Origin of the sequence: Actinomadura hibisca NBRC 15177 (assembly GCF_001552635.1) — a bacterium.
GTDB classification, from domain to species: domain Bacteria; phylum Actinomycetota; class Actinomycetes; order Streptosporangiales; family Streptosporangiaceae; genus Spirillospora; species Spirillospora hibisca.
The window spans coordinates 1-42,998 of the sequence record NZ_BCRO01000104.1; the positions used below are offsets into that span (position 1 = coordinate 1).

Below are 42,998 nucleotides of genomic sequence, written 5' to 3' on the forward strand. Positions count from 1 at the left end.
CCCAAAGAAACACAGCACTCAGGATGGACGGTTGTGGTCCGCGTCGGTGTCCATCCGCTCCCACGCCGCGTCCCACATCGCGTCGCGCCGCCGGTCGCAGCGGTGGCGCAGCAGCAGGTAGGCCAGCAGCAGCGGGAGGCCCGCCGCCACGGCCGCCGCGCCGCCCGCGTACGCCGCGTCGGTGACGGTCCGGCTGTGCGGGCGCGGGCGCACCGACAGGCGGCCGTCGCGGTCCGCCCAGATCCGCGTCTTCGCGCCGACCTTGGCGTCCTTCCAGGCGGGCAGCGAGCCGGAGCGCGGTTTGCCGTCGGGGCCGGGCCAGGCGACCTGCACGGTCTCGTGCACGTACCGGTCGCCCGCCGAGCCGAACCCGTCGGCGGCGGTGACGGTCGCGGTGACCTGGTGCCGGGTGATGCGCTCGATCCGCTCGGCGCGCGTGCCTGAGTCGTACGCGACGTGCCACGTCCACAGGCCCACGGGCGGCGCGGACAGGAGGAAGAGCAGCAGCAGGCCGAGCGCGACCAGGCGCTGCGCGCGGTCGATCCGGCGGCGCAGCACGCTGCGCTCCAGGCCGAGGCGGCGGCGCAACGTCCGCCGTCGCAGGCGTCCGCGCCGTCCGGTGCCCGATCCGTGGTGCATCGCCGTCACCTCCCCGGGAGAGGGCCACCGGTAAGAGGCTTTTTTGCCATCTTTGTCCAGAATATTCCCGAGATCGGTGGCCTGCCAGTGCTGGAAGCCGGTTGATGGACGTCAGGCGCGGCGCCCGATCGGTGCCGCGCCCGACGTCCCTGCTCAGTCCCCGGCCGCCGCCAGCAGCTCGCCGAACCCCGCCTGGATGCCCTTGCCGAGCACGTCCAGGTCGGGCATCCCGTCGAAGTCGCCGGTGAGGCCGAAGTACAACGTCCCGCAGTACGACACGATCGCCGTCGCCACCCGGATGCCGCCGGTCAGCGGCACGTACGGGTGCAGCTCCAGCACCCGGCGGCCCATCACGTACAGCGGGAAGTCCGGGCCCGGCACGTTGGTGGTGACCGTCTGCACCAGGTCCTGGCGCAGCCGCACCGGGATGCGCGCGCCCAGCGACAGCAGCGCGGGCGCGACGGCGGTATCGGTCAGCCGGGTCAGCGTCTTGGTCCCGGCCGCCTGGTTGCTGCGCTTGACGTCGTCGGTCTGCTCGCGGACGCGGCGCAACCGTTCCAGCGGGTCGGCCACGCCGACCGGCAGGTTCACGAACACCGCCGCGACCCGGTTGTCGAGCGCGCCGCGCTGGTCGGTGGCGCGCACCGACACCGGCACCGCCGACCGCACCACCGTGTCGGGGGTCAGGCCGCCGCGCGCGTTGAGCAGGTCCCGGTACCCGGCGGTGACGGCGGTGAGGACGACGTCGTTGACGGTGCCGCCGAGCGCCTTGCGGACGCGCTTGGCCTCCTCCAGCGGCACGTTCTGCCAGCACCAGCGGCGGTGCGGGCCGATCGGGCCGTTCAACGACCCGGCCGAGCGGCTGGTGAACCGCGCGGTGGTGCGCGACAGGCCGAGCGCGAAGTCGCGCAGCTGCCGCGCCTCGCGCACCGTGCCGAGGCCGCGCACGACGTCCCCGGCCTGCCGCACCGGCTGCGTCACGGTGCGCTGCGCGGTGTCGCGCAGCAGGTCGAAGGTGGACGGCTCGGGTTCGGGCGTCCACTCCGGGAGCGCGCCGGGGGCGCGCGAGGGCGGCTCGTAGTCGGGGGTCAGGTCGAACATGATGGTGGCCAGGTCCATGCCCGCGACGCCGTCCACCATGCAGTGGTGCACCTTGGCGATCATCGCCCAGCGGTCCTCGGCCAGGCCCTCCACCAGCCAGATCTCCCACAGCGGCTTGCCGGGGTCCAGCCGCTGGGCGAGCACGCGGCCGGCGAGGTTGCGCAGCTGCTCGTCGGTGCCCGGCGTCGGCAGCGCGGTGTGCCGGACGTGGTAGAGGATGTTGAAGTGCGGGTCGTCGGCCCAGACCGGGCGGCTCAGGTGCAGCGGCACCGTGCGGACCCGCTGCCGGTAGCGGGGCACCCGGGGCAGTTTGGCGATCACCTGCCGGACGAGGTCGCCGTAGGAGGGGGCGGGCCCCTCGAACACGACCACCGACGCCACGTGCAGGGGGGTGTTCTCGTCCTCCAGGAGGTAGAAGCTGGCGTCCAGTCCGCTCATCCGATGCACGGCCTCACCGTCTTTCTGGTCTTGTCACGGGGGGAGTAGGGGTCGCTCGGAATTCCCGCGGGGGGCGACCGATATAAGCCAACATCACGGGAAGGTCTCTGACAAACGTCCTGACTCGGTGTGGCCATATGTCAGGCGACCACAACCGGTCACGGGCCGGTCGGCGCTCGGTGATCAGTGCTGGGCGGCCAGCTCCACCAGGTCGTCGAAGCCGGTCCGGATGCCCGCGGCCAGCGTCTCCAGGTCGGGCATGCCGTCGAAGTCGCCGGTCAGCCCGAAGGTGAGCCGGCCCCGGTAGGAGAAGATCGCGACGCCGACCTGCATGCCCAGCGCCAGCGGCACGTAGGGGTAGAGGCCGACCAGCTCGCGGCCGAGCACGTACAGCGGGAAGTCGGGGCCCGGCACGTTGGTGACCACGGTCTGCACCAGCGGCTGGCTGGCGCTCAGCGCGTACCGGGAGCCGAGGGCCATCAGCGTCGGCGCGAACCCGGCGAGCTTGGTCAGGGCCTCGCCGCCCGCCGCCTCCTTGGTGCGCTTGACGTCGTCCATCTGCGCGCGGACCTCGAACAGGCGGCGGCGCGGGTCCGGCTCCCCGGCGGGCAGGTTCACCAGCACGCCCGACACCTTGTTGGCCACCTCGCCGCGCTCGGTCTCGGCGCGCACCGACACCGGGACGAGCGCGCGGACGACGGTGGTCTCGTCCAGCTCGCCGCGCCCGTCCAGCACCTCGCGGAAGCCGTTGGACACGGCGGTCAGGATCACGTCGTTGACGGTGCCGCCGAACGCCTTGCGCACGCTCCGGATCTCGTCCAGGTCGGCGTGCGTCCACATCCAGCGGCGGTGCGGGCCGGTCGGGCCGTTCAGCGACCCGGCCGACGGGCGCGCGAGCCGCCCGACCGTGCGCGGCACGTCCACGCCGATCCGCCGCAGGGTGCCGGTGCTGAGCAGGCCGCGGGCGAGGTCGCGGGCGGTGCCGGGGGCCCCGGCCGCGCCGCGCAGCGGCCCGGTGACGCGCTCGCGCACCGACCCGGCCAGCAGCGACACCCCGGACGGCTGGCGCGCGGGCCGGGGCAGCTCGCCCGGGTCGGGCCGCGTCTCGTCGGGGGACAGGTCGAACAGCGAGGTCAGCAGGTCCACGCCGCCGACGCCGTCCACCACGGCGTGGTGCACCTTGGTGATGGCCGCCCACCGGCCGTCGGCCAGGCCCTCCACCAGCCAGATCTCCCACAGCGGCTTGGCGGTGTCCAGGCGCTGCGAGAGCACCCGTCCGGCGAGGTTGCGCAGCTCGTCGGGGCCGCCGGGCTTGGGGACGGCGGTATGGCGGACGTGGTACAGGATGTTGAAGTGCGGGTCGTCCACCCACACCGGCCGGCCCAGATGCAGCGGGACGGTGCGGACCCGCTGCCGGTAGCGGGGGATGTCCGGCAGCTTGGCCAGCACCGCCCGGACCACCTCGCCGTAGGCCGGCGCGGGGCCCTCGAAGATGGTCACCGAGGCGATGTGCAGTGGGGTGTTCTCGGATTCGGCGAAGAAGAAGCCCGAGTCCAGGGGGCCCATGCGCTCGGCGTGCACGCGCGGAGGACCCGCCAGGGGAGCGGCCTCGGGGCTGGTGGTCGTCGGGGTGGTGTCGGTCTGCGCCATGACGCACCGTCCGTGGGGTAGCCGTCCAGGGATCTGTAAGGGCTTCCCGACATGGCTCCGTCCAATCGGACGAAATGCCAATTAGTGCGACGAATCTCGGCCGCGCCGCTCAGCGCGCAGGTCAGGCGATGATCGCTCGGACGCTGCTCGGCTCGGGCGGCGCCCGGCTCAGGCGGCGATCGACTTGGCGCGGCGGCGCGGGCGGCGGCGCGGGGCCGGGACGGCGCGCTCGACGGTGTGCTCGCGCACGAACGCGCCCACCTCGTGGATGGCGGCCAGCCCCTCGGGCACCAGGTCGGCGAAGACCTGGAACACGTGCACCTGCCCCTCCCAGACCTGGAGGCGGCACGGCACCCCGGCGGCGGCGAGGCGCTCGGCCATCAGCTCGGCGTCGGGCAGCAACATCTCGGTCGAGCCCACCTGGATCAGCACCGGCGGCAGCGCCGACAACTCGCCGTTGACCGGCGACACGGTCGGGTCCAGCGGCACGCTGCCCTCGGTGAGCAGGTGCGCGAGCCGCTCCACCCGGCGGGCGGGCAGGTAGGCGTCCAGCTTGGCGTTGGCGTGCGCGATCTTGGCGGTGTGGTCCAGGTCGGTCAGCGGGGCCAGCGCCACCAGCGCGGCGGGGGAGGGCAGTCCCTCGGCCATGGCCTGGAGGGTGGCGGCGAACGCCAGGAACCCGCCGGCCGAGTCGCCCGCGACCACGATGCGCTCGGGCGCGTACCCCTGGTCCAGGAGCCACCGGTAGGCGTGCGCGCAGTCGGCGACCGACACCGCCAGCGGCGCGGCGGGCAGTTGCCGGTAGGCCACCGACAACACCGGCGCGCCGGACGCCGCCGACAGCCGCGCGAGCATCCGGCGGTGGGTGCGCAGCCCGCACGAGAAGAAGCCGCCGCCGTGGAAGTACAGCACCACGCGGTCCCCGTCCGAGCGGGGCGCGCGCACCCACTCGGCCTGGAAGTCGGCGAACGGCACCCGCTCGGTCCGCGCCCAGCGCGGGGCGGGCAGCGCGACGGGGGCGGCCAGGTCGATCGCCAGCGCCGGGCGCAGGCCGACGGGGCTGAGCGGCCACAACGACAGCAGCGGGCCCACGGTCATCCGCAGTCCGCGCGCGGTCAACCGGGCCCGCACCGTGGTGCCGGGGCGCATCTCGATCAGCGGTTGCATCGGCGGCCTTCCGTCGTGACCGCCTGGTGACCAAGCGGTCAGTTGTCCGACCTGGTCAGCGTGCTGTGACGGTGATCACCGTGTCAAGAGATGGCCGGGTGATGAATGTGACGTTTCCGCATCGTTTCGCCCGCTTGGGGCGGCCAGCGCGAGAAGTGCTCCGACGACGCACAGTCCCGCCGTGATCCAGAAGATTTCCTGGTACTCGGTGCGCAACGCGTCCTGGACGGCCGCCTGGTATCGGGCGAGCTCTTTGGTGAATTCGGCCTTGGACATCATGAAGGGCAGCGGCATCTGGAGGTCGGCCGTCAGGGCGTGGAAGCGGTGGAAGCCCCACCCCGACAGCGCCGCGATGCCGAGCAACATCCCCATCATGCGGGCGACCACCACGGCCGCCGACGCGACGCCGTGCCGGGCGGCCGGGACCAGCCGCAACACCGCCGACGACACCGGCGCGATCACCAGGCCCAGCCCGAACCCGGTGAGCACCAGGTCGGTGTCCAGCCGGGGCAGCGGCCCGTAGGAGGCGCCGGCGAGGTCGGCGGGCCACGCGGCGATCAGCAGGTACCCGACCGCCGAGAGCGCCATCCCGGCGACCATGGGCCACCGCTCGCCGACCCGGCGCGCCACCAGGCCGCCGGCCAGGGCCGCGACCGGCAGCGCGACGAGGAAGCGCGTCAGCAGCAGCGCGCCGTCGACGGTGTCCTTCTTCAGCAGCGTCTGGGCGACCAGGACGACGTCCACGAGCGTGACCATCAGCGCCGCGCCCGACAGCAGGCTGACGCCCAGCGTCGCGAGCAGCGGCCCGCGCCGCACCCCGGCCAGGTCGAACAGCCGGGTCCGGGCCTTGATCTCCCAGAGCACGAAGGCCGCCAGCGCCACGAGCCCGGCGGCCACGACGGGCAGCCCCCACGACGGCAGCGCCGACTTCTCCGGATCGGGGTTGTAGAGGCCGCCGACGAGCAGGCCGAGCCCCAGCGCGAGCAGCAACCCGCCCAGCCAGTCCACGCCCTGCTTCTCCAGGCCTGCGGGCCGCCCGCCGGGGACGGTGAGGTGCACCGCGACCATTGCCAGCAACGCGACCGGCACGTTGATCCAGAAGATCCACCGCCAGTCGCCCGCGATCTCCAGCACCGCGACCCCGTACAGCGGCCCGAGCACGCTGCCGAGCTCCTGGGCCGCGCCGACCGCGCCCAGCACCACCGGGCGGCGGTGCGCGTCCCAGAGGTCCCCGGCCAGCGCCATGGTGACCGGCAGCAGCGCGCCGCCCGCCAGGCCCTGCACGACGCGCCCGGCCGTCAGCCACGCCACCGCGTGCTCCTGGTGCTCCAGGGCGGTGAGGACCGACCCGGCCGCGAAGACCAGCAGGCACGCCTGGAGCAGGGGCCGCCGCCCGAACCGGTCCGACAGCTGGCCGAGCAGCGGCATCGCCGCGACGTAGCCGAGCAGGAACCCGGTGAGCACCGGGGTGAGCCGCTCCAGCCGGTTGACCGGGATGCCGAGGTCCTTCACCACCGTGACGACGATCGTGGTGATCACATAGGCGTCTAGGGCGGCCAGCAGCACCACGCCGCCGCCGACCCCGATGGCGACCCGGCGGCGCGCCCCGGCCGCGCTCACGCCGGCGCGCTGATCTTGTAGGGGGCGTCGAACTCGGTGAAGTTGATGATCACCGAGCCCTTGCCGCCCTCGCCGGGCACGTCGCCCCTGACCTTGAGCAGCCGGTGGTCGGCGGTGCTCACCCAGACCTGCCCGTCCAGGTCGCTGGTGATGCCCGGGACCAGCCCACCGAGGGCCGCCTGCGGCAGCTTGACCGCCACGCGGTAGGCGTCCTTGCCGTTGACCTTCTCGGTGGTCTCGGCCTTGGGCGACTGGACCGAGTTGAGCAGGCGGCTGATGCCCCGGTTGGGGTCGAGCACGGCCGACGGGTCGTACAGCGTGGCCGCGACCATCTTGGAGACCTTGCGCCAGCCGCCGGTCACGCCCTTGATGTAGATGCTGTCGCCCACCGCGACGATGTCCATCTGCACCGTCTGCCCGGACTGCTCCAGCTTGAGCGCGCCCTGCGCGTCCCCGCTCTTGAGCAGCTTCATGTCCCCGCCGGAGACGGGGATGGGCGGCTTGTCCTCGGTCGTCAGCGTGAACGCGATGCTCTTCAGCGCCGCCATGGCCTGCGCGGACTGCTTGAGGGTCTGCGCCGGATCGGGCTGCGGCGGCCCGGCCTTCTCGCCGCCGTCCCCCTGGCAGGCGGTGACGACCACGAGCGCCAGCAGCGCCTGTGCGAGCAGAATGAGACGACCTGGGGCTCTACGCATAGGCGGACCCTACCGACCGGTCACCATGCAAGTGAATCGGTACCGGGTATGACCCGGCCCCCTCCACGGTATGAGGGGGCCGCTTTCCCGGTGGCCGCCCGGCGGACCCCGCCGCTAGGATGGCCCACGGCGCGCCCCGGCGGTGACGGTTCAGGTCACCCGGGCAGCCTGGGGCGGTAGCTCAGTTGGTCAGAGCAGCGGACTCATAATCCGCCAGTCGCGGGTTCGAGTCCCGCCCGCCCTACTCCGCGACGGCCCCGCGCCGCCCTGCGCGCGAGGCCGTGGTCAGGCGGGCCACTCCGGCGGGCGCTTCTCCAGGAACGCGGCCATGCCCTCCCGGGCCTCCGGGGTCTGGCTCGCGGCGGCCATCACCTCGATCGCGTAGGCGTAGGCGTCCGCCTCGGGCCGGTCCAGTTGGCCGTACATCGCCTGCTTGCCGAGGGCCTTGCTGCGCGGACCGCCCCGCGTGGCGCGCTGGAGCAGGTCCAGCACGGCCTTGTCCAGCTCGTCGTCCGGCACCGCGTAGTTGATCAGGCCCCACTCGGCGGCGGTGCGCGCGTCCACCCGGTCGCCGGTCAGGGCCAGCTCCATGGCCCGCTTGCGGCCCACGCTGCGGGAGATCGGCACCATCGGCGTGTGGCAGAACCAGCCGCCCTTGCCGCCCGGGGCCGCGAACGCGGCGCTCTCGGCGGCCACCGCCAGATCGCAGCTCGCCACGAGCTGGCAGCCCGCTGCGGTGGCCAGGGCGTGCACCCGCGCGATCACCACCTGGGGCGCGGACTGGATCGTGCGCATCAGCTCGGTGCACGTCTGGAGCAGCGATCGCACGTCGGCGTGGGAGGCCCCGGCCACGTCGCCGAAGTCGTGCCCGGCGGAGAAGACCGGGCCCTCGGCCGCCAGGACCACCCCGCGCGCGTCGGTCGCGGCGACCTCGGCGAACGCCGCCGTCAGTTCTTCCAGGAACGCCCGCGACAACGAGTTCCGCCGCCGTGGCCGGTTCATGGTGATCGTGGTGAACGGGCCGTCGCGCTCGATCAGGACATCGCTCATGCCGCGACGCTATGCCAGGTCCGGGCCGGACGTCACGGTTCGGCCGTGGCCTGTCGTACCCCCGGCGTACGGTAAGCGCGTTAGGGGAAGGGGTCCGGCCTTGAAGCTGCTCACCGCCACCGATGCCACCCAGGGCTACCGCGACAACGACTTCGACTGGTGCGTGGAAGGAGAGCTGGTGCACATCGGCGTGGTGTGCGCCCGCGACCGCGACGATCCCGACGGCGGCTGCGGCTGCGGCCGGGCGTTCGCGGGCCTGAACTCGCACCGCGCCACCACCACCGCCATGGTGCGGGAGATCGAGGGCTTCACCGAGGCCGACTACGTCGAGGCGATCCGCAGCAGCCTGGAGCAGCAGGGCTACGACGCCTCCTACGCCGAGCACGAGGCGGCCGAGCTGCGCATCCTGGTGCGCGACTGGCCGGTGGGGGCGATCGTGGAGCGGCGGCTGGACGAGATCGTGGTGCGGCAGGTGGTGCAGCCGTAATCAGTGATCAAGGGCGCGGGCCGGTCCGGGCCAGCCCGGGTCCAGCCAGGCGGCGATCTCCTCGTCGGTCGGCGGGATCAGGCACCACAACGCCTCCCGCACGTCGGCGCACAGCGGCACGCTCTCGTGCAGCCGCAGCAGCCGGAACATCCGCACGGTGAACGGCCGCGCCCCCACCAGGGCGAGGCCGCCCGGCCCGGGGACGTTCTCGGCGCAGTGCCGGGCCACCGCCGACAGCGCCCGCATCCCGGCGGCGTCCAGGAACGCCAGCTCGGCCAGGTCCACCACCAGCGGGCCGGGGTGGGCGTCGGCGATCTCCTGTAGGCGCCGCCGGACCGGCGCGGACGCCATGCGGTCCAGGGTGCCGCGCAGCAGCACCAGCGTGTGGTGTTCGCGGGGCAGCACGACGATGTCGGCGTCGATCTCCCCTGGCGTGTCCGCCATGACGTCCCCACTCCTCCGGCCGGTGACTCACCAGCATCGCGCGAGCACGCAGGGTTGCCAAGCCTCGCCGCCCGACATTTCGCGATCCCGGGTCAGCCGAAGCAGGCCCGCACCCCGCCCTGGCCCCCGCGCGCGAAGTTGCGCAGCCGCTCGGCGGCGGAGCCGTGGTCGCCGGGCCGGGTCCACGGCACGCCGTCGCCGATCACCCGGAAGGAGTCCACGATCTCCTGCTCGTCGCCCGCCTCGAACTGGAGCGTCCCGTCGTCGGCCGCGCCGTACAGGACGCCGCCCGCCAGGCAGTCGGCCTGGAGTTCGGCGGCGGGGGAGACCAGCTCGCGGCGCAGCCGGTTCTGGACGGCGTGCCCCCACTCGTGCGCGATCACCAGGTACACCCACGCGTCGCCGCGCGGGTAGCCCGAGCGCATGAGGTGGTCGTCCCAGGCGACGAAGTCCCCGGCGGGGCAGTAGACGGCGTTGTCGCGTTCGAGGGGCTTGCCGCCGCACGCCGGGCTGGTCGCGGGGTCGCCGCCCTCGTACAGCCCCACCACGCGGGGCGGCCGGTACTCGCCGGTGAACAGTTGCGGCCAGTGCTTGGCCCAGTAGCCGTTGACGATGTTCTCGGCGGTCCGCAGGTCCTCCTGGAACTCGGCCTCGTCGAAGGACCCGGCGCGGCCGGTGTCCTGCCGGGTGGCGCACGGGGCCTCCCCGCTGGACGCGGGCGCGGACGCGGGCGGGGGAGCCTCGGCGCCGGAGGTCCCCGTCCCCGCTCCGGCCCCGGTCTCGATCTCGCAGGCGCCGCTGAGGGTGAGCGCGGCGCCGAGGATGAGGGCGGTCAACGACCGCCGCGCGTTGTGCATTGCCGTCTCCGTCATGTCCAGGGGTACGCGGCCGCGCCTGCCCTATGCCCGGTCCGGCGGCGAAGAAGACGGGCGAAATCGTGAGAACGCCGATTCCTGGTGGGAACCTGCGCGGTGACCTAGGATCTCGGGAAAAGTTAACGGCTGGCTTCCCCCCCCCGCCCGGAGGGCCGATGACCGAAGAGACCGCGGTGGCCGGTGTCGACACCACCACGCCGAACGTCGCCCGCATGTACGACTTCTACCTGGGCGGCAAGGACAACTACGCCGCCGACCGCGCCGCCGCCCGGGAAGTGCTGAAGTTCGCGCCGCACATCCCCGCCCTCGCCCGCGCCAACCGCGCGTTCCTGCGGCGCGCGGTGCGGCACCTGTGCGCCGCCGGGGTGGACCAGTTCCTCGACATCGGCGCGGGCCTCCCCACCCACGGCAACGTGCACGAGATCGCCCAGGCGGCCGCGCCCGGCAGCCGCGTCGTGTACGTGGACAACGACCCGACGGTGCTGGTGCACGGCCGGGCGCTGCTGGAGGGCGAGGAGGACGCCAAGGTCGTGCCGGGCGACGTGCGCGACGTGCCGGGCCTGCTGGCAGATCCGACGGTGCGCGGGTTGCTCGACTTGTCGCGCCCGGTCGCGGTGCTGATGGTGGCGCTGCTGCACTGCGTCGCCGACGAGGACGACCCGTGGGCGGCGGTCGCGGAGCTGCGCGACGCGCTGCCGCCGGGCAGCCACCTGGTGTTGTCGCACATCTGCGCCAGCGACCACGTGGACCCGGCGCGCGCCGCCGCCGACGTGTACCAGCGGTCCCGGACGACGATGGTGTTGCGGGAGCGGGCGGCGATCGAGCGGTTCATGGACGGCTTCGAGCTGCTGGACCCCGGCCTGGCCGCGCTCGACGACTGGCGGCCCGACGGCGGCGGGAAGCGCGACGACCTGCCCGCCTGGATCCTGTGCGGCGTCGGGCGCAAGCCGTGACGGAGCACGCGGCGGACGGCGGGGCCGGGCACCCGTGTCCGCCGCCTTCCGGCACCTGACGTTCGGCGCTTACAGGCTGCTCGGCATGGACGCGCTGTCGCTGAGCTGGACGGCGTCGGAGCGCCTGGGCCCGTAGGAGCGCATCGTGACCGGCGCGTTCACGACGTCCTCGACCCGGGTGAACGGCTCGTAGACGGGGCGCGCCGCCAGCAGCCGCCGCGTCAGCGCCGCCTGCCGTTCCAGGTCGCCCGGCGGCCCGGTCGGCAGGCGCTCCACGCACTCGCCGTCGATGTCGTAGGCGCGGCATACCAGCAGGTCGTCGCGCGCCTCGGCGACGTCCAGGTGCGTGACGGACACGGCGTCCACCCCGCCCGTCACTTCCAGCGCGTAGCCGAGCGCCACCGCGTCCAGGTGCCCGACCCGGAAGACGCCCTGCCATCGGCCGGTGCCGTTGTGCGGGTCGGGCAGCTCGGCCGTCAGCACCGGGTCCTCGGTGACGAACGGTCCTGGCCCGTGCCGCGTCGCGTAGGCGCGCAGCACGCCGAGCCGGACGGCGCTCTCGCCCGCTTCGGCCAGCAGCGTTTCGGCGTTGGCGAAGGTGGTCGTTGACCAGGTCGTGTACGGGTGGAAGCCGTGCCACTCGTCCAGCAGCACTCCCTGCGCGCCCTCGAACACCACGTTCCCCGCGCGCAGCAGCCCGTGCAGGTGCTCGCCCGGCACGATCCGCACCCGCTCCGCGAACGCGCTGAACGCGTCGGCGCAGTCGGCCACGCTCGGCACCGGTTCGCCGCCGGGGAACTCGCTGAGATACCAGTCGCGCAACCGTGCCAGCCCTCGCCGCAGCCGGGCGGGCGACAGGCAGTCGCCCGCCCGGAGCGCGTCGTCGTGCGCCAGCGCGTACGCGGCGGTCTCGCCCACGCCCATCCCGCACGAGCCGTGCCGGTCCGCGCCGCGCGCGATCTCCCGCGCGCGGTTGGCGGCCCGGTGGTAGGGCGTGGTGAGCAGCGCGCCCTCGTCCACGGTCAGCCGGTCCAGCGCGTCCGGGACGCCGACCGACCGCAGGTGCGCCGCCTCGGCGGCCAGCGCGAGCGGGTCCACCAGCACGAACCGCGACAGGTGCGTCCGCACGCCGGGCGTGAACGTGCCCGACCCGAACTGCGCGAACGTGTGGTGCCGCCCGTCGTCGGCCACCACGTTGTGCGCGGCCTGCGCGCCGCCGTTGAAGCGGACGACCGCCTGGACCGGCTCCGGCCCCCGAGCGCAGAGCCGGTCCACGGTCGCCCCTTTTCCGGCGTCGCCGAACCCGAGGTCGACCACGATCGCGTGTGGCATGGGAGGTGCCGCCGCCCTACAGCCGCGTGGTGGTCGAGGAGCCCGGCCGCAGGTCCAGCGCGGGGGAGTCGGTCGCGACCGGGGCCCGCGCCGAGTCCAGCCGGGCCAGCGCCCGCGACACCGACGGCCCGGCCGCCGAACCCGCCTCGTCCAGGTGCGCGAGGCCCTCCTCCAGGTCGATGGCCTCCTCGCCGAGGCCGATGGTGAGCGCGATCGTCTCGCAGACCGCGTCCAGGTCGTCCAGGTACAGCACGTGCTGGCCGAGCAGGTCCTGCCAGAACTCCCGCAGCCTGGCGTTCCCGGCGTTGTAGGCGCCGGAGGGGATGATGAAGTACACCTGGTAGCGGCGCTGGAGCTCGCGCATGATCTCGGCGACCGGGATGTCCTCGGGGATCCGCTCGCCCAGCACCCGGGCGACCTCGGCGCGCTTCACCTTCGGGTAGGCCAGTTCGTCGCCGATCATGAACAGGTAGCCGCGCCGCCCCCGCCTGTCCAGGCAGTCCAGCGCGGTGTGCCGCGCCATGAAGTACATGGCCAGCTCGTAGGACTCGGTCATCTGGCCGCCGCCCCCGCCCTCCAGCAGGATCTTGCCGAGGTCGTCGTCCATGCGGTTGTCGGCCTCGAACTGGCCGACCTGGAGCGGCGCGCGGTCGCAGGTCGCGTCGCCGATCGCGCCGAACATGATGTGCGGGTGCTCGACGTAGCCCTTGCGCAGCAGCAGCCCGAGCAGGTCGGGCAGCCTGGTCTGGAGCTGGCGCGGCACCCGGCACATCGAGCCGGTCACGTCGAACAGCACCGAGATCGCCAGCGACTCGGGATGGTCGCCCGAGTCGCGGCTCTCCCGCGCCGCGACGCCCTTCGGGTCGAGGTCGGGGTGGACGGCGGTGGCGCCGCTGTCGCTGTGCGCGAACGCGCTCGCGCCGGTGGCGCGGCGGTAGCTCGCGGCGGCGGAGTAGACGTCGGTGGACCAGTGTCCGCTTCCCATGGGGGGTCTCCTCTCAGGAGGTACTGGGCAGGTGGAACGGGCGGAACCTGCGCGGGCCGTAGAGCCGTTCGAGTAGCTCGTCGAACTCGGCCAGCAGCCGCCAGGCGTCGCCGGGCCGCCGCCGCTGCGACGGCAGCAGGCAGCCCTTGGCGAACATCCGCAGCGGCTTGGGCGCGCGGTCGCCCATCAGTTCGGTCATGCAGAGGGTGGCCATGTAGAGGTCGGTCGCGGGGCTCGCGGCCTGGCGTGCGGGGACCTCGGCCGGGTAGCGGTCGGCGTACCGGTCGACCATCGCCGGGACGCGCCCGCTGGGGTCGGTGTGGGCGTAGCAGCCGGGGACCGAGTAGCACCAGTCCACCAGGACGAGGCCGTGCTCGGCGGGGTGGATCAGCACGTGCTCGGGCAGCACCGCGCCGTGCAGGACGCCCGCGCGGTGCGCGAAGCCGAGCGCGACCAGCAGCCGCCGCCACATCCAGGCCGCGTCGCGCGGGTCCAGCCCTTGGGGATAGGCGGCTTTCACCTCGGCCAGGTTGTGGAACCCGTCGAGCGCGGCGATGGCGTTGGCGCGCCGCAGCGCGCCGGTGGCGGGGTCGCGGTGGCGGAAGGTCTCCAGCAGGCGCGGCACGTACGGCAGGAACCGGCCGTCGCCGTCCTTGGGGAGCTGGCGCAGCGCGACCGACTCGCGTTCCAGCAGGTCGTTGTCGGCCGGGTCGCGGGGCAGCTTGACGAGCGCGGCGCGGTCCCGGCCGTCGCGCGCGCCGAACAGGTCGGCGAGGTCGCCGCTCGCGGCCCGGCCCGCCAGGTGGTAGGAGCCGCGCGCGGTCGTGATCGTCCCGGCGTGCCGCCGCGCGTCCCACAACGCGGTCAGCCGGTCGAAGGCGGCGCGGGTGCGGCCGCCGGTGGCGTCGGGGTGCACGAGCCGGGCGAGGCCCCGGTAGGCGCGCGCGGCCTCGGCGTCGTCGTCGCCGAACAGGTCGGCGGGGGTGCGGGCCGCGTCGAGCCGGGCCAGCGCCTCGTCGAGGTTCATCGGATCTCCTCCTCGCGTCCGGGCCGCAGCAGCGCCGGGTGCAGCAGCCTGGCGTCCCCCGCCCGGTAGAGCTTGGGACGCGGCCCGCCGCGCCTGCCGATCCGGTCGGAGGTGGTGCCGGTGCCCTCCACGAAGCCGGGCACCGACAGGACCTTGCGGTGGAAGTTGCCCGCGTGCAGTTCCTCGCCCCACACCGCCTCGTAGACCGCGCGCAGCTCGGGGATCGTGAACTCGGGCGGGCAGAACGCGGTGGCCAGCGGCGTGTACTCCAGCTTGGCGCGGGCGCGCTCCAGGCCGTCGGCGAGGACGCGCGCGTGGTCGAAGGCCAGCTTGCGCGTGGTGCCGGGACGCTGCTCGCCGGATGCGCCGAGGCCGAGCGCGGTGACCGGCGTCCAGGCGGCGTCGTCGGCGTCGCCGCCCGCCTTCGGCTCGGGCAGCTCGGGCGCGAACGCCAGGTAGGCGACGGAGATGACGCGCATCCGGGGGTCGCGGCCGGGCCGCCCGTAGGTGCCGAGCTGCTCCAGGTGCATGCGCTCCAGCGGGCCGTCCCCGGCTTCGAGGCCGGTCTCCTCGGCCAGCTCGCGGACGGCGGCGTCCGGGAGGTCCTCGGCGTCGCGGACGCCGCGCACGAACCCGCCCGGCAGTGCCCACATCCCGGCGAACGGGGGGTGGGCGCGCCGCACCAGCAGCACGTGCAGGGCGCCGTCGCGGATGGTCAGGGCGACCACGTCCACGGTGACCGCCACCGGGTCGTAGTCCCGGGGGTCGTACCCGGCCAGGAAGTCCCGCTCGTCCGCCACGCTGTTCTTCTCCCTCTGAGAAATACTCAACTTGAGAAGAACTTAACGCATGAAGCGGCCCGCGTCCAGCGGGGGACGGGATCAGCGGCGGTGACGGCCGCCGGGATAGGGCGGTTCGGGCTGCTCGGGCGGCGGGGGGTACGCCGGGGGCGGCGGGTGGGGATCGAGCCGGTAGGTGCCGTCGACCTGCGGGGGAGCGGGGCGCGCCGGGGCCTGCGGGTGCGGGGCCTGAGGGTGCGGGGCCGGTGCGTAGGGGACCTCGTCGTACGGGACCTGGTCGTACGGAAGCTGGTCGTACGGAAGCTGGTCGTACGGGATCGGGGCGTGGGGGAGCTGTCCGTGCGGAAGCTGTCCGTGCGGGAGTTGCCCGTGCGGAGCCTGCGCGTGCCCGGCGTGCGGGTGCCCGGGGCGCAGGGGCGCGACCGCGAACGGGTCGGCGGGCGGCGTCTGCTGCGGCCCCGACCGGCGCGGATGCGGATGCGGGTACGGGTAGGGGCCGCTGCCGGGCGGCGGCGCGTCCAGGCGGACGGGCGCGGCCGGGGGATGGTCCAGCAGCAGCCGCATCTGGCTGCGCCGGTGCCCGTAGGCGAAGTACAGCACCAGGCCGCCCGCCATCCAGACCAGGAACCAGCCCCAGGTCTGCACCTTCAGGCTGAGCATCAGCCAGCCGACCGCCGCGATCGTCAGCACGCCCACCACCGGCGCGGCCGGGACGCGGAACGGGCGGTGCAGGTCGGGCTGGTCGCGGCGGAGCATCAGCATCGCGGCCGACACGAACAGGAACGCGAACAGCGTCCCCATCACCACCAGCTGCTCCAGCGTGATGACGTCCACGGTCTGCGACATCACCACCGCCGCGCCGCCCGACACCAGCGTGGCGCGCGAGGGCACCCGGTAGCGGCTCATCCCGGCGATGCCGCGCGGCAGCAGCCCGTCGCGCGACATCGAGAACACCACGCGGGTCAGGCTGATCAGCACCACCAGGATCACGGTGGTCAGCGCGAGCACCGCGCCGATGTCGATGAACTTGCCCATCGACTCGGCGCCCACCTCGTCGAAGGCGTTGGCGAGCGCCGGGGCCGAGGCGTCCAGGTCGGCGTAGGAGACCATGCCCAGCATCGCCACCGCGACCGCCACGTACAGCACGATCGCCACCAGCAGGCTGATCAGGATGCCGCGCGGCACCTTGCGCGGCGCGTCGTCGGTCTCCTCGGCGGCGGTGGAGATCAGGTCGAAGCCGATGTAGGCGAAGGCGATGGCGGGCGCGGCGGCGAGGATGCCCCACAGCCCGAACGCCTCGGGCTGGCCGCCTCCGGCCAGGCCCAGCAGTGTGTCCAGCACCGTGGGGCCGCTGTCGGGGGCGGGCCGCGCGGGCGGGACGAACGGGGTGAGGTTGCCCGGCTCGAAGAACTTCAGCCCGGCGGCGATGACCAGCCCGACCACGATCAGCTTGGCCAGCACCATGAACCACAACGTGCGCAGGCTCATCCGGCCGCCGACCGCCAGCATCACCACCAGCAGCACCAGGATGCCGAGCGCGAGCACGTCGAAGCCCTTGGGCTGGCCGATCACCTCGGCCAGCCAGTCCGGTACCGGGACGCCGAAGTCGCCGAGCGTCTGGGCGGCGTACATCGACCAGACCCGCGCGACCACCGAGGCCGCCAGCAGCAGTTCCAGGACCATCGCCCAGCCGACCACCCACGCCCAGATCTCGCCGAAGGCGACGTAGCTGAAGGAGTAGGCGCTGCCCGCCACCGGGATGATCGACGACAGCTCGGCGTAGGCGAGCGCGGCCAGCAGGCACACCACGCCCGCCACCAGGAAGGACAGGATCACCGCGGGACCGGCGTTGCCGGCCGCCTGCTCGCCGGAGATCTTGAAGATGCCCGAACCGATCATCACGCCCAGGCCGAGCACCACCAGGTCGCGCGTGCGGTAGAGCACGCGGAGCCGGTGGCGGCCGCCGTACAGCTCCCCGGTGGCGCGCTGGACCGGCAGGCGGCGGAACATGGTGTTACGCATGCGGATGTCCCCAGGTCATAGGTGTCCCCTGGCCTGAACCCGCGCCGCTGTTCGCGAGAAGTGGCTGCTTGAAGTCCCTAAGACTTCCCCATGAAAGGGTAAAATCGCAACGAGTTCCCCGATTTTGGCCGACTTCCCGTTCCCGGCGACGGTTTCCCTCGTTCGAGGTGTCCGGCGCGACGCGTTCGGTGCCGCATGTTCGGTCCGGTACGGCCGGGCGCGGGGCCGTCCGGTGCGGCAGACTGGCAGCAGGTCCCCGCTCGCCGACCGCCCGTCCCCCGGAGCCGCGTCCATGAGACACCAGCAAGGTCTTGTCCGGTTCGAGATCGAGTTCCCGCCGGCCACCGAACTGGGCACCGCCCTGGAGCTGCGCGAGGCGCTGCTGAAGGCGGGCGCGGACGCGGCCGAGCCGCTGCGGGTGCGGCAGCCGTGCTCCAGCCGCACCCGGCCCGGCGAGATCGTCGACATCGCGGGCCTGGCGGTGGCGTTCGTCGGCACCGTCGCCGCCGTGGTGGACGTGCTGCGCGGCTGGCTGGCCGAGCGGCGCGACGACGCCGGCGGCGGCATGGTCACCATCAAGGTGGTGATCGACGGCGACCCGGTCGAGATCACCTATCCCGCCACCGGCCGCGAGGACCGCATGGTCCGCGACTTCATCCTGCGCCACAACGGCAACGGCAACACGAACGGCGGCGGCGGCGCGGGGACGGGCGCATGAGCGCCACCGGCGAGGTGACCACCCTCGACGTCCGCGTCACCGCCCTGGGCGCCGACCGGGCCCAGTACGCCTACCGCCTGCTGACCCCCGGCGGCGCGGAGGGCGGCCCGCTGGAGCAGGAGTACTCGGTCGAGGTGCCGCAACACTTCGTCCGCCAGCTCAGCGACCGCATCGACCAGGTCCTCCAGGCCGCGCTGGGCAACGGCGACGACCGCGGCGCCGAGCACCACGCCGAGCTGGCCGAGCACGGCGGCGCGCTCTACCGGGCGCTGTTCCCGCGCGTGCACGGCAGCGTCCCCGACCTGGTGGCGCGGCTGAACGAGGCCACCGGCCCGCTGCTGGTGCGCACCAACGAGATGACCGTGCCGTGGGAGCTGGTCCACGACGGCACCGGCTTCCTCGGCCTCACCCGCGACCTCGGCCGCTTCTCGGTGGTGCAGCGGCGCGTCGTCAAGGGCCGCGCCATCAACGGCATCCGGCGCGCCCTCATCGTCGGCGACCCGCTGGGCGACCTGGCCGCCTCCGCCCAGGAGGCCGAGCACCTGGCGGCCTGGTTGTCCGAGCGCGGCACCGACTGCACGCTGCTGCTGCGCGAGCGCGCCAACCTGGTCGACGTGCAGCGCGAGCTGGCCAACGCCTCCTACGACCTGTTCCACTTCTGCGGGCACGTCGCGCGCGACAACGAGTCCGGCGCGGGGCTGATGCTGCACGGCCGGTCGTTGCTGGACAAGGCGATGCTCCAGGTCATCCCGTCCACCGGGGTGCCGCCGGTGGTGTTCATCAACGGCTGCGACTCGGCCGGGCGGGTCGCCAACCTGTGCGTGGCGTTCATGGCGAGCGGCGCCAAGGCCGTCGTCGGCACCCGCGCCGAGGTCGCCGAGGACGGCGCGCGCCGGTTCGCCGAGGAGTTCTACCAGCGGCTGCTGAGCGACAGCACCGTCGGCCGGGCCGTGCGCGAGGCCCGCGCCGAGCTGATGGACGGCACCGACGCCGCCTGGGCGTCGTTCCTGCTGTACGCCAACCCGGCGGTGCGGATCGGCGGGGCCCCGCCCGACGTGCCGGGCGAGCACCGGCCCAAGTTCGACACCTCGGTGGTCACGATGCTGGGCCTGGCGCTGAACCTGGCCGCCGACCGGCGGCTGCTCACCTCCCAGCACCTGCTGCTCGGCCTGGTCACCATGGACGAGGTGCAGGAGGGCATGGCGGCCCGGGTGGGTCCGGGACGGCTGGCGGCGATCACGCGCGAGCTGCGGCGCGTGGTGGCGGAGATCCCGGTGATGGACCCGCCGCCCGAGCCGGAGGACGCCGACATGTACCCGATCCTGTCCGACACCGTGACCCGGGTGCTCTACGCCGCCGAGGACCGCGCCACCGCCGGGGGCCGCGACATGGTGGGCCTCCAGGACGTGGCGGCGGCGTTCGTCGAGGTCGGCGGCGGCACCGCCACCCGCTCGGTCACCTCCGGCGGCGTGTCGTTGCGGCTGCTGCTCGGCCAGGGCGCCGACGCCGTGGCCGGCGACGCCGTCGAGCCCGCCTCCTCGGCGAACCGGGCCCTCACCAACGGCGGCACCGGGAACGGGGCCGTCCCCGCCGAGCTGTTCTCCGAGCTGTTCAACGGCGACGGCCGCCTGCGCGCCGACCTGTTCGAGACCGGCGCGCTGAACGCGCTGCGCACCGCGCTGCTGGTGTCCCGTTCGCAGGGCACCGTCATCGCCAGCTACAGCGTCCTGCTGGGCTTCGCGATGACCGGCAGCGCGGTGCTGCGCGACGCGCTCGCCGAGCAGGGCGAGACGGGCGAGACGGCGCTGCGCGGGCTCGGCCCGTCCGCCGAGCCGCGCCGCTCGGCCTTCTCCAAGCGCACGCTGACGGCGCTGGAGCGGGCCCGCACCGAGAGCGCCGACGGCAGGATCGGCGAGGCCGCCGTGTTGCGGGCGCTACTCGCCGACCCCTCCTCGGCCGCCCGCGAGTTGCTGACCAAGCTCGGCGTGGACGGCGAGGCCCTCATCGAGGCGCTGCGCCGAGCTGACTGAGCCCCCTCCCCGCCAGCGGGTCGCCGGGGCGGCGCGCGAGCACCAGCTCCCACTGGCGGCGCGCGCCGTCGGCGTCGCCGAGCCGGAGCCCGGCCAGCGCCAGCGCGTTGCGCGCCTCGACGTCGGCCGGGCACCAGTGCACCACGGCGGCGAACAGGTCGCGCGCCTCGGCGGTGCGGCCCTCCCGCGCCGCCGCCAGGCCCCGGTTGAACAGGTGCGCCGCGTACGCCGTGAGGCGGCCGTAGGCCCGGACCGGCGTCCCGCATCCGGCGCAGTCCTCGGCGTCGTAGGGGTTGCCGGTGCCGCAGCGCGGGTCGGGGCACCGCACTGTGAGAACCTCCACGGGGGCGATCATCGCTGGGGCTCGTCGCGGCCGGAGGTGTCCACCGCCAGCTGGCCCGAGCCGCCCGCGCCGGGCTTGCCGATCAGGATGTTCTTGATCTGCGCCAGCCGGTGGTGCAGGCCCGCCGCCTTGTCCGACACCCCGCGCGGGTCGTGCTCCAGCCGGGTGCCCAGCTCCTGGAAGCGCGCCGCGATGCGCTCGGCCTCGGCGCGCAGGTCGGCCCGGCCGACGCCGGAGGCCAGCCGCGCCACCTCGGCCGCCTCGCGCAGCCCGACGCCCACCGACGCGGCCGCGCGCTGGGTGTCGCTCTGCTCCGAGGGCGGCATCGCGCGCCGGTACAGCCCCACCATGTGCTCCAGGTAGCCCTGGAGCTGCCGGATGGCCTCGCCGTAGGAGCGCTGGTCGGCGGCGCGGTGGGCCTTCTCGCCCTGCACGCGCTGCGCCTCGATCGCCCGCCCCATCTCGGTCGCGTCGTAGGGGCGGCCGAGGTCGGCGGAGTTGTCGCCGAGCCAGGCGTTCAGCTCCAGGCAGTCGGCCACCAGCGAGTCGAACTCCGGCTTGGGCGGCTCCAGCGCGCCCGCGCTGGCGTCGGTGCGGCCGAGCAGCTCCTCCAGCTCCTCGAACTCGTGCACCGCCTGCTCGCGGTCCCCGGCCGCCAGCGCCTCCGACAGCGCCTTGCGCGCCATGCGGCGCTTGATGTCGAAGGTGGCGCGCTCGCCCGGCGGCAGGAACCCCGCCGACTCCTCCAGCTTCCGGTCCAGCTCGGCGACCTCGGCGGCGCTCGGCAGCTCGCGCTCGGGCGGCAGCTCCACCGCCGCCTCGAAGGCGTGGTCGCCGACGCTGCCGCGCACGGTGATGAACGAGTGCCGGTCCATGTGCAGGTCGAACCGGATCGGGGTGCCGCGCGGGGTGGTGCCCGGCACCGGCACCTTGATGACCTGGATCTGCTTGCTCTGCTGGTAGAGCGGGAACAGCACGGTCTCGGTGTCGCCGGGGTGGGAGAAGGAGAACTCGGCGGTGGTCGGCAACTCCTGGAGCGCCGGGACCAGCTCGCGGCGGAACGCCTTGCCGCCGCGCGACACCTCCAGCAGCACCGCCTTGGTGGAGATCGCGGTGTTGCTGGGGCCGGGCAGCCGCCGCTCGGCGTCGTCGCTGTGGGTGATGGGGCGGCCGACCGTCGCCACCAGCTCGTCGTCGGCGTCCAGGATCTCGAACGAGAAGTGCGACTCGCCGCCGGGCTCCAGCGGCACCCGCGTGAAGGCGAACGCGCCGGACTTGCCGATGTCGGCCTCGTCCTCGTCGCCGTCGGGGGTGACCAGCCGCACCCGGCCGCCGGTGAGGTCGGCGCCGGTCAGCGACTCCACGGTGCCGCCGATATGGGTGCGGGTCGAGCCGGTCGCCGACGCGCCCCGGAACGACACCCGCACCGCGCCGCCCGCGTCCTGGATCGTCACGCCGCCGACGACGGCCGCGCGGATCGCCGCGCCCAGCGCCACGATCGTGTCGACCTTGTCGTACAGCGGCTCCTCGCAGCGCGCGCCCGCGCACAACTCGGCGGCGACGGTCTCGCGCACCAGCGGCATGTGCGTGGAGCCCCCGGCCAGGATGACCTGGTCCACGTCGGCCAGGGTGATCCCGGCCTTGCGCCCGGCGCGCTCCAGCGCCTCGTGGCAGTAGGGGATGGTGCGCTCGACGAGCGGGCGGGCCACCTCGTCCAGGTCGGAGCGCTCGAACATCGCCTCGATGATGACCTGGTTGCCCAGCTTGTCGCGCAGCCGCCCGGTGTCGCGCAGCACGTACTCGGTGGACTGCGACAGGCCCTTCTTGACGCCCTCCGCCAGCATCCGGAGCTGGCTGAACCGCAGCGCGTCCTCGGGGTCGTTCGCCGGGTCCAGCTCCAGCGCCCAGCCCTCGTGCACCAGGATCTCCTGGAGCCGCCGGGCCAGCGCGATGTCGATGTCGTCGCCGCCGAGCCGGTTGTTGCCGCTGATGCCCAGCACCTCGTACACCCCGGACGTCGCGCGCACCACGCTGACGTCGAAGGTGCCGCCGCCGAGGTCGTAGACGAGGAACACGCCGTCGCGGGTCTTGGTCTGCCAGCAGTGGTAGCAGGCCGCGGCGGTCGGCTCGTGCAGCAGGTCCAGCACCTGGATCCCGGCCATCTCGGCGGCGCGGCGGGTCGCGTCGATCTGCGGCTGGTCGAAGTAGGCCGGGACGGTGACGATGGCGCGGTCCACCGCCCAGGTCGTGTCGGGGGTGGCGAGGCCCGCCACGTCCTCCTCGATCTGCCGCCGCATCTCGCCGAGGATCGCCGCCGACACCTCCTCGGGCCGCATCGGCGCGCCCGACAGGTCCACCGTGGAGGTGCCGCCCATCAGCCGCTTGACCGACCGCACCGGCTCGGGCGGGTTGCCGACCCGGATCAGCGCCTTGCGGCCCACGACGAGGTCGCCGCTCGCCGGGTCGCGCCACACGCAGCTGGGCGTGGTCGGGGACTTCGACACCCGGTCCCGGTGAAGGATGATCTCGGTGTCGGCGGGGTCCATCACGGCGACCGCGCTGTTGGTGGTGCCGAGGTCGATCCCGACCGCCTTGCTCACGATCTGCGTCATCACTGCTCCTGGCCGGCGTGCTCGGTGGATCCGCCGGCCGTCTCGTCGGGGGACTGGTCTGAGGGCTGTGCGGGGGTCTGCTCGGGCTGCTCTTCCGCAGGCGCGGGCACGGCTGCGGGCGGGGGCGGGGCGCCCATGGTGACCTGGCCGGGGCGCACCACCGTGCCGCGGTGCAGCACGACCGCGTCGTGGGTCTCGGCGACGACCTCGGCGGGGTAGCCGGCCGCGTGCCGCCAGCCGATCACCTCGACGCGGTCGGCGACCTCGGCCAGCGGCCGTCCGGCGGGGTCCTCGAAGGTGACGCCGCCGCCGCGCAGCGCCTCCACCATCTGGTCCTTCAGCACCCGCAACTCCAGATGCACCCGGCCGAGGCCCGCCGCGCGCAGCGCCTCGCGGTGCCGCTCCAGCGCGGATTCGAGCCGGGCGACCAGCGCGCCCTGGTCGACGGCGACCGCCAGCGCGTCGCCGGTGGCGTCGCGGGCGCGGCCGCGCTCGGCGCTCAGGTCGGCCTGGTAGCGGCGCAGGACGGCGCGCACCTCCCGGGCGGGGGAGTCGATCTCCAGCTCCGGCGGGGCGGGGCGTTCGGCGAAGGCGTCCCAGTCGTAGGGCGTGTCGGCGGGCGGCTCGACGGGCGGCGCAGCGGGCGGCGCGTCGGGGGTTTCGGCGGGCGGTTCCGCCGGGGGCGGGTCAGCCGAAGAGGACATCGGTCACCTCCAGGGGAGGGGCGCCGGGGCCGGGCGGCTGGGGCGCGTGGCGCGCACCGGCCGCCAGGTCCACCTCGGGGGGCTCCAGCAGCCCGTCCAGCACCAGGTCGAAGATGGCGGGCAGGTCGAAGTCGGTGGCGCGCGGCTCGCCCGCGGCCTGTTTCAGGGCTTTGACGTTGGCGGGGTTGCGGCGGTGCCGCAGCGCGAAGTCGGCCCACTCCTCGTCGCGGTAGCGCGCGCCGGGGGCCTCCAGCAGCTCGTGCAGCCGCCGGGTCTCGGGGTCGCCGATCAGCTCCCGCATGGCCCAGCCGCACAGGTCGCGCTCGGCCTCGGTCGCGGCGAGGTCGGTCAGTTCCCGGCCGCGCCGCACGATCTCCTCGCGGTCGGCGTCGGGGGGCAGGCCGAGGACGTGGAAGGGGTTGGGCCGGACGGTTCCGCTCATCGTGCCCCCAGGAGTCGCCGGACGTCGTCGTGGTTGCGGCGGGCGGAGGCGTTGGACGGGTCCAGCTCCAGCGCCTCGTCCAGCAGCCGCAGCGCGTGCGCCGCGACGTCGGGCATCCCGCCGGCCGGGCCGCGCGGGGGCGCGGCCTCCTCGACCAGGCTCACCGCCTGCCCGCTGAGGACGGTGGACAGCTGCCTGCGGACGAAGTCGAGGTCGTCGTCGCGGTCGGTCAGTGTCAGGGCGCGCCGCAGCTCGGCGGCGGCCTGGCCGAGCCGCCTGGAGTCGCGCGGGCCCTCGTTGGCGAGCGTCACGCCCTTGCCGAGGTGCGCCTCCATCCGCAACTGCCGGACCATCGTCGCGAACCGGGAGGTGTCCGGCACCGCCGCCAGGGCCTGCAACGCCCGGTCGTGCGAGCGCGCGGTGAGGTGCTCGCGCGCGGCGCGGATGGCGGCGTAGGTGCCCTCCTCGGCCGAGTAGCCGCTCATCTCGCGGACGAACGAGGCGGCCTGCTCGTTGTGGGGCGCCAACTCGCGCGCGCGTTCGCCCTTCCGCAGGGCGGCGGCGAAGCGGCCCTGCCCGGCCAGCACGTCGCCCTCCTTGAGCAGGCTCTGCGCCAGCAGGTCCACGGCGTTGTGGTTGGCGGGGTTCCAGCGCAGCGCCTCCTCCAGGTCGCCGACGGCCTCGGTGTCGGTGGGCGCGACGACCCCGCGGAACATGTGGTGGATCGACAGCGCCTGGTTCTCGTGCCGGTGCCCCTCGCCGGGGACGCAGAACCCGGCCAGCCGCGACGCGAAGTCGCCGCCCGAGTCCAGCACGCGGCGCAGGGCCTCGAAGTCCTTCAGCGAGTACAGGCAGTAGCACCAGTCGTTGTGCCAGCCGATCCCCGCCACCAGCACCGGGCGGGTGGGCACGCCGAGCCGCACCATGGGCGTCAGCGCGGCGATCCCGGACTCGTAGTCGGCGCGGATGCCCTGCGGCAGGCGGTCGATGGCGTCGGGGTCGTTGACGGCGCGCTCGGCGTCCTCCACCAGGTTGGCGCTCCAGTGGTCGAGGGCGGCGTCGGCCAGCCGAGCGATCCCGGCGAAGCGGACGGGGTCGGCGGCCGGGCCGTACCGCACGCCGAGGCCGCTCGGCAGATCGGCCAGCAGCGCGGCGGCGGCGTCGGGACCGGTCCGGCAGGCGTCCAGGCAGCGCAGGTGCAGGCGGGCGGTGGCGGTGCGGCCGGTGGCCAGCGCCCGCGCGCCCTGGGCGGCGTGCAGGTCGAGCAGCTCTCCGGCGATCCGCTCGCGCGGCGGGCCGGGGACGTCGCGGGTGGCCAGCACCAGCGCCCACAGCAGGGTCGCGGCGGCGAGGTGCTCGTCGTCGCGGCCGCCCTCGCGCAGGGCGCGTTCCCGGTACAGGACGGCCAGGTCGTGCATCAGGTCCAGGTCGTGGGCGCGCGCCACCAGGCAGCGTTCCCACGCAGTGGAGACGGCGGGCGGGTCGTCGGCGAGCAGCGCGCCGCGCAGTGCGTCGTCGGTCTCGATGACCGCCTCCAGCGGGCGGTGCCGTCCGGCGCGTTCGGGCATGGCCTCGTCATCCTCGCCGGTGGCCGGTGCGCCCGGGAACAGGCACGCCAGCAGCCGGGCCACGCACACCTCCAGTTCGAGGCCGCGCGCCAGCTCGTCCAGCGCCTGCCGGGACGGGGACGCCGCCATCAGCCCTCCCACCTTCCGCGCAGCGATCCGGTGTTGGCCAGCGCGCGCATCTCCTCGAAGTGGCCCAGCGCCTTGGCGACCAGCCCGGCGGCGGCCGCGGCGGCGTAACGCTTGGCGGCGCGGTCCCACTCGGCGGCCAGGATCGTGCGGCGGGTCTGGTTCAGGCCGCGCAGGCGGTCCTGGTAGACGCGGCGGACCTCGGCGACCTCGTCCTCCTCGGGCAGGAACTGGTCGGGCTCCTGCCCGTCCAGGATCCCGGCGGCCCGGCGCAGCAGCCGCGCCGCTTCCAGGGGTTCGTTGCGGCGGCGCGCCGTGGTCGCCCGGTGGCACAGGTAGCGCCCGTACTCCTCGCGCACCGTCTCCTCGTCGGTGCCCGCGCGCAGCGCCTCCCGCCAGGCGCGCTCGGCGGTCTCGTGATCGTTCGCGGCGGTGGCGCAGCGGGCCAGGGTGAGCGGGTCGAAACCGCCGTCGGCGGCGACCTTGCGCAGGACGGCGGCCAGCTCGCGGGGCCGCGCCCCGCCGCCCCGGCCGGGCGCGGCGCACAGGGCGGGCAGCACCCGGTGCAGGTCGACCAGCCCGCTCACGTCGTGCTCGGGCAGGGTGCGCACCAGCAGCGCGCGGCACTCGTCCGGCGCGGACTCGGCGAGCGCCGCCGCCTGCGCGGCCAGCAGCGCGGCGGTCAGTCGGCCGGGCACCCCCTCGGGCGGGTCGAACTCGCCGGGGTCGCCGGACAGGGCGGCGGCGAGCAGGTCGCGGATGTGGCGGCCGGTGGCGTCCTGGACGGGGGCGGCGCGCAGCAGCCGGAGCGCGGCGTCGCCGTCCCCGGCGGCCAGTTCACGGCGCGCGGCGGCCAGCGCGACGGGCAGGTCGGCGGGCCCGGCGGGTCCGGCGCCCGAACCGGGGCGGCGCAGCGCGGCGGCGCGGACGATGCCGTTGAGCCGGTGCACCTCGGGCAGGCCGTGCCGCTCGGTGAGCCCGGCCAGCAGCCGGGGCAGCGGCGCGGCGCGGGCGTCGCCGTCCGCGCGCAGGTACGCGCCGGTCAGCGCGCCCGCCAGCGCCGTCACCGCCTGGGGTGGGGCGTCGGCGGCCCCGTCCAGCAGGTGGACGAGACGGTCGCACAGGCCGGGGTCGGGGATGGTGGGGCCGGTCAGCTCGGCGAGGCCCAGGACCCAGGTCGCCCATGGGTGGTCGGCGGCGGCGCGGCGCAGCTTGGCGGCCGTGTCGTCGGGGAGGCCGCCGGGCGCCCTTCCGGCGAACAGTTCGGCGGCGCGGGCCAGCGCGCGGGCGTCGCGGGGGATGGTGCGGGGCGCGTCGGCGGCCGCCTCGTCGAACGCCGTCGCGGCGGTCAGGGCCAGTTGCATGGCCTGCTCGGCGTCGCCGTCGGCCTGCCGCCGGGCCGCCTGGCGTAGGCGGAGATGGCCGAGCGCGTAGCGGGCCTGGGGGAGCGCCTGCGCGGCGGGGACGTTCTCGGCGTCTGGGTCGGCGCGGGTCTGCAACCAGGTACGCAACAGGTCCGCTTTGGGGCCGGACGGGCGCGCTGGGCCGTCCAGCAGGCGGAGCGCCGCGTCGAAGTGACCCTCTTGCGCTTCGTGGGTGGCCAGCGCCAGCGCGGCCCGGCCGTAGCCGAGCGCGTCGGCGGCTTCGGTGAGCAGCGCGCGGCCCCGGTCGGGGTGGGTGCGCAACGCGGCGAGGCCGGACCAGCGCAGGCGTTCGGCGGCGGGCAACCGCCGGAACAGCGGTATTTCCATGGCCTGCGCCAGCGCCCACTGGTTGTGCCGGGCGAACCGCAGGCCCAGGACGGTGCGCAGCGCTTCGAGGTGGTCGGCGAGGGTGCCGGTGGGGTGTTGCCAGTTCTGGGCCTCGGCGGGCGGGTGCTCGCCTCGCGCGAGGGAGGCTCGGGCGGCGGCGAGTTCGGCGTAGGCGGCGGGCGGCGGGGCTTCCTTGACGTTCTTGGCGAACTTGCGGGCGGGGTCGGCGTCCTGGAGCAGGCAGCCCAACGGCCAGGTGGGGGAGCGCGCGTATCGCTGCGCGACGGCTTCGGGATCGTCGCGAAGCAGGAGCGCCCAGGCGGCGTGGTAGTCCCAGTCCGGCCGCCCGGGGAACGCCTCAGCCAGCGGCGGCAGCAGTTGCGCCGCGCGCTGGGCGTCGCCTTCCAGCAAGTACATGCGGCCGATGGCGTAGTCGAGCCACTCGCCCGCGTGCGCGGCGATGGTGAAGCGGGTGAGGCGCGCGGTGTCGGCGGGCGCGGGGCCGGTGGCGGCCGGATCGTCCAGCCACGCCAGCAGTGCGCTCAACGTGGCCAGTTCGGTTGACGCGCGGACGAGAGGGGCGGCGCGGTGGTCTGTGCGGGTGGCGGAGGGATCGGCGCGGTGCTCTGCGTGGGCGGAGGGATTGGCGGGGTGGTTCGGGTGGGCGGTGGAAGGGGCGGCGGGGTGATCTGCGCGGGTGGCGGAAGGGACGGTGCGGCGGGCGGCCGGTGCGGTGACGCCGTCGTGGTCGCCTAGGCGTAGGCGGGCCGCCAGCAGGCCGACGAAGGTCGTCTCGTCCTCGGGCGCGCGCGAGAAGTGGGACGCGGCCTCGGCGGCGTCGCCGTCTACCAGCAGCGCGTGCAGGCCGAGCGTGCGTTCCGCGCCGGGCACGTCGGGGAAGCGTCGCGCCAGCGTGCTTGCCTCGGCGATCCGCACGGTGCCCGAGTCGAACCCGGTGGCCAGCAGGCGCGCCAGTAGCGGGACGCTCTCCGACGGCGGCGGGTCGGTGACGCGTCCGGCCAGCGCGCGCGCCTCGGTGTCCTCGCCCCGCGCGGCGCGGGCGGCGACCAGCGGCCACGGCAGTGGCGCGCCGGTCTGCGCGCCGAGCGTCTCCAGCGTGCGGAAGTCCTCGTCGGCCAGCAGCGGCAGCAGCCGGTCCTCCAGCAGCGAGCCCTGCACCTCGGCCCATTGCCGGGCGTAGGCGTCGGGATGTTCGGCGATCTCGGCCAGCACCTCGCGCAGCCGCGCCACCGCCTGAGCCGGATCGGGCTCGGCGATGGCCGCCGCCCACCTGCGGCGCAGCCGTCCGCCGCGGTTGAACAGCCCCCCGAACGTGCGCTCCGGCACCATCAGCGGTCGGGCCTCCTCTCCCGGCGGGCCAGGTCGGCGTAGCGGTCGGCTTGGTAGACGTTGCCGTCCGCCCGATACGACGCACTGATCTGGTGGAGAAGTTCCGCTCGTTCCGCCTTGCTGCGCACCAGCGCGGGATTGTCCTGCACCAGCCGCCAGGCCAGCTCGCGGTGGCGGGCGGCCGTGCCGTGCTCGCCGCGCGCCGCCAGCTTCTCGGCGGCCTCGATGTGCTCGCGCAACTCCTGCGGGACGGACGGCGCGGGCGTCGGCGGGGGCGGTGGCAGCGGCGTCCGCGCGGCCTCGTACTCGCCGATCGCCTCCAGCAGCTCGTCGGCGGTGCGGAACCGGTCCTGCGGATCGTGCGCCAGGCAGCGCAGCACCAGGTCGTCCAGCGCGGCGGGCACGGTGTTGTTCAGCAGCGACGGCGGATCGACCCGGCAGTCGGCCCGCGCGTGGTAGGTCCACTGCGAGTGCAGCGCGGTGGGCATGCCGTCGGGCGGGTGCAGGTGCCCGAACGGGTGCCGTCCGGTCAGGCCCTGATAGACCAGCAGCCCCAGCGAGTACAGGTCCGACGCGCGCACGCTCGCGCCCTGCGCGGTCTCCGGCGCCATGTAGGACACCGTCCCCGCGACGCCCTCCACGTGCCCGGCCGATAACATGCGCGCCGCCAGCCCGAAGTCCACCACCCGGACCCGCTTGTCCAGCCCCAGCAGCACGTTGTCGGGTTTCAGGTCGCGGTGCAGCAGCGGCGGCACCAGCGAGTGCAGGCCGCGCAGCGCCACCGCGATCTGCTTCGCCCACGCCGTCATCAGCCGCGCCGGGACGCCCCGCCGGTACTGGGCGAACTGCGCCTGCAACGTGGTGCCCTGGACGTACTCCATCACCAGGTAGCCGCGGCCGCCGAGGTCGTCGGCCAGGCCCGCGTCGTACAGGTGCACCAGGTGCGCGCGGGCCTCCAGGTCGGTCATGTCGTCCATGGCCTCGGCCAGCAGCAGCGCGTCGCCGAACAGCTCGCGCACGGTCTGCTCGGTCAGCCCGGTGCGCCGCGACACCTTCACCGCGACCCGCCGCACCGGCGCGCCCAGCAGCCGCTGGTCGCTGCGGAACACCGCGCCGAACCCGCCCTCGCCCAGCAGCTCGCCCAGCTCGTAGCGGCCGCCCAGCGTGCGGCCCCGCAGCGCGCTCAGCTCGACGGTCTGGCCGTCCGCGCCGCCGCTCATCCCGGCACCGCTTCGACCTGCGGTTCGGCGGACGGGTCGAACGACAGCGTGACGCGCGCGGCGGCGTGGAAGGCGTCGGGGTCGCGGTCGGCCGCCAGCGTGATCGGGTCGACCACCAGCGTCCCGATCAGCCGCGACACCACCCGGCCGCCCTCGGTGCCCTCGGCCGCGCGGTCGGCGCCGTAGGCGAGGTCGGCGATGTGCTCGGCCAGCGCGTCGGGCACCACCAGGTCCTTGCCGAACCGGGTGGCCCACAACGCGCGCTGCTCGCCCAGCATCTTGCGGCAGATCCCGCCCATCGCCGCGCGGTCCAGCGGCCGGAACACGATGATCTGCCCCAGCCGGGCCAGGAACTCCGGCGGGAAGGTGGCCTGCCCGGTGCGCGGGTGCCGCTCGCGGCGCAACCGGTCGCGCACCGCCGCCGCGATCCGGTCGGGCGGCGCGCCCGCCGCCGACAGGTCGGCGATGACGTCGTGCCCGGCGTTGGTGGTGAGGATGAACATCGCCCGGTCGGCGAACGCCTTCACCCCGCGCTGGTCGATGATCCAGCCCTCGTCGAACAGGTTGAGGAAGGGCCGCCACACCTCCGGGTGCGCCTTCTCCGCCTCGTCCAGCAGGAACACGCAGTAGGGGTCGGCGTTCAGGTCGTTGATCAGCCGGCCGCCCTGGTCGTGGCCGACGTAGCCGGGCGGCGACCCGATGATGCCCGCCACGCTGTGCGGCTCGGTGAAGTTCTCCATCGGGTAGGTCTGCAGCCGCTTGGACGCCGAGTAGAACCGGGCCAGCGTCTTGGCCAGCTCGGTCTTGCCGACGCCGGTCAGCCCGGCGAACAACATCACCGACGCCGGGCGGCCCGGCCCGGCGAGGCCCGCCTTGACGCGGCGCAGCTCGGCCGCCACCGTCGCGATCGCGGCGGGCTGGCCCACCACCGACTCGGCCAGCACCTTCGCGAAGTCGGTGCGCTCGCCGCCGCCGGAGATCTGCGCGGCCGGGACGCCGGAGATCTCCGCGACCACCCGCAACACGTCCCCGGCCCCGACCGCCTCCTGCTCGGACCCGCCCTGCGTGCGCCGGTAGTGCAGGTCCTCGCAGGCGCGGTGCAGCACGCGGACGGCCTTGGCGGGCAGCCGCTCGTTCATGATGAAGTCGGCCGACAACACCACCGCCCGGTCCACCGCGCGCTCGTCCACCGTCACGCCGAACCGCTCGGCCAGCCCCCCGGCGGCCTGCGCGACCATGTCGCGGGCCTCGGCCCGGCCCGGCTCGGCCAGCTCGACGCGGGCGGCCAGCTCCAGCAGCGCGTGGTCGCGGGCGAGCAGGTCCTCGAAGTCCTGCGCGGGCAGCACCCCGATCAGGTGGAGGCGGCGCTCCTTCAGCGCGCCGCGCAGCACCAGCCGGTGGTCCTCGTCGGTGCGCCCGCGCAGCAGCGCGCCCAGCCCGTCCACGCACACGATCACGTCGGTGCGGCCCGCGACGTGCGCGATGATCCCCGACAGCGCCGCGCCGCCGTCGGCGGGCGCGACGTCGCGGCAGTCCACGTACAGGAACCGCTTGCGGCGCAGGAACGGGATCTCCCCGGCCGCCGCGCGCCGCGCCAGCTCGCGCAGCAGCGTGGTGCTGCCCGCCCCGGGCGGGGCGGTGATCAGCACGTGGTGCGCGGTGGTGCGGTGCAGGGCGCGGTTCAGCGGGTCGAAGTAGTGGTCGACGTGCAGCGCCGGGGGCGGCTGCTCGGTCTGCGCCTGCCAGGTGAGGTCCTGCGACGGCGGCAGGCCGGGCGGCAGCCGGAACGCGGTGTCGCGCGGCCGGGCGACCTCGCGCAGCTCCTGGCCGAGATGCACGCGCATCAGGTCCAGGTCGAGGGCGAGCGGCGGGGCCTGGAGCACCGCCGCCAGCCGGGCCGGGGGACGCTCCAGCAGCGCGCCCAGCAGGTGCGGCGCGGCGATCCGGTCGTCGGCGCCGCCCGCCGCCTGCGACCGCGCCGAGCGCAGCAGCTCCAGCAGCGGGTCGCCCAGCCCCTCGCGGTCCAGCGGCAGCGGGCCGGTGTCGCGGGCGCGGTCGGTCAGCCGGAACGCGTCGCCCACGATCTCGGCGACGCGCACCGGGCCGAGGTGCGGCGGCACCTGGAGCCGCACCAGGTGCTCGGTCAGGCCCTCGGTCTCGCCGAGCAGGCCGAGCAGCAGGTGCGGCGGCAGCACCCGGTCGTAGCCGAGCGCGGCGGCGTGCAGGGCGGCCTGCTCCAGGACGGCCCAGGCGTCCTCGGCGAACTCCTCCGAGCGCAGCCGCCCGGAGTCCTCGTCCAGCAGCGGCGCGGGCGGCCCGGCGGCGGCCTCGACGCGGGCGCGCAGCGCGGCGGCGGTCGCGGGGGCGTCCAGGACGGTCAGGTACTCGCGGTCCTGCTCGTCCAGGTTCTCCAGGACGCAGGCCAGCAGCAGTTCCAGCGCGGTGCGCCGGGCCGTCTCGGGGTCGTCCTCCAGGCGCTTGGCGTACTCGTCGCCGAACGCGTCCAGCGCGGCCAGCGCCTCGGCGGAGAACCGCTCGCGGCGGCCGTCGAACGCCGGGACGCCCAGGTCACCGGCCGCGCGCCCGGGGTTGTAGACCTCGATCCCCGCCAGCAGGTGCCCCGGCCGCACCCCCTCGGGCAGCGTGCGCGACAACACCGGCAGCAGCGCGGCGTCACCGGCGGCGGCCCCGACGGCGGCGTGCAGCAGGTCGCCGGGCCGGACCGGCCCGGCGGCGCGGTCGGCCGCGGCGTGCAGCACGTCGGCGGTGCGGGGGTCGGCGACCCGGTGGGGGACGAACAGGCCATCGGCGAACAGCAGCAAGATCACTCCAGGCGCCGGGAGCACCGGTCAGGGGGGACGGAACCGAACGCGCGCTGCGGGGGACCATGGTCTCAAACGGCGCTGCCCGGCGCCATGGCCGCCGGATGAACGATCTTGCCCGAGCCGGGTCGGCCGGGGTCGGCCGGGGCGCTGGCGCGGTGCCGGGATCGGTGGCACGGTAGTGACGCCGGAATCCCAGGAGGCTCTGTGTCACGCAGCGCGACGTTCCCCGCCCCGTCCCTCCCGCAGCCCTCTCCCGCACGCTCCCCGAGACGGGGTCCGGCCCGCCGCCGCACGGCCCTGGCCGCCGCCGCGATCGTGGCCGCGTCGTGCCTGGCCGCCCCCGGCCAGGCCCTCGCGGGCGCGCCCCCGGGCCCGCCCGGCAAGACGCCGGTGGCCACCGGGTACGGCGGCGCGGTCTCCACCGTCGACCCCGACGCCAGCGCCGCCGCCATCGAGGTGCTCAAGCGCGGCGGCAACGCCATGGACGCCGCCGTCGCGGCCGCCGCCACCCTCGGCGTCACCGAGCCGTACGTCGCCGCGATCGGCGGGGGCGGCTACATGACCTACTACGACGCGAGGAAGCGCCGCGTCTACACCGTGGACGGCCGGGAGGCCGCGCCCCGCAGGATGCGCGCCGACTCCTTCGTCGACCCGGCCACCGGCAAGGCGCTGCCGTTCGAGGAGGCCGTCACCAGCGGCCTCAGCGTCGGCGTCCCCGGCACCCTGGCGCAGTGGGAGAACGCGCTGCGCCGCCACGGCACCCGCAGCCTCGGCACCCTCCTCCAGCCCGCGATCCGCGTGGCCGAGAAGGGCTTCGTCGTGGACCAGGAGTTCCGCGACCAGACGGCCGTCAACGAGGCCCGGTTCCGCGACATCGTGCCGACCCGTCAGCTCTTCCTGCCCGGCGGGAAGCTCCCGGTCGTCGGCTCCACCTTCCGCAACCCCGACCTGGCGCGCACCTACCGCGAGCTGGCCAAACGCGGCACCGACTGGTTCTACGAAGGCGAGCTGGGCCGCGAGGTCGTGCGCGCCGTGCAGAAGCCGCCGGTGGACCCGGCCGCCACCCGCAAGGTCCGACCCGGCCTGATGGAACGCCGCGACCTGGACGCCTACAAGGCGCTGAACCCGCGCCCCACCAGCGTCTCCTACCGGGGGCTGGACGTGTACGGGATGCCGCCGTCGTCCTCGGGCGGCTCCACCGTCGGCGAGGCGCTCAACATCCTGGGCAACTTCCGGCTGGACGCCCGCGACCCCGCGCGCACCCTGCACTACTACCTGGAGGCGTCCAAGCTCGCCTTCGCCGACCGGGGCCGCTACGTGGGCGACCCCGCCCAGGTGAAGGTCCCGCTGGAGGAGTTGCTGTCGCGCGGCTTCGCCCGCGAGCGCGCCTGCCTGATCCAGCCCGACCGGGCCGCCGCCGCGCCGGTCCCGCCCGGCTCCCCGGACGGCCGCTACTCGCCCTGCGTGCCGCCCGGCGGCGCGACCCGCGCCCTGGCCTACGAGGGCCCGCAGACCACGCACCTGGTGACGGCCGACAAGTGGGGCAACGTCGTCGCCTACAACGTCACGCTGGAGCAGTTCGGCGGCAGCGGCATCACCGTCCCCGGCCGCGGCTTCATCCTCAACAACGAGCTGACCGACTTCACCCTCCAGCCCCCGGCGCCCGGCTCGCCGCCCGACCCGAACCTGCCCGGCCCCGGCAAGCGGCCGCGCAGCAGCATGGCCCCCACGATCGTGCTCCAGGACGGGCGGCCCCGGATGGCGCTCGGCAGCCCCGGCGGCTCGACGATCATCACGACCGTGCTCCAGATCCTGGTCAACCGGATCGACCTCGGCATGAGGCTGCCCGACGCGCTGGCCGCCCCGCGCGCCACCCAGCGCAACACCCCGCAGGTCTTCGCCGAGCAGGCGTTCCTCGACCGGTACGGGCGGGCGCTGGCGGCGCGCGGCCACCGGCTGGAGCTGTTCCCCGGCCCGCCCGCCGGGACGATCGGCGCGGCCACGGGCCTGGAGTTCCTGGCGCCCGGCCTGGTCCAGGCCGTCGCCGAACCGGTCCGGCGGGGCGGCGGGAGCGCGCAAGTGGTGCGGCCGCGCCGGTAACGGTCCGTCGTGGACCTGTCCCCGGGCCCCGGGGACAGGTCTACGTTCCGCCGGAAGGGGAAGGATCGTTGCCATGGCGGAGGCGTACGTACAGGTGACCACCACCACCGACTCGCGGGCCGAGGCCGCGGCGCTGGCCAAGGCCGCGGTCGCCGACCGGCTGGCCGCCTGCGCCCAGCTCGTCGGCCCGGTGGCCAGCACCTACTGGTGGGAGGGCGCGATCGAGTCGGCCGAGGAGTGGATGGTGGTGTTCAAGACCACCGTGGACCGCTTCGACGAGCTGGCCAGCCTGATCACCGACGAGCACTCCTACGACACCCCCGAGATCATCGCGACCCCCGTGGTGGCCGGGAGCATGGACTACCTGGCCTGGGTGGCCGAGCAGACCGAGCCCGCCGACGACCCCGCCGACCCCGAGACCACCGGCGACCCGGTGTGACCTGGGTCATATCAGGGAAAATAAGTCCTTGATTACTGTGGTCGGTGCGACCGTGCCGGCCACGGCGCCGGTGCGCGAGCACCCGTGAGGACCCGGCGAGAGGGGGCGGCCATGCGTGCGGACGGACGCGCGGACGGCGGCGAGGGCGCGGCGGAGACCGTGGTGGAGGCCGTGGGGGAAGGCGCGGCGGAGGACTACGGCCTGTTCGGGCCGGGTTCGGTGACCTGGCGGGTGATGGGCGAGCCGGTGCTGGTCGTCGGCGGCGTCCGGGCCCTGCTGTTGCAGGCCCTGCACCCGCGCTCGATGTGGGGCACCGCGCAGAACTCCGAGCTGATGGACCCGTCGGCCGCCTGGGCGCGGCTGGGCCGGACGGTCGAGTTCGTGCGGGTGCGCACCTACGGCAGCCGCGCCGAGGTCGACCGGGTGGGCCGCCGCATCCGCAAGCTGCACTCCAAGCTGTCGGGCGTCGACCTGCGCACCGGCGAGACGTTCCCGGTGGACGACCCCGAGAACCTGCTGTGGGTGCACCTGGGGGAGGTGGACTCCTACCTCGACGTCGCGCGCCGCGCGGGCGTGCCGCTCAGCGCCGCCGACGCCGACCGGTTCGTGGACGAGCAGCGCCGCGCCGCCGAGGTCGTCGGCCTCGACCCGGCGACCGTCCCCGCCTCGGTGGCGGACATGAAGGACTACTACGCCGACATGCGCACCCGCATCTGGGCCTGCCAGGAGGCCAAGGACGGGCTGCGCCGCATGTTCAACCCGAACGTGCCCCGGCAGATGGTCCCGCTGAAGCTGGCCGCGCCCGGCATCGGGCTGCTGGTGGTCTCGACGCTGCCGCGCTGGGCCCGCCGCATGTACGGGCTGCCCGGCCTGCCGACCTCCGACCTGGCCGCGACGCTGGCGCTCAAGGGGCTCTACCGCACCACCCACGTGATCCCCGAGCAGTACCGCTACAGCCCCGACGCCAAGCGCGCCCTGCGGCTCGCCCGCGAGCACGAGGACGACGTGGCCACCTGGGCGATCGCGCCCTGACCCGGGGACCCCGGGGCTCGGAACCCGGGGTCAGCCGCGCCGCATCAGCCGTCCGACGGCCGCCATCAGCTCGGTGGACATGGCCTCGCTCTTGCCCTCCTCCGCGCCCTCGGCGACGCAGTGCCGCACGTGCCCGTCCAGCAGGCCGAGCGCGACCTTGTCCAGGGCGGCCTGGATGGCGCTGATCTGGGTGAGGATGTCGATGCAGTACCGGTCGTCCTCGACCATCCGCTCGATCCCGCGGACCTGGCCCTCGATCCGGCGCAGCCGGGTGCCGAGCTGGTCCTTGGTCGCGGTGTAACCGCGGGTGGGGGTCTCGCTGGTCGCCATCTGTTCCTCGCAATCGCTGCCGGGGGCGTCGTCCCGGGGATACCCCTGGGGGGAAACCCCCCTAGGGGTATCCTATACGGTCCGCTCCGCCTCCCGCCGGGTGGCGATCAGCGCGCAGCCCGCCGCCAGCACCGAGCACGCCCCGCTGACCAGCCACACCGCGACGTAGCCCGCCGCGCCGCCGATGCCGCCGAGCAGCGTGCCGAACACCCCGCCCGCGACCGCGCCGCCCAGCGTCTTCACGTTGTTGTAGAGCGCGGTGGCGATGCCGGTGCGGGACGGGTCGCTCGCCTCGACGATCACGGTGGGCATCGCGCTGAGCGCCGCCCCCATCCCGGCCCCGGCCACCAGCAGGCAGGCCGCGAGCTGCCAGGCCGCCCCGTGGAACAGCGCGAACCCGGCCGACCCGGCCGCGACCAGCGCGAACGCCCCCGCCAGGGTGATCCGGTAGCCGATGCGCTCGGCGATGCGCGGCGTCAGGGCCGAGCACACCACGGCGGCGAGCATCCCGGGCAGCATCGCCAGCGCGATCGCCAGCGCCGACAGCCCGAACCCGTAGCCGTCGGCGTCCGGGTCGGCCGCCATGAACGTGGAGTTGGGCGACTGGCTGCCGAAGTACAGCACGCCGAAGACGAACGAGGTCAGGTAGAAGGGCGCCACGTGCCGTCCCGCCATGGCCCGCAGGTCCACCAGGGGGTCCTTCGAGCGCAGCTCCACCGCCGTCCACACCGCCAGCAGCAGCGCGCCGAGCGCCAGCGGACCGAGCGTCCCGGCGGAGAGCCAGCCTGACTTCGCCGCCCCCGACACCCCGCCGAGCAGGGCCACCATGGCGAGGCTCAGCAGCGTGACGCCGGGCCAGTCCACCCGGCCGGAGGCCCGCCGCGCCGACTCGGGGACGGCCAGGAACGAGACCGGCACGCAGATCAGCGCCAGCACCGCCGGGACCCACAGGACGAGCCGCACGTCGCCCAGCGCGTGGTCGGCCAGGCCCATGCCGAGGCCGCCGAGCAGGCCGCCGAGCGTCAGCGCGCCGACCAGCCGGGCGATCGCGCGGCGTGCCAGGGCCACCGGCAGCCGGTCGCGCACGAGCGCGATCTCCAGCGGCAGCAGCGCGGCCAGCGGGCCCTGGAGCAGCCGCCCGAGAAGCAGCACCGGGAACGAGGGCGCGACCGCCACCAGCACCGAGCCCACCGCGACGCTGACCAGCGCGATCCGCAACATCCGCCGGTGCCCGTACAGGTCGCCCAGCCGCCCGAAGGCGGGCACGCACACCGCGGCGGCCAGCAGCTGCACCGACACCACCCAGGTCAGGGCGGAGTCGGAGACGTCCAGCAGGTCTCCGATGCCCGGCAGCAGCGGCGCGATCCCGGCCTGGAGGAAGCCGCTGACGATCTCGAACAGCACCAGCAGCCCGACCACGGCGGTGACGGAGGCGACCGGCGGGGGAGCGGCCTCGGGGCCCGGCGCGGGCCGCAGGCCGGTCACCGGGCGTCCCCGGCGGCGGCCTCGGCGCGGTCCAGGCGGCGGACGGCCAGCTCGGCGAGCAGCGCGGCGGAGTCGGGCAGCACGGCGTCGTCGAAGGCGGCCTGGGGCGAGTGGTTCATGGGGGCAGTGGCCGGGTCGCGGTCGGCGGGGCAGGCGCCGACGCCGAGGAAGGCGCCGGGCACGTGCTGGAGCACGAACGAGAAGTCCTCCGAGCCCGCCATCGGGCGCGGCGCCTCGATGGCGCGGGCCCCGCCGAAGATCTCCTGGGCGGTGCGGAGCGCGAAGTCGGCCTCGGTGGCGTCGTTGACCGTCACCGGGTACTGCTCCTGGTAGTCGAGATCGACCTCGACGCCGTAGGCGGCGGCGATGCCGTGCACCACGCGCTCGACGCCCGCGCGCACCCGGCGGTGCGCGTCCTCGGAGAAGGAGCGGACCGTGGCGTCGAAGGTGGCGGTCTCGGGGATCACGTTGCCCGCCGACCCGGCGTGAAGGGAGCCGATGGTCAGCACGGCGGCGTCCAGCACGTCCAGGTTCCGGGTGATCATCGTCTGGAGCGCGCCGACCATGGCGGCCACCGCCGGGACCGGGTCGTTGGCGGCGTGCGGGGAGGAGCCGTGCCCGCCCGCGCCGCGCACGGTCACCCGGACCGCGTCGGAGGCGGCCAGCACCGTCCCGGGCCGGGTGGCGACCATGCCCTGCGGCAGCACGGTGGAGAACACGTGCAGGCCGTAGGCGGCCACGACCCGCTCCCCGGCGGCGTCCAGCACCCCTTCGTCGATCATGATCTTGGCGCCGCCCATGCCCTCCTCGCCGGGCTGGAACATGAACACCACGTCGCCGGGCAGGTCGGCGCGGCGGTCGGCCAGCAGCCTCGCCGCACCGACCAGGCCCGCCACGTGCAGGTCGTGGCCGCAGGCGTGCATCGCGCCGGGGACCCGCGAGGCGTAGTCCAGCCCGGTGTCCTCGTGCACCGGCAGCGCGTCCATGTCGCCGCGCAGCAGCACGGCCGAGGCCTTCCCCTCGCTCCGGCGGCCACCGCGCAGCACGGCGGTGACCGACGTCAGCCCCTTGCCGGTGGAGATCTCCAGCGGCAGGCCCTCCAGGGCGGCGAGCACCTTCTCCTGGGTGCGGGGGAGGTCGAGCCCGAGTTCGGGCTCGCGGTGCAGGGCGCGGCGCAGCTCCGACAGCTCTTCGCGCAGGTCAGAGGCGTTCTGGTAGAGCGACATAGGGGTAGGGTGCAGGTCCCGGCCCCGCCATCCGGGCAAATGCCGTGATCAGCCGGAAGAGCGCCGCACCATGCACGAATCCACCACCCTGGACGAGCTGGACCACCTGCTCGTCACCGCGTTGCAGACCGCGCCGCGCGCCGACTGGCGGCGCGTCGGGGCGGCGCTGGGCGTGGACGCCTCCACCGCCGCGCGCCGCTGGGCCCGCCTGACCGGCGCGGGCCTCGCCTGGCAGTCCTGCGTGCCGCTGGTGTTCGAGGGCGTCGACCCGGTGGTGGCGTTCATCGAGGTGGACTGCGCGTCCGGGCACCTGCACGAGGTGGCGGCGGCGCTGGTGGAGGACGCGCACGTGTTCAACCTGGAGCACCTCACCGGCGGCCGCGACCTGCTGCTGACGGCCGGTTTCCGCGACCAGGCCGAGCTGGCGCGCTACGTCGGCTTCCGGCTGGGGCGGCTGCCGGGCGTGGCCGCGACCCGCACCCAGATCGCCACCGCCCTGCACGCCGAGGGCAGCCGGTGGCGGCTGGAGCGGCTGGACGAGCGCCAGCGCGGGCTGCTGGCGGGCGACCGGCCCGCCGCCGGGGGCGGGCGGCCGGTGACCGAGGACGACCGCGAGCTGCTCCGCCACCTCAGCGAGGACTGCCGCCTGCCGGTCGCCGCGCTGGCCGAGCGCACCGGCCTCAGCGCGACGGCCGTGCGCCGCCGCCTGGCCCGGCTGGACGCCGCCGGGGCGCTGCTGTACCGCTGCGAGGTCGCCCGCCAGCGCTCGGGCTGGCCGGTCGCGGTGCACCTGTGGGGCAGCGCGCCGCCGGGCGAGGCGGCGCGGGTCGCGGCGCTGCTGGCGGGGCTGCGCGAGACGCGGCTGTGCGCCTCGTTGTCGGGGGCCGACAACGTGCTGTGCACGGTGTGGCTGCGCTCGGTGGGCCAGGTCCAGGCGTTCGAGACGGCGCTGGCGCGGCGCTTCCCGCAGTTCACCGTCTCCGACCGGGCGGTGACGTTGTGGCCGATGAAGATGGCCGGGCACCTGCTGGACCCGGAGGGGCGGCGGCTGCGCAACGTGCCGTTCTGGGGATGGGACGACCCGTCGGGCGAGGCGGAGCTGGGCGCGCTGCTCGGACGGCTGCGCACCGGCCCCACCGCACCCTGACGCGCAGGCGGCGGCGGCTCGCACGGGCTGCTCAGGCTAGTGGCGGCTCGGGCAAGCGGGCGGCTCGGGCAAGCGGGCGGCTCAGACGTGTGGGCGGCTCAGGCAGGCGGACAGCCTAGAGCGGATGGGTAGCTCAGGTATGTGGGCCGCCCTGACGCAGGCCGCTCAGGTCGGCGGGACGTTCCAGGATGTGATCACCGGACGGTCGTGCTCGGTCCCGAGCGTCGACACCGTGCCGGTGTCCAGCGCGAACAGCCGTCCGGCGGCCGGTTCCAGGTCGAGCCAGCGCGCGGTCAGCACGCGCAGCACGTGCCCGTGCGCGACCAGCGCGACGTCGCCCTCCTCCAGCAGCGGCCGGACCCGCTTGAGCACCGCGTCCACCCGCGCCCCGACCTGCTCGACGCTCTCGCCGGGATGGTCGGCGTCACCGGGAACGACCCCGTCGGCCCACAGGTACCAGCCGGGCCGCTCGGTGCGGATGTCGGCGCTGGTGATGCCCTCGTAGCCGCCGTAGTCCCACTCCCACAGGTCGGCGTCGGTCTCGTCCACCCGCAGCCCGGCCAGCTCGGCGGTGCGCCGCGCGCGCTCGGCGGGGCTGGCGACCACCCGCACGAACTCGCGCCCGGCGAGGGCGGGCTCCAGCGAGCGGGCCTGCCGCTCACCGTGCTCGGTGAGCGGCAGGTCGGTGCGTCCGGTGTGCCGGCGGGCACGGCTCCATTCGGTCTCGCCGTGCCGCAGGACGATCAGTTCCCCCATGGGGTCACTGTACGGGTCGGGCGAGCACCTTCTCCAGAGCGGTGTGCTCCAGGCCGTGCGCGTCGGCCACCGGCCCGTAGACGACCTGCCCGTCGTGGGTGTTCAGGCCGAGCGCCAGCGCCGGGTCGGCGCGCAGCGCGTCCCGCCAGCCCAGGTCGGCGATCTGCACCGCGTAGGGGAGGGTGACGTTGGTCAGCGCGTAGGTGGAGGTGTTGGGCACCGAGCCGGGCATGTTGGCGACGCAGTAGAAGATCGACTCGTGCACCCGGTAGGTGGGGTCGGCGTGCGTGGTGGGCCGCGAGTCCTCGAAGCAACCGCCCTGGTCGATGGCGATGTCCACCAGCACCGAGCCGGCCTTCATGTGCGCCACCAGGTCGTTGGAGATCAGCTTGGGGGCCTTGGCGCCGGGGATCAGCACCGCGCCGATCACCAGGTCGGCGGCGCGGGCCTCCTGCGCGACGGTGTAGGAGGTGGACACCAGGGTCTTCAGCCGGCCCTGGTAGACGGCGTCGATCTGGCGCAGCCGGTCGACGCTGACGTCCAGGATCGTGACCTCCGCGCCCATGCCGACGGCGATCTGCGCGGCGTTCAGCCCGGACACGCCGCCGCCGATCACCAGCACCTTGGCCGGGGCCACGCCCGGCACGCCGCCGGGCAGCACGCCGCGCCCGCCGTTGGAGCGCATGAGGTTGTAGGCGCCGACCTGCGGGGCGAGCCGCCCGGCGACCTCCGACATCGGGGCCAGCAGCGGCAGCGCCCGGCTGGGCAGCTGCACGGTCTCGTAGGCGACGGCGGTGACGCCCGCCTTCAGCAGCGCGTCGGTGCACTCGCGGGAGGCGGCGAGGTGCAGGTAGGTGAACAGGGTCTGGCCGCGCCGCATCCGGTGGTACTCGTCGGCGATCGGCTCCTTGACCTTCAGGATCAGGTCGCCCTCGGCCCACACCTCGTCCGGGCCGTCCAGGATCTTGGCGCCGGCGGCGGTGTAGTCGTCGTCGGGGACGGCCGAGCCCGCGCCCGCGCCGCGCTCGATGAACACCTCGTGCCCGTGCCGGGTCAGCTCGTGCACGCCCGCGGGCGTGATCGCCACCCGGTACTCGTGGTTCTTGATCTCGCGCGGTACGCCGACCTTCATGATGTCCCTCCGTCAACGCTGACCAGGCTCTTGTCCTGGAGCTACGCCTCAAGCGTGCGATCCGGGCGGGGACCGGGACCATGTCCAGGATGTATAGGCATTCCCTGATCTGCTGACAGTATGTAAGGGTGCCGGGAAGCTCCCGGGATCAGCGCCGCACGGGCGGCAACCACTCGTCGGCGATCGCCACCGTGAGCTGCTCCAGCAGCGGCCCGGCCTGCCGGGTGCAGCGCTCCACGTCGGGCTCGATGTCGGTGAGCGCGTACACCGCCTGGATGCGGGCCCGGCGCAGCTGCTCGCCGGTCAGCCCGCGCCGCCCGGCCACCGCCACCACCGGCGCCCCGGCGCGGGCGGCGGCGCGCGCCACCCCGGCCGGG

The 42,998-nt window shown here is 74.8% G+C and carries 36 protein-coding genes and 1 tRNA gene; 9 read left to right on the top strand and 28 right to left on the bottom strand.

Going from position 1 to position 42,998, the window contains the following annotated elements:
• Window positions 1-18: 18 nt before the first annotated feature.
• The 6 genes from AH6_RS36490 to AH6_RS36515 all read right to left on the bottom strand — a co-directional run bounded on the left by AH6_RS36490 (window position 19) and on the right by AH6_RS36515 (window position 7,310).
• Complete coding sequence (locus tag AH6_RS36490) at window positions 19-639, bottom strand: Rv1733c family protein (protein ID WP_067489580.1); 621 nt, start codon at window positions 637-639, stop codon at window positions 19-21.
• A gap of 153 nt (window positions 640-792) precedes the next feature.
• Window positions 793-2,178 carry a WS/DGAT/MGAT family O-acyltransferase gene (locus tag AH6_RS36495; protein WP_067489583.1) on the bottom strand — a complete coding sequence of 462 codons (1,386 nt, stop codon included), beginning with the start codon at window positions 2,176-2,178 and terminating at the stop codon, window positions 793-795.
• Between the two features lie 183 nt (window positions 2,179-2,361).
• Window positions 2,362-3,828: a WS/DGAT/MGAT family O-acyltransferase gene (locus tag AH6_RS36500; protein WP_245679627.1), complete on the bottom strand. Its 1,467-nt coding sequence runs from the start codon at window positions 3,826-3,828 to the stop codon at window positions 2,362-2,364.
• Between the two features lie 168 nt (window positions 3,829-3,996).
• On the bottom strand, window positions 3,997-4,995 hold the full coding sequence (locus AH6_RS36505; RefSeq protein WP_067489586.1) for an alpha/beta hydrolase: 999 nt from the start codon (window positions 4,993-4,995) through the stop codon (window positions 3,997-3,999).
• 75 nt (window positions 4,996-5,070) lie between these two features.
• On the bottom strand, window positions 5,071-6,615 hold the full coding sequence (locus AH6_RS36510; protein WP_067489589.1) for an MFS transporter: 1,545 nt from the start codon (window positions 6,613-6,615) through the stop codon (window positions 5,071-5,073).
• Window positions 6,612-7,310: an LppX_LprAFG lipoprotein gene (locus AH6_RS36515; protein ID WP_067489592.1), complete on the bottom strand. Its 699-nt coding sequence runs from the start codon at window positions 7,308-7,310 to the stop codon at window positions 6,612-6,614. The genes AH6_RS36510 and AH6_RS36515 overlap by 4 nt, the downstream gene beginning before the upstream one ends.
• Before the next feature lie 170 nt (window positions 7,311-7,480).
• On the opposite strand from AH6_RS36515, the gene AH6_RS36520 reads away from it, so the two are divergent.
• Window positions 7,481-7,554, top strand: a tRNA-Ile gene (locus AH6_RS36520).
• A gap of 41 nt (window positions 7,555-7,595) precedes the next feature.
• On the opposite strand, the gene AH6_RS36525 is transcribed toward AH6_RS36520, so the two are convergent.
• The gene (locus AH6_RS36525; RefSeq protein ID WP_067489595.1) at window positions 7,596-8,360 is read right to left on the bottom strand and encodes an enoyl-CoA hydratase-related protein; all 765 of its coding nucleotides are present in this window, start codon (window positions 8,358-8,360) and stop codon (window positions 7,596-7,598) included.
• Window positions 8,361-8,460: 100 nt separating this feature from the next.
• Here AH6_RS36525 and AH6_RS36530 point away from each other — a divergent pair, with 100 nt between their 5' ends.
• Window positions 8,461-8,847, top strand: a complete 387-nt coding sequence (locus tag AH6_RS36530) for a DUF7715 family protein (RefSeq protein ID WP_067489598.1) — start codon at window positions 8,461-8,463, stop codon at window positions 8,845-8,847.
• On the opposite strand, the gene AH6_RS36535 is transcribed toward AH6_RS36530, so the two are convergent.
• Window positions 8,848-9,291: an STAS domain-containing protein gene (locus tag AH6_RS36535; protein ID WP_067489602.1), complete on the bottom strand. Its 444-nt coding sequence runs from the start codon at window positions 9,289-9,291 to the stop codon at window positions 8,848-8,850. It abuts the gene before it with no gap.
• Between the two features lie 92 nt (window positions 9,292-9,383).
• Entirely contained in the window at window positions 9,384-10,163 is a 780-nt protein-coding gene (locus AH6_RS36540; protein ID WP_157431939.1) for a neutral zinc metallopeptidase, read from the bottom strand.
• 158 nt (window positions 10,164-10,321) lie between these two features.
• Here AH6_RS36540 and AH6_RS36545 point away from each other — a divergent pair, with 158 nt between their 5' ends.
• On the top strand, window positions 10,322-11,119 hold the full coding sequence (locus AH6_RS36545; RefSeq protein ID WP_067489607.1) for an SAM-dependent methyltransferase: 798 nt from the start codon (window positions 10,322-10,324) through the stop codon (window positions 11,117-11,119).
• A 69-nt stretch (window positions 11,120-11,188) separates the two neighbouring features.
• On the opposite strand, the gene AH6_RS36550 is transcribed toward AH6_RS36545, so the two are convergent.
• The 5 genes from AH6_RS36550 to AH6_RS36570 form a co-directional block, all read right to left on the bottom strand.
• Window positions 11,189-12,451, bottom strand: coding sequence for an adenylosuccinate synthetase (locus AH6_RS36550; RefSeq protein ID WP_067489609.1), 1,263 nt, complete (start codon window positions 12,449-12,451; stop codon window positions 11,189-11,191).
• A gap of 16 nt (window positions 12,452-12,467) precedes the next feature.
• Window positions 12,468-13,436: a hypothetical protein gene (locus AH6_RS36555; RefSeq protein WP_067489612.1), complete on the bottom strand. Its 969-nt coding sequence runs from the start codon at window positions 13,434-13,436 to the stop codon at window positions 12,468-12,470.
• Between the two features lie 13 nt (window positions 13,437-13,449).
• Window positions 13,450-14,463 carry a protein kinase family protein gene (locus AH6_RS36560; protein WP_067489615.1) on the bottom strand — a complete coding sequence of 338 codons (1,014 nt, stop codon included), beginning with the start codon at window positions 14,461-14,463 and terminating at the stop codon, window positions 13,450-13,452.
• Complete coding sequence (locus AH6_RS36565; protein WP_067489618.1) at window positions 14,460-15,263, bottom strand: NUDIX hydrolase; 804 nt, start codon at window positions 15,261-15,263, stop codon at window positions 14,460-14,462. The genes AH6_RS36560 and AH6_RS36565 overlap by 4 nt, the downstream gene beginning before the upstream one ends.
• An 81-nt stretch (window positions 15,264-15,344) precedes the next feature.
• Complete coding sequence (locus AH6_RS36570; protein ID WP_067489620.1) at window positions 15,345-17,285, bottom strand: APC family permease; 1,941 nt, start codon at window positions 17,283-17,285, stop codon at window positions 15,345-15,347.
• A gap of 292 nt (window positions 17,286-17,577) precedes the next feature.
• On the opposite strand from AH6_RS36570, the gene AH6_RS36575 reads away from it, so the two are divergent.
• Both AH6_RS36575 and AH6_RS36580 read left to right on the top strand, forming a co-directional pair.
• Window positions 17,578-18,003, top strand: a complete 426-nt coding sequence (locus AH6_RS36575) for a hypothetical protein (RefSeq protein WP_067489625.1) — start codon at window positions 17,578-17,580, stop codon at window positions 18,001-18,003.
• Window positions 18,000-20,033, top strand: coding sequence for a CHAT domain-containing protein (locus AH6_RS36580; RefSeq protein WP_067489627.1), 2,034 nt, complete (start codon window positions 18,000-18,002; stop codon window positions 20,031-20,033). The genes AH6_RS36575 and AH6_RS36580 overlap by 4 nt, the downstream gene beginning before the upstream one ends.
• On the opposite strand, the gene AH6_RS36585 is transcribed toward AH6_RS36580, so the two are convergent.
• Genes AH6_RS36585 through AH6_RS36620 form a run of 8 tightly spaced genes read right to left on the bottom strand, consistent with a single transcriptional unit; the run spans window position 20,005 to window position 32,971 of the window.
• The gene (locus AH6_RS36585; RefSeq protein ID WP_157431940.1) at window positions 20,005-20,376 is read right to left on the bottom strand and encodes a tetratricopeptide repeat protein; all 372 of its coding nucleotides are present in this window, start codon (window positions 20,374-20,376) and stop codon (window positions 20,005-20,007) included. The genes AH6_RS36580 and AH6_RS36585 overlap by 29 nt on opposite strands.
• 8 nt (window positions 20,377-20,384) lie before the next feature.
• On the bottom strand, window positions 20,385-22,988 hold the full coding sequence (locus tag AH6_RS36590; RefSeq protein ID WP_067489633.1) for an Hsp70 family protein: 2,604 nt from the start codon (window positions 22,986-22,988) through the stop codon (window positions 20,385-20,387).
• The gene (locus AH6_RS36595) at window positions 22,988-23,692 is read right to left on the bottom strand and encodes a hypothetical protein (protein WP_067489636.1); all 705 of its coding nucleotides are present in this window, start codon (window positions 23,690-23,692) and stop codon (window positions 22,988-22,990) included. The genes AH6_RS36590 and AH6_RS36595 overlap by 1 nt, the downstream gene beginning before the upstream one ends.
• Window positions 23,676-24,134: a hypothetical protein gene (locus tag AH6_RS36600; protein ID WP_067489639.1), complete on the bottom strand. Its 459-nt coding sequence runs from the start codon at window positions 24,132-24,134 to the stop codon at window positions 23,676-23,678. The genes AH6_RS36595 and AH6_RS36600 overlap by 17 nt, the downstream gene beginning before the upstream one ends.
• Window positions 24,131-25,831 carry a hypothetical protein gene (locus AH6_RS36605; protein WP_067489640.1) on the bottom strand — a complete coding sequence of 567 codons (1,701 nt, stop codon included), beginning with the start codon at window positions 25,829-25,831 and terminating at the stop codon, window positions 24,131-24,133. The genes AH6_RS36600 and AH6_RS36605 overlap by 4 nt, the downstream gene beginning before the upstream one ends.
• A complete protein-coding gene (locus tag AH6_RS36610) occupies window positions 25,831-28,929 on the bottom strand; it encodes a hypothetical protein (protein WP_067489643.1) in 3,099 nt (1,032 codons plus the stop codon). Before AH6_RS36610 ends, AH6_RS36605 begins: the two co-directional genes overlap by 1 nt.
• Window positions 28,929-30,149, bottom strand: coding sequence for a serine/threonine-protein kinase (locus AH6_RS36615; RefSeq protein WP_067489646.1), 1,221 nt, complete (start codon window positions 30,147-30,149; stop codon window positions 28,929-28,931). The genes AH6_RS36610 and AH6_RS36615 overlap by 1 nt, the downstream gene beginning before the upstream one ends.
• A complete protein-coding gene (locus AH6_RS36620; protein WP_067489649.1) occupies window positions 30,146-32,971 on the bottom strand; it encodes an AAA family ATPase in 2,826 nt (941 codons plus the stop codon). Before AH6_RS36620 ends, AH6_RS36615 begins: the two co-directional genes overlap by 4 nt.
• A gap of 207 nt (window positions 32,972-33,178) precedes the next feature.
• On the opposite strand from AH6_RS36620, the gene ggt reads away from it, so the two are divergent.
• From ggt to AH6_RS36635, 3 genes are all read left to right on the top strand, one after another.
• Entirely contained in the window at window positions 33,179-35,074 is a 1,896-nt protein-coding gene (ggt, locus tag AH6_RS36625; RefSeq protein WP_307190410.1) for a gamma-glutamyltransferase, read from the top strand.
• Window positions 35,075-35,147: 73 nt separating this feature from the next.
• Window positions 35,148-35,513: a divalent-cation tolerance protein CutA gene (cutA, locus tag AH6_RS36630; RefSeq protein ID WP_067489652.1), complete on the top strand. Its 366-nt coding sequence runs from the start codon at window positions 35,148-35,150 to the stop codon at window positions 35,511-35,513.
• Between the two features lie 111 nt (window positions 35,514-35,624).
• Entirely contained in the window at window positions 35,625-36,545 is a 921-nt protein-coding gene (locus AH6_RS36635) for an oxygenase MpaB family protein (protein WP_083983824.1), read from the top strand.
• A 30-nt stretch (window positions 36,546-36,575) separates the two neighbouring features.
• Here the strand turns inward: AH6_RS36635 and AH6_RS36640 are convergent, their stop codons facing one another.
• The 3 genes from AH6_RS36640 to AH6_RS36650 all read right to left on the bottom strand — a co-directional run bounded on the left by AH6_RS36640 (window position 36,576) and on the right by AH6_RS36650 (window position 39,586).
• The gene (locus tag AH6_RS36640; protein WP_067489656.1) at window positions 36,576-36,875 is read right to left on the bottom strand and encodes a metal-sensitive transcriptional regulator; all 300 of its coding nucleotides are present in this window, start codon (window positions 36,873-36,875) and stop codon (window positions 36,576-36,578) included.
• A 72-nt stretch (window positions 36,876-36,947) separates the two neighbouring features.
• A complete protein-coding gene (locus AH6_RS36645; RefSeq protein ID WP_218006016.1) occupies window positions 36,948-38,360 on the bottom strand; it encodes an MFS transporter in 1,413 nt (470 codons plus the stop codon).
• Window positions 38,357-39,586, bottom strand: coding sequence for a M20 metallopeptidase family protein (locus AH6_RS36650; protein ID WP_067489659.1), 1,230 nt, complete (start codon window positions 39,584-39,586; stop codon window positions 38,357-38,359). Before AH6_RS36650 ends, AH6_RS36645 begins: the two co-directional genes overlap by 4 nt.
• A 70-nt stretch (window positions 39,587-39,656) precedes the next feature.
• Here AH6_RS36650 and AH6_RS36655 point away from each other — a divergent pair, with 70 nt between their 5' ends.
• A complete protein-coding gene (locus tag AH6_RS36655; RefSeq protein WP_067489662.1) occupies window positions 39,657-40,733 on the top strand; it encodes an Lrp/AsnC family transcriptional regulator in 1,077 nt (358 codons plus the stop codon).
• Between the two features lie 165 nt (window positions 40,734-40,898).
• On the opposite strand, the gene AH6_RS36660 is transcribed toward AH6_RS36655, so the two are convergent.
• From AH6_RS36660 to AH6_RS36670, 3 genes are all read right to left on the bottom strand, one after another.
• A complete protein-coding gene (locus tag AH6_RS36660) occupies window positions 40,899-41,489 on the bottom strand; it encodes a histidine phosphatase family protein (protein WP_067489665.1) in 591 nt (196 codons plus the stop codon).
• Between the two features lie 4 nt (window positions 41,490-41,493).
• The gene (ald, locus tag AH6_RS36665) at window positions 41,494-42,621 is read right to left on the bottom strand and encodes an alanine dehydrogenase (protein WP_067489668.1); all 1,128 of its coding nucleotides are present in this window, start codon (window positions 42,619-42,621) and stop codon (window positions 41,494-41,496) included.
• A 148-nt stretch (window positions 42,622-42,769) separates the two neighbouring features.
• Window positions 42,770-42,998: glycerate kinase (locus AH6_RS36670; protein ID WP_174555156.1), on the bottom strand; the 229-nt coding region annotated here is incomplete at its 5' end.

Bases quoted from the DNA above. Each gene is read 5' to 3' on its own strand.
- AH6_RS36650 (WP_067489659.1), bottom strand. From the start codon at position 39,586: ATGTCGCTCTACCAGAACGCCTCTGACCTGCGCGAAGAGCTGTCGGAG.
- AH6_RS36610 (WP_067489643.1), bottom strand. From the start codon at position 28,929: ATGGTGCCGGAGCGCACGTTCGGGGGGCTGTTCAACCGCGGCGGACGG.
- AH6_RS36505 (WP_067489586.1), bottom strand. From the start codon at position 4,995: ATGCAACCGCTGATCGAGATGCGCCCCGGCACCACGGTGCGGGCCCGG.
- AH6_RS36490 (WP_067489580.1), bottom strand. From the start codon at position 639: ATGCACCACGGATCGGGCACCGGACGGCGCGGACGCCTGCGACGGCGG.
- AH6_RS36495 (WP_067489583.1), bottom strand. From the start codon at position 2,178: ATGAGCGGACTGGACGCCAGCTTCTACCTCCTGGAGGACGAGAACACC.
- AH6_RS36575 (WP_067489625.1), top strand. From the start codon at position 17,578: ATGAGACACCAGCAAGGTCTTGTCCGGTTCGAGATCGAGTTCCCGCCG.
- AH6_RS36580 (WP_067489627.1), top strand. From the start codon at position 18,000: ATGAGCGCCACCGGCGAGGTGACCACCCTCGACGTCCGCGTCACCGCC.
- AH6_RS36540 (WP_157431939.1), bottom strand. From the start codon at position 10,163: ATGACGGAGACGGCAATGCACAACGCGCGGCGGTCGTTGACCGCCCTC.
- AH6_RS36655 (WP_067489662.1), top strand. From the start codon at position 39,657: ATGCACGAATCCACCACCCTGGACGAGCTGGACCACCTGCTCGTCACC.
- AH6_RS36570 (WP_067489620.1), bottom strand. From the start codon at position 17,285: ATGCGTAACACCATGTTCCGCCGCCTGCCGGTCCAGCGCGCCACCGGG.
- AH6_RS36525 (WP_067489595.1), bottom strand. From the start codon at position 8,360: ATGAGCGATGTCCTGATCGAGCGCGACGGCCCGTTCACCACGATCACC.
- ald (WP_067489668.1), bottom strand. From the start codon at position 42,621: ATGAAGGTCGGCGTACCGCGCGAGATCAAGAACCACGAGTACCGGGTG.
- AH6_RS36605 (WP_067489640.1), bottom strand. From the start codon at position 25,831: ATGGCGGCGTCCCCGTCCCGGCAGGCGCTGGACGAGCTGGCGCGCGGC.
- AH6_RS36560 (WP_067489615.1), bottom strand. From the start codon at position 14,463: ATGAACCTCGACGAGGCGCTGGCCCGGCTCGACGCGGCCCGCACCCCC.
- AH6_RS36595 (WP_067489636.1), bottom strand. From the start codon at position 23,692: ATGTCCTCTTCGGCTGACCCGCCCCCGGCGGAACCGCCCGCCGAAACC.
- AH6_RS36615 (WP_067489646.1), bottom strand. From the start codon at position 30,149: ATGAGCGGCGGCGCGGACGGCCAGACCGTCGAGCTGAGCGCGCTGCGG.
- AH6_RS36600 (WP_067489639.1), bottom strand. From the start codon at position 24,134: ATGAGCGGAACCGTCCGGCCCAACCCCTTCCACGTCCTCGGCCTGCCC.
- AH6_RS36535 (WP_067489602.1), bottom strand. From the start codon at position 9,291: ATGGCGGACACGCCAGGGGAGATCGACGCCGACATCGTCGTGCTGCCC.
- AH6_RS36515 (WP_067489592.1), bottom strand. From the start codon at position 7,310: ATGCGTAGAGCCCCAGGTCGTCTCATTCTGCTCGCACAGGCGCTGCTG.
- AH6_RS36640 (WP_067489656.1), bottom strand. From the start codon at position 36,875: ATGGCGACCAGCGAGACCCCCACCCGCGGTTACACCGCGACCAAGGAC.
- AH6_RS36555 (WP_067489612.1), bottom strand. From the start codon at position 13,436: ATGGGAAGCGGACACTGGTCCACCGACGTCTACTCCGCCGCCGCGAGC.
- cutA (WP_067489652.1), top strand. From the start codon at position 35,148: ATGGCGGAGGCGTACGTACAGGTGACCACCACCACCGACTCGCGGGCC.
- AH6_RS36590 (WP_067489633.1), bottom strand. From the start codon at position 22,988: ATGACGCAGATCGTGAGCAAGGCGGTCGGGATCGACCTCGGCACCACC.
- AH6_RS36500 (WP_245679627.1), bottom strand. From the start codon at position 3,828: ATGGCGCAGACCGACACCACCCCGACGACCACCAGCCCCGAGGCCGCT.
- AH6_RS36635 (WP_083983824.1), top strand. From the start codon at position 35,625: ATGCGTGCGGACGGACGCGCGGACGGCGGCGAGGGCGCGGCGGAGACC.
- AH6_RS36545 (WP_067489607.1), top strand. From the start codon at position 10,322: ATGACCGAAGAGACCGCGGTGGCCGGTGTCGACACCACCACGCCGAAC.
- AH6_RS36660 (WP_067489665.1), bottom strand. From the start codon at position 41,489: ATGGGGGAACTGATCGTCCTGCGGCACGGCGAGACCGAATGGAGCCGT.
- AH6_RS36550 (WP_067489609.1), bottom strand. From the start codon at position 12,451: ATGCCACACGCGATCGTGGTCGACCTCGGGTTCGGCGACGCCGGAAAA.